General features: G+C 47.6%; 37 protein-coding genes. 9 read left to right on the plus strand and 28 right to left on the minus strand.

What is annotated here, in order from left to right:
- Positions 1-123: 123 nt before the first annotated feature.
- The 6 genes from I2I11_RS20510 to I2I11_RS20535 form a co-directional block, all read right to left on the minus strand.
- Positions 124-1,236 (minus strand): formylglycine-generating enzyme family protein, encoded by a 1,113-nt coding sequence (locus tag I2I11_RS20510; protein WP_230680522.1) that lies wholly within the window; start codon positions 1,234-1,236, stop codon positions 124-126.
- 428 nt (positions 1,237-1,664) lie between these two features.
- The gene (locus tag I2I11_RS20515; RefSeq protein WP_196269628.1) at positions 1,665-3,023 is read right to left on the minus strand and encodes a Gfo/Idh/MocA family protein; all 1,359 of its coding nucleotides are present in this window, start codon (positions 3,021-3,023) and stop codon (positions 1,665-1,667) included.
- A gap of 61 nt (positions 3,024-3,084) precedes the next feature.
- Entirely contained in the window at positions 3,085-3,825 is a 741-nt protein-coding gene (locus tag I2I11_RS20520; protein ID WP_196269629.1) for a hypothetical protein, read from the minus strand.
- A gap of 393 nt (positions 3,826-4,218) precedes the next feature.
- Positions 4,219-5,646 (minus strand): Gfo/Idh/MocA family protein, encoded by a 1,428-nt coding sequence (locus I2I11_RS20525; protein ID WP_196269630.1) that lies wholly within the window; start codon positions 5,644-5,646, stop codon positions 4,219-4,221.
- A 159-nt stretch (positions 5,647-5,805) separates the two neighbouring features.
- The gene (locus tag I2I11_RS20530; protein ID WP_196269631.1) at positions 5,806-6,450 is read right to left on the minus strand and encodes a carbohydrate-binding family 9-like protein; all 645 of its coding nucleotides are present in this window, start codon (positions 6,448-6,450) and stop codon (positions 5,806-5,808) included.
- Between the two features lie 11 nt (positions 6,451-6,461).
- Positions 6,462-7,391 carry a sugar phosphate nucleotidyltransferase gene (locus tag I2I11_RS20535; RefSeq protein WP_196269632.1) on the minus strand — a complete coding sequence of 310 codons (930 nt, stop codon included), beginning with the start codon at positions 7,389-7,391 and terminating at the stop codon, positions 6,462-6,464.
- Between the two features lie 552 nt (positions 7,392-7,943).
- On the opposite strand from I2I11_RS20535, the gene I2I11_RS20540 reads away from it, so the two are divergent.
- The 3 genes from I2I11_RS20540 to I2I11_RS20550 all read left to right on the plus strand — a co-directional run bounded on the left by I2I11_RS20540 (position 7,944) and on the right by I2I11_RS20550 (position 11,880).
- Complete coding sequence (locus I2I11_RS20540; protein WP_196269633.1) at positions 7,944-9,011, plus strand: LacI family DNA-binding transcriptional regulator; 1,068 nt, start codon at positions 7,944-7,946, stop codon at positions 9,009-9,011.
- Between the two features lie 358 nt (positions 9,012-9,369).
- Positions 9,370-10,515, plus strand: coding sequence for a glycerate kinase (locus I2I11_RS20545; protein WP_196269634.1), 1,146 nt, complete (start codon positions 9,370-9,372; stop codon positions 10,513-10,515).
- A gap of 6 nt (positions 10,516-10,521) precedes the next feature.
- Complete coding sequence (locus tag I2I11_RS20550; protein WP_196269635.1) at positions 10,522-11,880, plus strand: GntP family permease; 1,359 nt, start codon at positions 10,522-10,524, stop codon at positions 11,878-11,880.
- Positions 11,881-12,175: 295 nt separating this feature from the next.
- On the opposite strand, the gene I2I11_RS20555 is transcribed toward I2I11_RS20550, so the two are convergent.
- The 9 genes from I2I11_RS20555 to I2I11_RS20595 form a co-directional block, all read right to left on the minus strand.
- Positions 12,176-14,173 carry a retaining alpha-galactosidase gene (locus tag I2I11_RS20555; RefSeq protein ID WP_196269636.1) on the minus strand — a complete coding sequence of 666 codons (1,998 nt, stop codon included), beginning with the start codon at positions 14,171-14,173 and terminating at the stop codon, positions 12,176-12,178.
- Between the two features lie 60 nt (positions 14,174-14,233).
- Positions 14,234-16,543 (minus strand): alpha-N-acetylglucosaminidase, encoded by a 2,310-nt coding sequence (locus tag I2I11_RS20560; protein ID WP_196269637.1) that lies wholly within the window; start codon positions 16,541-16,543, stop codon positions 14,234-14,236.
- Between the two features lie 47 nt (positions 16,544-16,590).
- Entirely contained in the window at positions 16,591-18,792 is a 2,202-nt protein-coding gene (locus I2I11_RS20565) for an alpha-N-acetylglucosaminidase (RefSeq protein WP_230680524.1), read from the minus strand.
- Between the two features lie 58 nt (positions 18,793-18,850).
- Positions 18,851-19,675 (minus strand): endonuclease/exonuclease/phosphatase family protein, encoded by an 825-nt coding sequence (locus I2I11_RS20570; protein WP_196269638.1) that lies wholly within the window; start codon positions 19,673-19,675, stop codon positions 18,851-18,853.
- Between the two features lie 234 nt (positions 19,676-19,909).
- Positions 19,910-20,989 carry an ROK family protein gene (locus I2I11_RS20575; protein WP_230680526.1) on the minus strand — a complete coding sequence of 360 codons (1,080 nt, stop codon included), beginning with the start codon at positions 20,987-20,989 and terminating at the stop codon, positions 19,910-19,912.
- 399 nt (positions 20,990-21,388) lie between these two features.
- Positions 21,389-22,234 (minus strand): endonuclease/exonuclease/phosphatase family protein, encoded by an 846-nt coding sequence (locus tag I2I11_RS20580; RefSeq protein ID WP_230680528.1) that lies wholly within the window; start codon positions 22,232-22,234, stop codon positions 21,389-21,391.
- 149 nt (positions 22,235-22,383) lie between these two features.
- Positions 22,384-23,865 carry an outer membrane protein assembly factor BamB family protein gene (locus I2I11_RS20585; protein ID WP_196269640.1) on the minus strand — a complete coding sequence of 494 codons (1,482 nt, stop codon included), beginning with the start codon at positions 23,863-23,865 and terminating at the stop codon, positions 22,384-22,386.
- A gap of 119 nt (positions 23,866-23,984) precedes the next feature.
- Complete coding sequence (locus I2I11_RS20590; protein WP_196269641.1) at positions 23,985-25,655, minus strand: RagB/SusD family nutrient uptake outer membrane protein; 1,671 nt, start codon at positions 25,653-25,655, stop codon at positions 23,985-23,987.
- A gap of 8 nt (positions 25,656-25,663) precedes the next feature.
- On the minus strand, positions 25,664-28,753 hold the full coding sequence (locus I2I11_RS20595; RefSeq protein WP_196269642.1) for a SusC/RagA family TonB-linked outer membrane protein: 3,090 nt from the start codon (positions 28,751-28,753) through the stop codon (positions 25,664-25,666).
- A gap of 1,403 nt (positions 28,754-30,156) precedes the next feature.
- On the opposite strand from I2I11_RS20595, the gene I2I11_RS20600 reads away from it, so the two are divergent.
- From I2I11_RS20600 to I2I11_RS20610, 3 genes are all read left to right on the plus strand, one after another.
- A complete protein-coding gene (locus tag I2I11_RS20600) occupies positions 30,157-30,612 on the plus strand; it encodes a cold-shock protein (RefSeq protein ID WP_196269643.1) in 456 nt (151 codons plus the stop codon).
- A gap of 137 nt (positions 30,613-30,749) precedes the next feature.
- On the plus strand, positions 30,750-30,896 hold the full coding sequence (locus I2I11_RS20605; RefSeq protein WP_196269644.1) for a hypothetical protein: 147 nt from the start codon (positions 30,750-30,752) through the stop codon (positions 30,894-30,896).
- Positions 30,897-31,089: 193 nt separating this feature from the next.
- Positions 31,090-31,479, plus strand: coding sequence for a hypothetical protein (locus tag I2I11_RS20610; RefSeq protein WP_196269645.1), 390 nt, complete (start codon positions 31,090-31,092; stop codon positions 31,477-31,479).
- Between the two features lie 179 nt (positions 31,480-31,658).
- Here I2I11_RS20610 and I2I11_RS20615 read toward each other — a convergent pair whose 3' ends face one another.
- Together I2I11_RS20615 and I2I11_RS20620 are read right to left on the minus strand one after the other, a co-directional pair.
- Positions 31,659-32,582, minus strand: coding sequence for a DUF389 domain-containing protein (locus I2I11_RS20615; RefSeq protein WP_196269646.1), 924 nt, complete (start codon positions 32,580-32,582; stop codon positions 31,659-31,661).
- A 167-nt stretch (positions 32,583-32,749) separates the two neighbouring features.
- A complete protein-coding gene (locus I2I11_RS20620) occupies positions 32,750-33,727 on the minus strand; it encodes a GlxA family transcriptional regulator (protein WP_196269647.1) in 978 nt (325 codons plus the stop codon).
- Between the two features lie 237 nt (positions 33,728-33,964).
- Here I2I11_RS20620 and I2I11_RS20625 point away from each other — a divergent pair, with 237 nt between their 5' ends.
- The 3 genes from I2I11_RS20625 to I2I11_RS20635 all read left to right on the plus strand — a co-directional run bounded on the left by I2I11_RS20625 (position 33,965) and on the right by I2I11_RS20635 (position 36,452).
- Positions 33,965-34,375, plus strand: coding sequence for a VOC family protein (locus I2I11_RS20625; RefSeq protein ID WP_196269648.1), 411 nt, complete (start codon positions 33,965-33,967; stop codon positions 34,373-34,375).
- 54 nt (positions 34,376-34,429) lie between these two features.
- Positions 34,430-34,852 carry a VOC family protein gene (locus tag I2I11_RS20630; RefSeq protein WP_196269649.1) on the plus strand — a complete coding sequence of 141 codons (423 nt, stop codon included), beginning with the start codon at positions 34,430-34,432 and terminating at the stop codon, positions 34,850-34,852.
- Between the two features lie 205 nt (positions 34,853-35,057).
- The gene (locus I2I11_RS20635; RefSeq protein ID WP_196269650.1) at positions 35,058-36,452 is read left to right on the plus strand and encodes an MATE family efflux transporter; all 1,395 of its coding nucleotides are present in this window, start codon (positions 35,058-35,060) and stop codon (positions 36,450-36,452) included.
- A 283-nt stretch (positions 36,453-36,735) separates the two neighbouring features.
- Here I2I11_RS20635 and fucP read toward each other — a convergent pair whose 3' ends face one another.
- The 11 genes from fucP to I2I11_RS20690 form a co-directional block, all read right to left on the minus strand.
- Positions 36,736-38,070, minus strand: coding sequence for an L-fucose:H+ symporter permease (fucP, locus tag I2I11_RS20640; RefSeq protein WP_196269651.1), 1,335 nt, complete (start codon positions 38,068-38,070; stop codon positions 36,736-36,738).
- Positions 38,071-38,164: 94 nt separating this feature from the next.
- Positions 38,165-39,940 (minus strand): L-fucose isomerase, encoded by a 1,776-nt coding sequence (locus I2I11_RS20645; protein WP_196269652.1) that lies wholly within the window; start codon positions 39,938-39,940, stop codon positions 38,165-38,167.
- Between the two features lie 50 nt (positions 39,941-39,990).
- Positions 39,991-41,190: a DUF6786 family protein gene (locus tag I2I11_RS20650; protein WP_230680530.1), complete on the minus strand. Its 1,200-nt coding sequence runs from the start codon at positions 41,188-41,190 to the stop codon at positions 39,991-39,993.
- Between the two features lie 229 nt (positions 41,191-41,419).
- Positions 41,420-42,439: a LacI family DNA-binding transcriptional regulator gene (locus tag I2I11_RS20655; RefSeq protein ID WP_196269654.1), complete on the minus strand. Its 1,020-nt coding sequence runs from the start codon at positions 42,437-42,439 to the stop codon at positions 41,420-41,422.
- 409 nt (positions 42,440-42,848) lie between these two features.
- On the minus strand, positions 42,849-43,193 hold the full coding sequence (locus I2I11_RS20660; RefSeq protein WP_425474772.1) for an FKBP-type peptidyl-prolyl cis-trans isomerase: 345 nt from the start codon (positions 43,191-43,193) through the stop codon (positions 42,849-42,851).
- Positions 43,194-43,250: 57 nt separating this feature from the next.
- Positions 43,251-44,327, minus strand: a complete 1,077-nt coding sequence (locus I2I11_RS20665; RefSeq protein WP_196269656.1) for a GTP-binding protein — start codon at positions 44,325-44,327, stop codon at positions 43,251-43,253.
- A 49-nt stretch (positions 44,328-44,376) separates the two neighbouring features.
- Positions 44,377-47,004: a GH116 family glycosyl hydrolase gene (locus I2I11_RS20670; RefSeq protein ID WP_196269657.1), complete on the minus strand. Its 2,628-nt coding sequence runs from the start codon at positions 47,002-47,004 to the stop codon at positions 44,377-44,379.
- Positions 47,005-47,231: 227 nt separating this feature from the next.
- Complete coding sequence (locus I2I11_RS20675) at positions 47,232-49,208, minus strand: glycoside hydrolase family 172 protein (RefSeq protein WP_196269658.1); 1,977 nt, start codon at positions 49,206-49,208, stop codon at positions 47,232-47,234.
- Between the two features lie 279 nt (positions 49,209-49,487).
- Positions 49,488-49,886: a DUF4945 domain-containing protein gene (locus I2I11_RS20680; RefSeq protein ID WP_196269659.1), complete on the minus strand. Its 399-nt coding sequence runs from the start codon at positions 49,884-49,886 to the stop codon at positions 49,488-49,490.
- A gap of 26 nt (positions 49,887-49,912) precedes the next feature.
- A complete protein-coding gene (locus tag I2I11_RS20685) occupies positions 49,913-51,694 on the minus strand; it encodes a RagB/SusD family nutrient uptake outer membrane protein (RefSeq protein ID WP_230680532.1) in 1,782 nt (593 codons plus the stop codon).
- 12 nt (positions 51,695-51,706) lie between these two features.
- Positions 51,707-54,754, minus strand: a complete 3,048-nt coding sequence (locus tag I2I11_RS20690; RefSeq protein WP_196269660.1) for a SusC/RagA family TonB-linked outer membrane protein — start codon at positions 54,752-54,754, stop codon at positions 51,707-51,709.
- Positions 54,755-55,289: the final 535 nt, after the last annotated feature.

A 55,289-nucleotide genomic window follows, 5' to 3' on the forward strand; every position in this document is an offset into this window, starting at 1 on the left:
TACTTATACTTATACTTATACTTATACTTATACTTATACTTATACTTATACTTATACTTATACTTATACTTATACTTTACAAATCAACCGTCTGGCCTGCAAATCATACTATACACCAGCATTTTAATTTGATGCCACGCACCGGAAGCCGGTATTTTCCAGGCCGGTATCGGGCGAGGATTTCATTTTAGAGGTTACACGGTAACCTTTGCAGTAAGAAGCGTTGCACATAAAGGAGCCGCCGCGCGTTACCTTTTTAGGTACGGTAGGCTCCTGCGGATCGAAGCTTTCGGCCGGACCGCGGGGGTTCTCCGATACTTTTCCGGCCAGCGTCTGGTAATAATCTTCGGTATACCAGTCGGCCACCCATTCCCATACATTGCCTGCCATGTCGTAGAGCCCGTAAGCATTCGGATTAAAGGATTTCACCGGCGAGGCGCCCGAAAAGCCATCCCATCTCTCATCCAGAACAGGGAAGCTGCCCTGCCAGGTGTTGGCTTTCGGTTTTCCAGCCTCCACATCTTCGTCTCCCCAGGGGTAGCGCTTGTCTTTCAGGCCTGCCCTGGCTGCGTATTCCCATTCAGCTTCAGTCGGCAGGCGTTTGCCGGCCCAGCTGGCATAAGCGGCGGCATCCTCCCAGGCAACCTGTGTTACCGGAAAATTCTCCTTTCCTTTGATATCGCTCTGCGGGCCCTGCGGGTGCCTCCAACTGGCCCCGGGCGTCCAGCTCCACCACTGCGATGCATCGTTCAGCGGCACGGGATGATTGGGCTGGCTGAAGGTGAGCGAAGCTGCTACCAGCAGCTCATCGGCAGGTTTGGGCATGCCGGGCGGCAGCTGCTTTTTGAGCTCCTCCCAGTCGGGCTTGCGCTCTGCCACGGTGGTGTAGCCGGTGGCCGTTACAAAAGCGGCAAACTGCGCATTGGTTACTTCCGTGGCATCCATCCAGAAGCCGTCCAGTTTTACCTTGTGGGCCGGATATTCATCCCGTCGGCCTTCCGCATCTGTAGCGCCCATCCCGAAACTACCTCCTTCTATCCATACCATATTTTCATGCGAAACAGCCTTGTTTGTAGTAAGCAGGCTATCATCCGCAGCGCCTGTAAGCGTGGCAAAGCGCTGCGGCATGTTGCTGTGGCACGAAGCATCCTCCAGGCTGGTGTGCTCCGCAGCAACCATGCTTTGCGGCTTTTCCTGCTGGCAGGCAGCAAACGACAACAGTAGTATAAAATACAAGGGCTTGTGACTCATGGTAATACAGGAACAGATAAAACGCTGGCAAAGTATAAAAATAGTGATTTTATGCAGAAGTAAGCGGCCAAAACAAGAAAAACCCGAAGTATACCAATCATTTAAAATAAAGATTTATACTTTACATGGATATCTTTCCTGATGTCAAGGATGTTCATTTTTTTATGCCTCACTGAAGTAGACAAGTTAAGTTCTACAAAAGTCTACTCCTGAGCACAGCTTCATCTCAGCATCAACCAGCCCCGCTCCTAAAGCGGGAATCTGACAAAGGATAATCCCAGGTATAAAGCTGTTATTTTCCTCCATACTTAACGCAAATCCTCTAAACAAATTCCGGCTTCGCCGCATTACTCAACTGCGGTGAAGCCGGAAAATGACAGGAATGGCTGTAACAGCAAGAAGCACTTACCGCATTAATAATCGTCGTTTAGGGCAAAAGTCGGCTTCCGGGACATCCACTTTCCGCTGGTAAAGTCCGGAAATTCTACTGTTTCATTCCCCAGCGCAATAGATTGCTCGCTCAGGGGCGTAATGGCACTCCAGGCAGCGGCATCATACACATCCATCGGCGTGGGTTCGTTGCGTTTGGCAGCTTCTACAAAGGCGTGAATCACGAAAAAGTCCATACCGCCGTGGCCTGCACCCTGCGCATCGTTGCCATACTTCTTCCACAGCGGATGATCATACTTGTCCAGCCACGGTTTGGCCTCGTCCCACTGGTGCGGCTTACTCTTGCCCTCCACATAAATGGAGCTGTTCACGTCCATCCACAGGCCTTCGGTTCCCTGCACCCGGAACCCTAAAGAGTAAGGGCGGGGCGAATTGGTGTCGAGTTGCAGGATAACGGTTTCGCCGTTGGCGCAATTCATGGTAGTGGTTACAATATCGCCCAGCCTGAATTTTACTTTGGCGTTGGGATGATCTTCTCCGGCATGATCCACAATATACTTATGCAGCCCGCGCGATTTGGTTGAATAGGAGTTTAAGGTCAGAAAGCGGTTGCCGCGGTTAATGTTGATGTAGTGGGCTACCGGCCCGATGCCGTGTGTCGGGTACAGATCGCCGTCGCGGTGCACGGAATGATCGGTGCGCCACTTGGCTTCGGAAAATGCCTCTTCGCCGAACTTTACGCCGTGGCCATAGGCATGCTCGCCATCGTTAAATTTCACTTCGCGCAGGTCGTGCTGGTAGCCTCCCTGCAGGTGTATAAGCTCGCCGAACACATTCTGCCGCACCATGTTGAGCACGGCCATCACATCGCGGCGGTAGCATACATTTTCCAGCATCATCACATTGGCGTTATGCTTTTCGGCGGCGTGCACCACGTCCCAGTGATCATCCAGCGTAATGCCCAGCACCACCTCTGAGCCCACATACTTTAATCCGGCATCGAGTGCGCCAATGATCATGGGCTTGTGCCACTCCCACGGGGTAGCTATAACTACAGCCTGCAGCCCTTTTGTCTCGAGCATCTTTTTCCAGGCATAGTCGTCGCCGGTAAATACTTTTGGCATGGGCTTTCCGCTTTTCCGGATGATGTCTTTGGACATCTGCAGCATGCGATCGCTCACATCGCAAATAGCTACCACGTCCACATCGTCTCTTCTCAACAACAGATCCAGGTGATTCTGGCCACGCAGGCCTACGCCAATCACACCGATCTTCACTTTGTCTTTGGCTTTAGGTGCGGCGGCAAACAGGTTCTGGCCGGGCAATACAGATAGGGCAGCGGCAGAGAGGCCCGTGTTTCGTACAAATTTTCTTCTGTTCATAATAGTTATCTATGGCCTGGAAAGTCTCCGGCCCTGCATGTTATAGTATATTGATTTTCGATTAATCGTACATTTCCCCTTGCGCCTCAAGCCTTTCACCTGCTGCCTCCATAAACCCGAAGCTGACGACAGGCTCCGGATCTGTTTTTTCGACATCGGAATGGCTCAGCACAGCAATGCTTCCCTGCCAGTCATCGGCATAATATTGTTCTGACTTAACGATGGCCAGCGTATTGCCGGCTTTGTCCAGCGCCGTCAGTTTGGCATGGTGAGTGCCCCCGGGCTGCGGTACCACCTTTAAAACCAATCGGATACCCTCCTGCAGTTTCTCATCAGGTATAAACTTATTGCTGACGGCAAGGCCGATGAAAAGGCGCCCGCACCGCTGTACGCCCACGCGGATGCCTGCTCCTTCGGCAGATACGGCAGCAGAGCAGTCTTTCAGGCCAAGCAGCCAGCCGGCATGGGCAAACGTATCCTCCAGAGAAGCTTCTGCCAGGAACCGGAGCTGCAGGCTAAGTATAAAAGGGCCCGCAGACGCAGCCAGACGGTGCGTAAGCAATTGAACGGAATGGTTTGGACCGGCCTGCATACACAGCAGCTCGCCACCCTGTATGCACCAGCCCTGCGGCTGCTCCGCCCCGAATGCCTCTCCTGCCCAAGCCCCGTCCGGCAACGACTCCCAACTGCTTCGGAAGACACCAGGCTGTGCCGGTACAGGCGTCTCCTGCTGCTGCAAGCGCCCTGGTTTGGCCGGAAAACCACCCAAAAACAAAACCCTTAAACTATCCCTGCGATCCATCTTAACTTTTTTCCAATCAATATAAGATTTTATAACTGTACACCTGTCGTCTAGCCCTGATTATCCGGCAAAATTCTTTTTGCACACATGCCTCCTGCCGCTTCCGGAAATGTATACAGCGCAGCCGGCACAGCCTGTTTGATATTTGTACTGCTGTTTCCGTTTATACCTGCTATACCTAAGTTTATCCGGGCCTTTGCTGGAAAGGCCTGAAGAAGTATAAATCAGCGGTGAAAACACCACGGCTGGCCTTAGCTTGATGCAACAGGAATATTAAACAGCTTCAGACTATACCTCATTGGTAATTAAGTACAGACTGATAAGAAAGGCTTGTACCTAATATTCAGTTTGTTGTGGCTTTATACCTGTGCCACTTTGTTCATGCTGCCATACTCAGGCTTTCACGTTGGTGGTGCCGCCGCGCTGCAGCGAAATATCTACCGGCTTGTTTGTTGCCCATGCGCCAGCTGTAAAATCCGGTACATCTATACTTTGTGATCGGTTGGCGACAGACCATTCGCCCAGCGGAGAAACAGCGCTCCACAGGGCAGCATCATACACATCCTGATCCAGCGGCAGGCCGTTGCGCAGGCAGTCTATCAGGCGCCAGTCCATCATAAAATCCATCCCGCCGTGGCCGCCAATTTTCTTGGCCATTTCGCCTACCCGCTTGGTGATGGCCGGCGTATACTTTTCTTCCAGCGCCTTAAATTCTGCATCGGACAGCCACCCTTCATGGCTGTTTGCGATCCGCTCCTCGGGATATTTCCGTGCGACGCCCTTTGTACCACTCACCAGGTGGATTCTGGAGTACGGGCGGGTAGACGACACATCGTGCTGGATCATGATGGTTCTGCCATTTTTGGTGCGGATAGTGGTGGTGTTCATGTTGCCGCGGTAGTTATCGCTGACATACTCCTTGTAAAAAGGATCGCTGCCGGCCCGCTGCCGGGATGTATCAGCCATCGTAAAATCATTGGAAGAAACCGAGACAAGGTAATCCATCTGATCGCCGCGGTTGATGTTCATTACCTGACAGATAGGGCCCAGGCCGTGTGTAGGGTACAGGTTGCCATTCCTGTGCAGGTTTTCTTTCAGCCGCCACATGTCATAATAACCGTCCTTCGCAAAATTCAAATCAACCAGATTGTGAATGTAGGCGCCTTCGCCGTGAATAATGTCGCCAAAATATCCCTGCCGGGCCATGTTCAGGGTAAGCAGCTCAAAGAAATCATAGCAGCAGTTTTCCAGCATCATGCAGTGCTTTCTGGTGCGTTCCGAGGTTTCTACCAATTGCCAGCATTCTTCTACCGTTTTGGCGGCAGGCACTTCTACGGCCACATGCTTGCCCTGCTCCATGGCGTACACGGCCATAGGGGTATGCAGATACCAGGGCGTGGCAATATAAATAAGGTCAATGTCATCCCTGTCACACATTTCCTTCCACGCATCTTCTTTGCCGGTATAAGACGTTGGTTTATGCGAAGTGCCCGATAGTTTCTTTTGCATGGCCTGCACTTTCTCAGGCCGCAAATCACAAAGGGCTTTTATGTCTACCCCCTCAATGTGGCTCATGCGGTTTACTGCACCCGGACCCCTCATACCTAACCCTACAAAGCCTACCCGCACGGTCTCCAGTTTCGGAGCGCTGTAGCCAGACATATTAAACCGTTGCGTGTGCGACCTGCCGGCCTGTTTGCGGATGTCGGCCAGGGCGGCAGGCTGCTCTGCGGTGGCGCAGCCACTCATCAGGCCTGTACCGGCCAGACTGATGCCGGCTAGGCCAGCGAGTTTCAGGAATTCTCTGCGATTGTTGCTCATGGGTATCGATTTGTGTCGGGTTTAAGTTAAGTATAAAACGGCGGTGCAGGGCCCGTTTACTGATGGCATTTCACACCTGCGCTACGGCTGGTGGCAGACAATGTGCAGGTAAAGTATAAGTATAAAATACTCATGTTACCAGACATAAACGGCTTGCCTTTAAGAGAATTTTGCCTCGCCGAAAAACTCAGGCAAATGGAAGTTGGGTTCAGGGGCCTCTATCATGCCCCAGGCCAGGTAATGCGGATTAGGCAGATCGTCGCCGCACTTGTAGAAGTTAACGCGTGCCTGCTCTTCCTGCAGATTAGTGAGCCGGTGTTCCGAAAAAGCTTCCCGCGGAATTACCAGTGTTAGTTGCCAGGTAACACGGGGGATTGCTTTATTGGATACCTTTAGCACTGCCCAACGCTTTATGTGCGCTATCCTGCCGGGGGGTAGCAGCTTTCTGTTGTCTCGGCCGGTTCCGAAGCCAGCCCGGCAGGTGCCCAGGCAATTAAACTCGAAGTTGTAATACGCCTCCTCTCCTCTGAAAGCAATAAAAAATTCCACACAGCTGTCTTTGTACACCAGGTCGTTCGTTTGGCGGTGCATGGCCTGCACGTCGTTCTCTTTCACATAATACTTCAGAAAAAGACAGTCCTCGTTGTGCGCCATCGCAAATTCAACTTCGGGGCCCTGCTCGTAAACCGGCCAGGGCGCGCTGCCAATGGCCTGCCGCGGTAACGCATCCAGCGCCTCAGTAAGTGAGGGCAGCGAACTGCCTGCGTGCAGGTGGGGCAGGGCGGGTATCTCAAGTTGTATCATGTTGTTGGTTTTTATATGGATGGCGACGGTATTTTTCCCCACAGATTTTCGGGGTAAACTCCGGCTTGTATCAGGTTTTCAAGGCGCTGTATGGCCGTGGCTTTGTCATCGGGATAGGTCACGCCAAACCATTTTTCCGGTGTGTGCAGCACTTTTACCCGCGCATCGCCAGATTGCACCACGGCATTCACCACGTCCGGCAGATAAAACTCGGCCTTCAGGTTAGCGCTGTTCTTTTGCAGAAATTCTTTAAAGCCGGCTTCAAAGTATGGCAGCACGGATGGCTTAAAGGCCATCAGGTTCATCGACACAAGCTCTCCTTCGTTCAGCAGCCTGGCTTCTGCCCCCGGGTCCTGCACGGCTATGCCGGCCGGGGTGCGGATGATGTGTGTCTGCTCTGTCAGCGATGTCAGGTAAGCATCTTCGCTAAAGCCGCAAACACCCCGCGACACGGCGCCGTACTCCGACAGGGTATTCTCCACTTTAAAGGCTACCAGGCCGTATTCTGACTCATCAGTGCTGTTTTGCAGGAAATCAGCCGCCAGTTTAAAGGATTCATACCCGTAAAAATCATCGCCATTGATAACAGCAAAAGGGCCTTTTATTTCAGATGCGGCTACCCATACTGCGTGGCCTGTGCCCCAGGGCTTCGTTCTGCCCACCGGCACCTCAAACCCGGCAGGCAACATATCAAGCTCCTGCGCTACGTACGCTATCTGCACTTCGTCCGGAAACCGGCGGCGCATGGCTGCTTTAAACGCTTCTTCAATCGACTCGCGGATAACAAAGACAACTCTGCCAAACCCGGCTTTCAGCGCATCATAAACAGAGTAGTCGATAATGGTTTCGCCATGAGGCCCAAAGCTGTCTATCTGCTTTAAGCTGCCATAGCGTGTGGCCATACCTGCTGCCAGCACAAGCAAAGTGGGACGGTGTTGCATATATTATTAAATTGTGAAACCGGGAGTATGCGCAAAGAAACATTTTAATCTTCACCCGCAACCATCTGAAAGAAAGACGATGGTACAGCAGCAGGCTCGTATGCCAATACCTGCCTGAACATTGCCCATTACAGCAGCACGTTGGCTACTGCCAGGCGCTGTGAAGGCGTGATAAAAATAGAAACTAGAATCTAACTTCGCAAGAAAAAAATCATAATGTTTACGAACACGCAATGTGCGTGTATGATAACGCAAGTATAAAATGCCTTTTCTTATACACTATCCGGAGGATGGAAGGCAGGGAAGATTTACGTATCCATGTGGCGCAAACGAAAGAGCATGATAAAAAGCCTCCTTATTAAGGAACGTTTTCATCTGAGTTGATTCGAATATATAAAGCACTCTTGGATATAATTGATATTTTTGCAGGTAACAAAGCTGCAAATAAAGCATTGCTAAAAAACCGGCGGGCGCTTCTGCCCGTTAACCATACCCGGTATTCCGAACCGGCAGGTTGCATGCGTAAAAGGTATATCTAACATAGCACGAAGCGTGAACAATCATACTTTCAGAATAAAAGACATTGCCGCAAGAGCCAACGTATCGATAGGAACGGTAGACCGTGTGCTTCACAACCGGGGAAGAGTGTCGGAAGAAGTGCGGCAGCGTATCCTTGCAATTGCAGACGAACTTAATTATAAACCCAACCTGCTGGCAAGGGCGTTGGTGAACAACAAAACATATAATGTAGCCGCTCTTATACCTGATCCTGCTGCTGACAGCTACTGGCAGGCGCCGAAGGCGGGCATCGAAAAGGCTGAAGAAGAACTCAAACAGTATGGCATCAGGGTTACGCAGTATATCTTCGACCCTTTTCATGTAAATTCCTTTCTGGAGCAGGCAGATAAAATCGCAGCATCTACTTTTAGCGGTATCCTGGTTGCGCCTATTTTTTACCGCCAGTCGCTGGCTTATTTTGATAAATGGAAAAATGACGGAATTCCCTTTGTGCTGTTCAATACGCACATACCCGATTATGAGCCTTTGATGTATATCGGGCAGGACTCCTACCAAAGTGGTTTTCTGGCAGGTAAGCTCCTGCACTATGGTTGTAAAGAAAAATGCTCTTTTGTGGTAGCGCATATCGAGGAGGATATCCTGAACTCCTCTCACCTGCTTCATAAGGAACAGGGATTTGTGGACTATTTCGCGAAGCAGCAGCTGGCCGGTGTATACAACGTTATCCAGGCAGACCTGCAAAGCACTGCCCAAAATACGATTGCGCAGCAACTGGATCAGCTTTTTGCAGAAGCACCTGATATAAAGGGCATCTTTGTAACCAACTCTAAGGCAAGCATTGTTGCTGAATATTTACAGGACAGGCAGATAACGCAGGCGCACCTGATAGGCTATGACCTGATGGAAAAGAATCTCCACTATCTGAACCTGGGTATCATTGAATTCCTGATCAACCAGAACCCCAAAGGGCAGGGCTACTGGGGCATACACGCTTTGGCAGACTATTTAATATTTCAAAAGAAAAACAACCCGATCAAGTACCTGCCACTGGATATTATCACAAAAGAAAACCTGCACTACTATATTGAGTCTGATATCTGAATTAGAATAACTGAAGGATTGTGGTCTGTAAAGTATGATGTTTAGCAATAAACCTAAACACCATACATGACAAACCAAAATTTAAAGCCATTGCCCTACTGAAAGAAGGCTCTACTTTTAGTAGGGCCTCTTTGTTTTATAACTAACCTATTTAACCTTTTGCCTCTGGTTATGGCCGATGGCATTGCTATCCTGTTTTACAGGCAAGTATAAAGACCATTGAAGTATAAATTACCGTTGTGATCCTGTTATTGGCGGGTTTATATTGTATATTCAGCATAAACCTATAATTTAGGATACAGGGGAAACAGATAACGAATGGCCAAGTCAAAAAGCTTTCATAATTAAAGTATAACGCATGAAAATTGTCGTTGCTCCGGATTCCTATAAAGGCAGTTTATCTGCAAAAGAAGTGGGGATTATAATAAAAGAGGCTTTTACACAGGAGATTCCTGGGGTGCAGGTACACCTTGTACCAATGGCTGATGGCGGAGAAGGCACTTTAGATACGCTTTTATTTGCCACCCACGGGAGGCGGATAGATACAACAGCAACTGGCCCCTTGGGCGAACCAGTTACAACCAGCTATGGCGTGCTGGGCGATGCGGAAACCATTGTTATTGAAATGGCGCTGGTGGCGGGCTTGCCGATGGTTCCGGCAGTTGAGCGGAATCCGATGCTGACGACCACTTTCGGCATAGGCGAATTAATCCTGGAAGCTATCCAAAAGGGATTCCGGCATTTCATTATCGGGCTGGGCGGAAGTGCTACAAACGACGGCGGCCTGGGAATGCTACAGGCCCTTGGAGCTATTTTTCTTGACAAGTATAACCAGCGCGTAAGCCCCACAGGAGATTCGCTCCTGCAGGTTACATCGGTTGATTTTTCCGGGCTCAATCCTAAGCTGAAAGAATGCAGTTTTAAAATTGCCAGCGACGTAGAAAGCCCCTTATGTGGAACAAACGGTGCTACCCATGTTTTCGGGCCGCAAAAAGGAGCAACCGCAGCGCAGGTCATATTACTGGATGAAGGCATGGCGCATTACGCCCGCCTGGTAGAAGAGGCATTGCAATTAAAACTCCAGCACATACCCGGAGCCGGGGCGGCAGGCGGTCTGGGATTTGGCTTTTTGGCGCTGGGAGCAGAAATTCTTTCCGGCGCACGGATTGTGGCCGAAGCGGCTGGCCTAAAGCACCTCATTAAAGAAGCAGATTGGGTGATTACGGGCGAAGGACAGAGCGATTATCAAACAGCATATGGTAAAGCACCTTTTTTTGTTGCCAGCATGGCGAAGGAAGCAGGGGTAAACACAATACTCCTGTCGGGCAGCCTCGGAGAAGGGCATGAACAGTTGCTGGAACATTTTGTGAGTTGTCATTCCATTCTCCATGCGCCGGTATCGCTGGCGGAAGCTATGACAAATGCCCGGATTTATTTAGCCTCTGCTGCACGAAACATTGCCCGGCTGCTTTACCATGCTTCTCAGAAAAGTAACTTATTTTGAAGTCAAATGATACAAGGCCCTTTACTGTTTCTCGTTCTCCTGCTAAGCGTAGCTTTTATTGTTGTAGCTACTGCAAAACTTAAGCTCCATCCCTTTTTAGCTTTACTGATAGCAGCTTTCGGGTTGGGTATAGTAGTAGGTATGCCGCTGCCGGAGGTAGTGCAGGCGGTTACGGAAGGGTTTGGCGGGTTAATGGGTTACATCGGAATTGTGATTGTGGCAGGAACCATCATGGGGAAAATCCTGGAAAAATCCGGTGCTGCTTTGCGCATGGCTGAGGTTGTATTAAGAATAGTAGGCGAAAAAAGACCCCAGATAGCCATGACACTAATTGGCGCTATCGTCAGCATTCCTGTGTTTTGTGATTCGGGCTTTGTTATTTTGTCCGGCCTGAGAAAAGCGCTGGCCCGCCGGGCACATGTATCGTTGGCTTCCATGTCGGTAGCCCTGGCCACGGGCCTTTATGCGACCCATACGCTTGTGCCGCCGACACCCGGGCCAATTGCTGCCGCCGGAAATATTGGTGCTGGTGATTACCTGGGTACGATTATCCTGATTGGCTTAGTCGTTGCAGTTCCTGTTTCGCTGGCAGGGTACCTCTGGGCTGTAAAAGTAGCTGCCTCTATCAAAATTGAAGGAGAGGCAGAACCGGATTACCGGTATAATGAAGTGGTCGAATCGTTTGGGCGGCTTCCTTCTGCAGCAAAAGCTTTTACGCCCATTTTTTTACCGATAGTACTGATAGGCATCGGCTCAGTTGTGAGCTATGCGCAATGGACTGGCAAAGCGGCTGAAGTGCTGCTTTTTCTGGGCAATCCTGTTGTAGCCTTACTGCTGGGCGTGTTTGCCGCCTTTCCCCTGCTACCGAAGTGGAACGAAGAAACCCTGACCGGATGGGTAGGAGAAGGCATCAACGACTCTGCCGCCATACTTTTGCTTACAGGAGCAGGTGGCGCTTTTGGCGCTGTGATTAAAGTAACTCCCGTAGCCGATGTGATCCAAAGCTTTGCCGGGGACGGATCGCTGGAGGGAGCGCTGGTTCTGTTAATTCCATTTTTTGTTGCTGCTGCTTTAAAGACGGCCCAGGGCTCTTCCACAGCAGCGCTCGTTATCACCTCAGCGCTTATTGCGCCTATGCTCCCGCAAGCAGGAATTGAAGGTGCAGTGCCTCTATCTTTAGTAGTAATGGCCATCGGCGCCGGCGCCATGGTCGTAAGCCACGTAAACGACAGCTACTTCTGGGTAGTAACGCAGTTCAGCGGCCTGAAAGTGGCAGATGCCTACAAAGCCCATACCATGGCTACCCTGGTGCAGGGCATTGTAGGCATCCTTACAACGATGCTGCTGTGGTTCCTGCTGGTGTAAAAGGAGGAGCAGAAAAGGGGTTTAGTCTCTGGTTGTACACTATAAAACGCCACCCAGCGGGCAACTGCGTTATTCAAAATCATTCCGGGCATTACTGGTGCGGAAAGAGGCGTTTCGCTCTCAGGTATCTTTTGCCAATCTATACTTTAAAATATCCCGCTGGAGCATTTTAAAGCAAAAGCCCCTGTACCTGGGCACAAGGGCTTTACAACTCACCTCAATCAAACTTGCAGTTAAACCTTCTACATTCAGGCAGGCATAGTTTTATCTCCTGACGGCCTGTCTGTCTGAAACATTATTTGGCCGGGTATATCCTGGCGGCCCAGCCACCGCCACCTTTCATGTGCACTTTCAGCTTATCGCCTGCGTTCACTTTTATCACCTCCCTCACATAGTCTGTTCCGTTTCTGTCTGCATTGATGCCATCTTTAAAGATCACAGCTTCATAGTTTCCTTTTGGCAGGAAGGACAGGTCTATGTTAAGGTCGCGCTCATCCCAATTGGTGATGGCGCCTACGTACCAGGTATCACCTTTCCTGCGGGCGACAGCGGCATATTTCCCCACTTTGCCATCCAGTGCCACGGTTTCATCGAAAGTGGTGGGAACCGAAGCGATGAATTCAGTGCTTTCCGGTTCTTCCATGTAGTTGGTTGGGCTATCCGCCAGCATATTAAACGGGGCTTCGTACAGCACGTACAGGGCCAACTGGTGCGTGCGGGTACCCTGGCTCATGGGGGCCGACCGGATAGCGCGGAAGCTCTTTTTGTTGGCGTTTTTCATAGCGCCGGGAGTATAATCCAGTGGTCCGGCCAGCATCCTAATAAAGGGAATGGTGCTGTCATACTTAGGAAAATCGGGGTCAGACCATTTCGCGTGCTCCAGCCCCTGCACACCTTCAAAATTCAATACATTGGGATACGTGCGCTGCAGGCCGGTGGGCTTATAGGCTCCGTGAAAATCTACCATCAGTTTATAGTCGGCTGCTTTGTCTGCAATCTTATAGTAAAAGTCAACCATTTTCTGGTCATCCCGATCCATAAAGTCAATTTTAAAGCCTTTTACCCCCATCTTAGAATAAGTCGAGAGTGCTTCATCTGTTTTCCGGTTTAGCGGCAGCCAGCCACCCCACAGCCATACGCCCACATTTTTGCTGGCAGCATAATCTATTATCTCCTGAAGGTCTATTTCGGGCACCACCTGCATGATATCCTCACTCTCGGCCCAACCCTCGTCCAGCAAGATGTTTTCTATGTTATTGGCCGCCGCAAAGTCGATGTAGTACTTATAGGTTTCGGTGTTGATGCCAGCGCGGAAATCTACGCCGGTGATGTTCCAGTCATTCCACCAGTCCCAGGCTACTTTCCCGGGCTTAATCCAGGAAGTATCTTTTATTCTGGAAGGCGAAGCAAGCTTGTAAACCATATCATTGTTGAGCAGATCCTTGTCCTGCTCGCTGATGATCACCACACGCCACGGAAACTTACGGGCTCCGGCTGTTTTTGCAATGTATGGCGCTCTTTTTTCGATGAAAGATTGCAGGTTGTTGTGGCCGCCCTGTACCTCCACCAGCGGGTAATTTGCAAAGTCTCCTTTCAGGGAAAAATCCTTGTCGCTGGACTGTAAAAACATACCCGGATAGCTTTCCAGGTCGGCTTCGGTAATGGCGGCTTTCACCCCGTTGTTCAGTTCTACCAGCACTGGCGCAAAAGCGACTGTATCTTTAACAACTTCAGAAAGCGGAACATGGGCATACGTGTTCTCAAACGAAATCTGGTACATGTCATACGCTCCGTTTTCGAACTCATTGTTGGCGTACGGAAGGTAAACCATGTAATCTTTGGGAAAGTTAAACTCTGCCACCTCATCCTCTACGGTCAGCGAGTCTTTTTTATTGGTAAAAAAGCGGTAAGCCACGCCATCATTATAGGCCCGGAAAATCACGCCATAATTGCCTTTAAAGTTCAGAGTTAGCTGGCTGTACTCATCCTCGATAAGGTCTTTCTTGTAGTGAAGCGGTTTGATAGTGGTGTTTACTTTATCAGTCTTTGCTGACACAGGCTTGCCATCGTCTCCCAGCACCTCTCCTCCTGCCAACTGCATCGAGATCACAGAGGGCGCTATCACCTGCTGATTTCCATGCACAACAGACCATTTCAGTTGTCTACCTGCCTCCACACGCAGCTCTGTTTTTTTATCCGGAGACTTTAGACTGAAGGTTTTGCTTTTCTGCCCATACACCACTGTATGGCAAAAAGCGAAGAGAAGCAGGAGGCATAAGATACTGTGTTTCATAATATATGTCTTTATGATTGTTATAGAAGCAGCATCATTAAATGCCGATCATTAGCTGGTTCAGAAGCTGTTTCCTTTCTGGTGCTGCCCTGCTGATTCCGTGCTTTTAATCTCTGCTGCATATTTTTTATACATTTCGTTTGCCACCGCTACAGCATCTCCTTCTGTTTCGGTGCTGTAGCGCTCGTTGCCGTTCACCCACTGCCACTCCCAGTCCTTTATCTTTTCATCAAAGGCTTTCTGGTCTATCTCCTCCCCTTTCTGCATCTGGCTGATTACGTAGTCGAAGTACTGCTGCCAGCGTGGTTTATAGTAGCCATTCAGCAAGCCAGACCACTGCCTGTTGGCGTATTCACTCAGTTTACTGTCTTTGCCACCCCATAAGGTAATCAGGTTACGGGCATTCTTTTCGTAAAGCTTTTTCTCCGCTTCTGTTGTACCCCAGCTTTTAGCGTCCTCCAGCCACCTGCCCAGCAGGAAATCTTCGCGCGTAGCCAGCAGCCTGTCCAAGTCTTCTATCAGCGTAATAAATTGCGCACTATGCGCTTTGAAAGCTGCCAGATCTTTGTTTTTATAGTCGCGGGCAAACTGCTGCTGAATAGTAGTGGCATAATTCGCCATTACCTGGCGTGTCAGGTCTACCAAGTCGAACTGAAAGCCTTCGCTGTTCTGCAGGTCCGCGGATGCAGCCGCCAGGTTGTCCCAGGCCGAAACTAGTTCGAGTGGCTCGTAAGTAAACCTGGTAGTAACGCCCCCTGCGTTTCGGCTAAAGGTTGGCCGCGCCACTATAATGGACTCAGGGCCGCCGGAGGTAACACTATCAGCGTAAACGGTACGCCTCAAAACTTCCCAGGCCTTGTTGGCACCGGCGCTTTCTTTTCCGTAGCGGCGCCTGGTATAGTTCTTCAGCCATACGTCAAGATCGATGGGCGTTTCGCGCCAGGCGTTCTCCATCATCAACTCATACATTACCGGGTTTTGTTCGATGGCCTCCGGCGTTAAGCCTATGCCCACCATTTTGCCATTATCCGGATCATGCAGCGCCTCAGATGGCCAGGTGGCCACGCGATCCATCAGGCCATACATGTTCACGTTTCCGCCGAAGTTGTGCAGCATGTTCCAGATCCAGGGTTTCCCGTAGTAGGCATCCGTTTTCTTCCACATGGGGTTTTTCTCGCTCCACAAGTCCAGTATAATCATCTTGTCATCCGGCACAGCATTGAGCATGGCCTGTATCTGGGCCGGTTTCCAGAAGTCTCTGGAGAAGTGGAACAACCATCCCTGCATAATCCAGGTAGCTTCCGGATCAGCCGCCGCCATCGACTGGTATACCTTGCGGCTTACATTGCTGAGAAAAGTGGAATCGCTGGATGGCGGCTTGTTCTCATTAAAGGTATCGGACGTATAAAGATGATTTGTTCCATAGGTTTTTATTTCTTCCTGAATAAACTTTTTTCCTATCTCTACAAACATCGGATCGTCCGGGTGCAGAAGATACACAGCAGGAAATCCGGCCCAGTCTGTCTTTTTCAGGTTTGCATCCGGAAATTTATCTTTGAAAGCAGGCGGTACGTGCCCGGTAAAAGCAGGCAGTATGGGCGTCATGCCCAGGCCTCTTTCCCGTTCCAGTATCTGCTTTTGCAGCGCTTCGTGGCTTTCCATCCAGCTAACAGGCAAAGGTCCGTCCCACCCATCAAGATTGCCCATCCAGAACCAGCTGAAGTAAGCAGGACCACTGAAAAAACTCTCAAGGTCCTTATCGGTTAAACCCATACTTTTATACACGCGGCGGTGGATGGCATTCTGCCCTGTAAGCGCAAGCGGCATGTTGATGCCATTCATTGCCATCCAGTCTATTTCCCACTGCCAGCGGTCCCAGTCCCACCAGCTCATGGTATAGTTATAGGTGCAGTAGTTCAGGTAATAGCGGTACTTGTACGGGCTGACATGCCGGACTTTTTGCGGCACCACGGGCAGCTTGTCTGTAAGATTAAGGTTGATGCCGTTCCAGGTGATGCTGCTGTTGGTGTAGTACTTCAGGTAATGATTGAGGGCACTGGCAACCGAAACGCCGTTGTTTCCTCTCAAAACAATCCTGCTATCTACACTCTCCACTTCATACACATCGTTCTCTCCTGCTTTCGGGATGAATTCTACTACAAAAGATTCTGCCTGCTCCGGCACCACGCGCTTTATCAGGGCATAAACAGGCTCTTTGTCTGCCTGGTCCTGGCTTACGGCAGCTGTTGTGCCCGTATTTACAACTGAGTTGCTATGCTCCGGCCGTACCGCACAGGACGCCACCAGCAACGACAGCGCCAGAAGAATTATACCTGAGCAATAAAACCTGTATACCGAAACAACATTCATCTTAAATAGCTATTTCCTGAAGATTATGTAATCGCCTGCCATAGCGTTTACTGATTTGTTGTGGTGCTAAACTTCGCCACCAGCTCCTTCGCTTTAGCCAGCGGATCTGCAAAAGGAGCCTGTTCGCTTACTCCAGGCTTTTGAACCCAGGCTTCTTCCCAGGCATCAAGGTCAGCACTAGGTTCAAACAAATGCTGCCTGATGCGCGGAATGTAGTAATCTCTTATTAACCCGCTCCAGAGCCTGGCAGCATAATCCTCGTTTACACCGCCCCAGGTGGTAATAAGCCGCTTGGCGTCAGATTCGTAGTAATCTTTTTCCTGGGTGGTATTTCCATGTGTGCGGGCAAAATCTACCCACGGCTGCAAACGGTCCGTTGGGTGCGACTCCAGCAGGCGATCGATGTCCTGTAGTATGCTGATGGCCTTTTCTCCGGCAGCCTTTGTTGCTGCGGCATTGTTGGCTGCCTTTGCCGCTAAAGCTTGCTTGTAGTATTCATCGGCTTTGATTCCTAAGTATAGCATGGCCATCTCTATGGCATCGTTGCGGTAAAGTTCACTTCCCTTCAGCTCTTCCGAGCTAGCCAGAAAGTTCTCCACGCCTTTTAGGAAAAGTGGATCTGCGTTTATACTTCCTTTTCTCCTGGTATCGGGTTCAACCGTTTGCCACACAAATCTGGGGTAAGGCGAAAAGCTGTTATACACCGATTGCCGGAGCTGCTCCCATGCTGTTTTCATTTTTTCTGGATAGCCGCCGTAACGGGCTTCGCTATACTGCTGCATCCACTTGTCCAGGTCAATCTTTTCGTGTGACCAGCCCATGTCGGCCAGCAGCTCGTATACTACTTCGTTGTTTTCAATCCCTTCAGGAGCAGATCCAAATCCTACCAGGCTTGCACTGTAAGGCGAGTTAAGGGCATCTATGGCGCCGGAAGCATACATGGACAGCACACCTGTATAAGGTGTTTTACCACCGAAGTTCGGCACGTAACTGTATACCCACTGCTTGCCATAATACCCTTCGTGCTCTTTCCATACAAGCGGAATATGCCATACCAGGCTGGGATATTCGTTGGCCAGATCAAGTATAATCATCTTGTCGTCAGGCACTCTGGACAGCAATGCACTTAAGCTCTTTTTGTCCCAGAATTTGTGCAGCCAGCCAAACGTCCAGCCCTGGGTAACCCACACGGCATCAGGATTGCCAGCTACAATAGAATTGTAAACAGACTCGCCATAGTCTGCCAGCAACTCATACTTCAGGTTGGGGTTATCTTTCGGAACAGGTACTTCCATTTCGTTGAAGCTGTCGGAAAGGTAGAGCTTGTTTTTGCCAAACTCTTTCTCCCACTCTTCTACAAACAGTTTTCCAATTTTTTCGAAAAAAGGCGAGTCCGGAGAAAGCACGTATGCGTTGTATTCTTCCGGGAAACCGCCCCATTTCAGGGCATGCACCGCCAGTTCCGGGTGTAGTTTCTTAAATCCTTCGGGCACAAAACCTGCAAAGGCCGGGGCCACAGGCGCAAAGCCAAGCGCACGCATGCGGTCCAGTATCCGGTGTTGTAACTGAAGCTGATCTTCGTGCCAGCCGCTGGGTATAGGTCCGTCCCACTTGTTCAGGTTGCCCATGCGGTGCCAGGGCAGGTAGGCGGGGCCGGTAAAAAAAGCACTGATTTCCTCGTCGCTCAGCCCCAGCTTTTTCCATACCCGCGCCGCAATCGCCTCGCTGCCCACCATAGCCAGGGGCATATTTACACCATGCAGCGCCATCCAGTCTATTTCTTTCTGCCAGCGCTCCCAGTCCCAGTAAGGCGTGGTATAGCCATAGGTTACCACGTTCAAAAAGTAGCGGTATTTGTAAGGCGAAGTAACGCGCTCCTTCGGGTAATCAGGCCACTGTGCCGGCAGGTTCAGGTGTTCGCCGCTCCAACTCACCATGCTGTTTGTTGCCTTTTTCAGGTATTGATAAAAACCAAAGGTCAGCGCTACGGCACTGCTGCCCCTCACCGTTAACCTGCCGTTGCTGGCCTCAATTTCGTAAGTATCCAGGCTGTCCTGGGCAGGTATAAGTTCTAAGTTGATATCCGCTGCCCTGTCTCCGATCAGTCGCTGCATAACGCCCCTGGCCGCAGCAACGGGCTGGCTGTCCTGTACAACGGCAGCTTCTTCGGTGGGGTTTTGCAAGGAATTGGTACACGAAAATGTACAGAATACCATCAGAACCAGTAAGTAGAAATATTGCGTGCGCATAAGCTTGATTTAAATTTAACTTGAATTCAATATCACTCCATCAGAGCTGTAGATTTTGCTAATAACTGAGTGTTACTACTACAGGTAAATGATCTGAGGCATACGTTTCGGGTATTACTTTCTGGGATACAACCTGAAAAGGCGAATCCTTGGTAAAGGCGATAAAATCAATGGTTCGGGTAGGGTTGTTTACCGGAATAGTCGGGGCGCAATCGCTGATGCAGGTGCGGGTAAAGCGCTTGTCCAGTTCCGCGATAGCGCTGCTCTCAGGCGTTGCATTAAAATCCCCGGCCACTATAAACGGAATCTTTTCTTTGGCCGCTATGTCGTTGATGGTCCTTACCTGCTGATCACGGTTCCCGGCGCTGCGCACATCTAAGTGTGTGCTGCCAAAGCGTATTGCTTTGCCGCCGGGCAGGGTTATTTTGGCAGTTGTCAGCACGCGGTCTTCCGCTTTCGGGTCAGCCTCTTCCGGCAAGTGTGTAACAGTCGTTTCGGTCAGCGGATATTTAGAAAGTATAGCGACACCATAGTATCCGCCACCGTAGTCGATGGCCCTGCCGAAGTATGCGTGCATGCCCAGCTTCTCAGCAATAGCCTCAGCCTGGTTTACGGGCCCCGAACGTCCTGTGTTAACATCTACCTCCTGCAGGGCTACTATGTCCGGGTTCTGGTTTCTGATGGTATTGGCAATGGCGTCCAAATCTATTTCCCCCGATTCTGCTTTGCTGGGCGGATTGGCATGGTGGATGTTGTAAGTCATTACCCGAAGCTGGTTTTTGCCTGATGCCGCGGAAGCATTGCTGACTGTTTTCTCAGAACATGACGTTACCATAGAGAAAGCAGCAAGTATAAAGGCGCAGTAGGTTATTGTTTTTTTCATGCTAATTAGAGTTTATTATACTTGTATGATGTAAAGTTTCTTAATGGAGAGTGCAGCCGGATGCGGCACTAAATCCCCTTCCCGACACAAGAATGCATCTGGCGCTTTATCCCTGAAAAACCATTCAGCTGCAGATTTAAAAATGGCGCATTATACCCAGGTTATACTTATCCGCAGAAGGGTGGTATGTTACAAACAATGGTGCCGGCGCCAGCCTGCTATAAGCTGGAATTATCAATTCATATTTACCTGATCTTTAAATATATTTTCCATTCCTACTGCCACAGAGCCTAGTATACTTGCGTCCTGCCCCAGGTTAGAAAGTGCTATCTCGGTTTTTTCCCTTAGTTGCGCCATGCAATACATGTTGATGGCCTGCTGTATCGGCGTAGTTATGTACTGCTTCGCCTCTGCCATTTTACCTCCAAGTATGATAAGTTCCGGGTTGAATAATTGTATGAGTATAGAAATGCCCTTGCCCAGGTACATCCCAACTTCAGACAGGATGTTGATGGCGTACTGATCTCCTCTGTTTGCAGCATCTATCACCAGTTTAGGTTCTATACTATCTATCTCCTGATCCGAAAGCTCATTAAGCAGTGAGTGCTGGCCTGATTTTATACCTTCTTTCGCCAGGTTTGCCAGCGCAATTCCCGAGGCAACCGTTTCCAGGCAGCCCCGTTTTCCGCAATAGCACAGCGCACCATCGTTTTCCAGGGGTATATGGCCAATCTCACCTGCAAAACCGGTAGTGCCGCTACGCAGCTTACCGTCCATAATAATGCCCAGACCTATACCCCAGTCCAGCGAAAGGACCAGAACATCTCTTCTTTTATGCGCAAGGCCGAAGCGAAGTTCGGCGAGGGTGGCGCTTTTAACATCATTCTGGATATAAACCGGCTTGTTGAATTTCCTGGCAAGCAACTGCTGCAACGACTCATTTGCAGTGTTTGTGTGCATATAGGTATAATTGTTTCCTTCTTTGGTAGCTACCAATCCGGGCATACTTACACCCACACACATTAATTTATCGGCATCAATTCCAGAATCTTGTATAAGCTTTGCTGCAAATGCCTGCAACTCATCAACCGCCTTTAAGCCTTCAGAAATCCGGACGGGAAATGTCTGTATCCCTGTAATATTATTATGGTTGTTGTCAAAAATAGCCATCCTTGTTCTGAACCGGCCCATGGCGATGCTTAACACAAACAGGGAATTATCCCGTAGGCCGTATAAATCGGGTTTACGCCCACCTTCAGACTTCCCCTGGCCTTTCTTTTCGACAAGGCCTTCATTGGTAAGTTCGTTGAGCAAGCTCGTGGATGTAGGCCAGCTTATATTAAAATAGTTGCATAGGTCTGAGTTTGTTTTAGGCCCCTTTATATATAAATGCTTTATAATTTTAATTTTTTGTGTATGTTTCTTTCTCTCAATATTATTGAGGGTGTCTAAATAAGATTCCTCCAGTATCAAAGTGCTCATTTTTCCTGATGCTAATGTTTACTTAAAGGATGTTATTTTTGTAGCTAAAAGCAAGAACTTTTATTAAATTTTCAATCAAGTAAATACTCTTAATTTATTATATTAAAGTATCCGAAAGGTCTTTGATACACCCCCAGATGGCTTTCTAAGCTACCGGTCTTCCGTTTTAGTATTATAATGCTTTAGTCACCCCAAGTATAAAAATGATTCAGCCTGGATAAACCAAATCGGTTATTCCTCAACATTGATAACAGCTACTACAGGCCTGTGATCAGAAGCATACTGCTCGTTTATTACCCGGTGGCTCGCCACGCTAAACTTATTTGCAGGGTGCCGATAGGCTATAAAGTCGATAGCCCTGCCTGGATTTGTAGCCGGAATCGTGGGGGCACATATCTGGCAGGTTCTTTTAAACTGAGTATCTAACCTATTGATAACCTCAGAGTCAGGGGTGGCATTAAAATCGCCGGCAATTATAAACGGCAGGCTTTCTCCGGCAGCAATTTCCGTTAGCTCATCTACCTGCAACCGCCTGTTCGCCGGGTCCGACTGCGCATCAAGATGTGTACTGCCAAAGCGAATCACTGCGCCATCTGGTAATGTAACTTTAGCGGTAGCCAGCACACGGGGTTCGCCGTTGGTGCCAGCTTTTACCGGAAGCTGATGTACAACGGCTTCGGTAAGGGGATACTTTGAAAGTATAGCTACACCATACGCGCCGCCCTGGTAATCAATCGCTTTACCGAAAAAGTAATGCATGTGCAGTTTGTTCGCTATTTCCTGTGCCTGGTTAACAGCGCCGGAGCGGTCTGTATTTACATCCACTTCCTGCAGCGCCAGTAAGTCCGGCTTTTCTGCATTTATCACGTTCACGATGGCATTTACATCGATAAAATCCGATTTTGCCGGCGGATTGCAATGATGAATATTGTAAGACATCACCTTCAGCGAAGACACGCTGTCTGCTTCATCAACAGGCTGATCCACCGGAGCCGGTTCGGGTGCTTCCGCTGATTTATTGCAGGAGGCAGCCAGCAGCGCAACACCCGCTATCATACCCATAAACAGTCTTGTCATAATCTGTAATTTTAATGCTATTAGCCGGCAATTCAGGACAATACGGTTAGTTAGCTAACTGCGGCAGCTAAACCATTCACCCCATCACTGCCGGGGCGAATGGTTTATAATGTTATAGCACAGGAGTTCTGCCGGTTATTGTCAGCGCTCTATTGTATCTGTCCTGTATTTTTCACATTCTGTCCTTTCATAGGCCATGGAGAATCGGCAGGCCCGCTTTCTGCCACAGCTATTTTAAACAACTTGATAACATTACCGGCCACTGCCTCTATGTAAACTGTTCCGTCATTGGCTATGGTAGGAGAGTTTACCACGCCATCTCCTAACTGAAATTCTTTCAGCAACATCCCCTCAGGATTTACCACAACCAGCTTTCCATCTGTCGTGCCAATGTATATGTTTCCATTTACATCCACGGCTGGCATACTTTCGTTTGTAGAAAGGCTATAGGTCCAGTTAACAGATCCATCGGCAGGGTTAATCGATACCAACCCTGCTCCGGCACCGGTATACAGGTCGCCATTTGGCCCTATCGTTACGCCTGAGTTAGCAGCACCAGGTATATCAGCAATCCACTTCACAGCTCCGCTTTCGCCATTATCCGTAACTGCTGCCACCTGCTCGTTAGTAGTAAAATAGATAGTGCCTTCGCCATCCAGCGATACGGAAGGACCGTAACCACCGGAGTTAGCCCCGACCGGATCGCTCCATTTCAGGGTGCCGTCTGCTGTATTTACAGCCCATATTTTGCCGGTGTCGGTATTCAGATAGTATACAGTTTTACCATCTTTGCTGATAGCCGGTGCCGCGTAAAAGGCCCCTACCCCTACAATCTCCCATCGCTTTTCACCACCAGAGGTCCAGGAAAATATGCCCGCCAGCGCGTTAGATCTTGATCCGTGGTAAATGTTACCCTCTGCATCAATTGCTGCCGTGTTATTGGATACCTGCGCCACCGTATTTCCGTTCCACATTATTTCGCCGGTAGCTCCGTTTATCTTAAAAATTCCGTTCGCAAGCCAGGCCTCAATGTATATGTTCCCGTCAGGCCCCATGGATGGCGCATTCTGAATGCGGTTGCCGGGTGCGGTAGCCCACTTGAGCTGAGCGCTTTCCCCCTGATCCGTAACCGCCACGACCTTGCTGTCTGATCCGGCGTAGCCTTCCACATAATAAACTGAGCCATCGTCCCCTATCACGGGTGCATTTGTTCCTTCATTAATCCCGGTAACAGGAGTGTTGTTGGTGAACTCCCATACGATGTCAGCTATAAAATCCTTCGGCGGCGGCGCTACTTCTACCGGCTTTGTAACCTCAAAAGATGCCCCTGCGGCATTTTTAACAGTAAGTGTTACATCGTAAGTGCCTGCCGCTGGGTATGTGAAGTATGGATTGCGCTTGTCGGATGTAGATCCGTCCGCATCGCCAAAACTCCAGTTCCACTCCACAATCTCGCCTGAGCCTTCAGTGGGGTCAGCATAGAAAAGTATCTCCTGCTCTGCTACGGGTGCCTCAGGTGTATAATTAAAATCGGCACCGGGCGGCAGCAGGCCTTCCATGTCATCGTCTTTGCAACCGAAAAACGCGAGACTGAAGAACAGGCCTAGCAATAGTATTTTTACATTTTTCATTATTCCTGGTATTTAGTTCTTATAAATATTTTAGACGCTGGTTACCTGTGATGCAGCAGTTAAGTATAACCTCCCGGCATACCAAACCACAGCATCACCAACCTGAGAAACCATACCTGCTACCATCCCGGATTTTGCCCGAGTTCAGGGTTGAGTTGCAGCTGCTCCAAAGGAATAGGCCACAAGTAGTTTTTAGGTTCTTCAAATCTGTTACCGTTGAGCACAATGATAAAGCCTTTGTCATCGGTGCGCAGCCCGGCGGCATCTTCTTTGTTGGATAGCCAGTTCACATTGGTTCCTTTTACATCTTTTGCCAGCAGATCACCTTTTCTCCAGCGGATAATGTCGAAGTAGCGCTGTCCTTCCAGCGCAAGCTCTATGCGTCGTTCACGGCGAACCTCCTCGCGGATATCCAATCCGTTTGCTGTCAGCTCGGCTAAATCCATGTGCTTCATACCTACCCGGTCACGCAGCTTGTTGATGGTCATATCCACGTCCTCCTGTGTCAGCTCGCCTTGTTCCAGTCTGGCTTCTGCATATGTTAATAGTACTTCCGCATAGCGCAGCAGGTGTATATCGTTCACATCCTTGCTAACCTGCCCTACCGTAGACGGCTCTACATACTTTGTAAAATAGTAACCCGTATAGGTGGCTGCTCCTCTTTTATCGGACGAGAACTTGGGCACCACAAAAATATCAGGATGGTCGTTGCTGGGATCAGCATCTTTATGTTCCGGGCTGGAGTCGTAGCGGCCGCCCCACGGAGAACCAGGTTCCAGAATGGTCTGCGTCATACGCGGGTCGCGGTTTTCAAATACTTCGTTATAAGTATTCACACTATATAAGGGGGATTTCTCGATAGGCAAACCATCGCTCATCAGGTAATCGTCTACCAATGATTTGGTGGGGTTCCAACGAACGCCCTGGTCCGGCACCTGTATCTCACGGCTGAGGTTGTGGTCTGAAACGCCCTCTAGGTGCAATCGCGAGATAATGGTTTCCCGGTTGTTGCCACCAGACAGTTTGCCCTCGTAAGTAAACAGCCTGCGGTAATTCGAACTTGGGTCACCTACATCAAACAATTCATAAATTCCCATATCCATCACCGCCTTGGCCGCTTCCTCTGCCACTTCCCAGCGTTCATTATACAAGGCTATCCTGGCTTTCAAAGCTAAAGCAGCTCCCTTGTTCAGGCGGCCCGCATCATCTCCCGTCGGGATTTCGGCAGGTAAGTGTTCAGCCGCCATATCTAGTTCAGCCAGCATAAAGTCCACTACTTCCTCTCTGGGGTCGCGCGGGCCATACAGTTCATCAATGCCTAGCGGCTCGGTTACAAGGGGCACATCTCCGAAAAAGGCAGTTAAATAACTATACAGGTAAGCACGTATAACACGGACCTGTGCAGCTAGTTCTTCAGCCTTCTCAGGGTCCTGCACCGCGGCATTCTTATAGTTTGCCAGGAAAGTGTTTGCCTGGCGTATCCCAGTGTACAAACCGGTCCACTCGTTGTTAATCGTGCTTAAATCGTAACTAAAATTACCACTCCCGATTTGTTTAAAATTATTGTTAGACGGCCAGTAGGTATTATCCCCCATGATCGCCATATCTACGGTATTCTTGGCCTTCAGGTACCCGTACATGGCATCAACCGCCAGTTCTAACTGCTCTTCCGTTTGCCAGAAATTTTCATCTGTGATTTGATCCAGCGGAGCCCTGTCCAGGAAATCATCTTCGCAGGAACCCAGCAGGAATGCGCTTAACAGGATGCTCAATATATATTTCTTTTTCATGATCTGTCTTACTTAAGGTTGATGTTTAAACCAAGCACAAAGGTTTTTACCTGGGGATAATAGCCCCCGTTGCTTACAGGTGTTTCGGGGTCGTAGGCGTAGAAGAAATCTGTTTTGGTGAGCAGGTTATCAGCAGAAGCATAGATTCTCAGCCGGTCAACCCTGAACTTTTCAGTGAGCTGCGACGGCAAAGTATAGCCGATCTGGATATTCTTCAGGCGCAGATAAGAAGCATCCTCCAGCCAGTAAGTAGACAAGCGCTGGTTATAGGTTTGCTGATACGTTAAGCGGGGGTAGGTTGCATCCGTGTTTTCAGGCGTCCAGCGGTCCAGGTGAATGGGTTGCGGCAGGCTGCCTTCGCTTATCAGGGCGTGGCGCGCAGCACCAAACAAATAGCCGTTTGCTTTGCCTACGCCCTGCAGGAAAAAGCTAAAATCTATGCCTTTCCAGCCCGCAGTGCCCCGGAAGCCATAAGTATAACGGGGTATGTGACTGCCGAGCACCTGCCGGTCATCATCCAGCGTGATCTCGCCGTCGCCGTTCAGATCCTTGTAAATGATGTCGCCTGGCTGGGCCATCGGATCATTATGGATGTATGGAAAATCGGGTACGAACTGGCCTTGTTCCGGATCATAGGAGAAATCATTTTCCTGGGCCAGACGGTCTGCCACCAGTCCATAGAAGGCATCCAAGGGGTCGCCTTCCCTTCTTATCCGATCGCCCAGATAGTCAGTTCCGGCCAGTTCTGTCAGTTCATTCCGAACATCAGAGATGTTGAAGTTTGCACCATAAGTAAAATCGCCGATATCATCTCTCCAGTCGAACTGTAACTCCCATCCCCTGTTCTCCAACTTGCCGACATTCTGATAAGGAGGATCGCCGCCTAACACACCAGGCAGCGCAAGCCTCAGCAGCAGGTCGCTGGTCTCGTTCTTGAAGTAATCAGCCGTAACCCCTAAACGGCCTCTTAAAAATACCAGGTCAAGCCCGAGATTTTGTTTAAGCTGCGTTTCCCAGGTTAAAAACTCGTTCGGAACCCCGGCTTGCCTGTAACCTATGGTATTTATATAGCCTATAGGCATGGTTTCCACAGGTTCGAGAACATTGAGAAAAGCATAATTTTCTACCCTGTCATTTCCCTGCGTACCATAAGAATAACGCAGCTTACCAAATTCCACCACATCCCGGATACCCTCTAAGAAACTTTCTTCCGTAAAAACCCAGCCAACAGAAGCGGCACCGAACAGTTGCCAGCGTAAATCAGGTGCAAACTTAGAGGAACCATCATACCTGAAATTAGCTTCAAATAAATAACGGTTATCGAACCCATAATTAACCCTCCCGAAAAGCGACTGCAATGCCCATTGGTTTGCACTGGCACTATTCAGCTGGTTCTCTGTGCCTAGCGCAAGGTTTCCCGTTCCTACCTGCGTTGGCACATCTGTTCTGGTGGCAGCAAAGTTATCGCCTATTTCTTCCTCCCGCGATGCAGCCAGTAAAGCCTTCACGTCATGCTTGTCAGCAAAAGTTTTTTCATACTCAGCCGCTACAAGCATCGTCTGAAACATGTTCGTGTAGTCTCTTCTGTCAATCTTATTCGGGAAGTTGGTCTTATAAATAATGGAGCCATCTATAGGGCTATAATAATTTATAGTTTTAGAGAAGATGGTCCTCATGGAATTAGAACGAATCAGGCCATACTGCCCTCTTAACCTGAAGCCGTCGAACAGCTCTATAGATGCATTGAGGTTTGCCGTAAACTCCTGAGAAGCGAAATCGTCTGTTCCACCATCCGTCGTTACAGCCACGGGGTTGCGCTGCCCGCCAAGGTAACCCCAGCCTCCCGTAGTGAAACGAACCGGCACGAGGGGCACTATCTGTGTTGCGGCATAAAGGGGGCCGGAGCCGGAGCCAACGCCTTCGGCAGAGCCGGTATACCCGCGATCGATGTATCCTAAGTTAGCTGAGACATCCAGCCTATCTAAAAACGTGGTACTAAGCTTTGCCCGGACATTGTGCCTGCGTGCCTGGTAGTTATCTCCTGTAATAAGCCCGCCCTCTTTTAAATAACCATAGGATAAATAATAGCTTATATTTTCGGCCCCGCCACTTACACTCAGATTATGGCTTTGCTGCGGCGCGTAGTCCTTGTATATGGCATCCATCCAATCTGTATTGGCGTAATAATTCGGATCAGAACCGTTGCGGGCAATTTCAATCTGCTCGTCGGAGTAAGTAGGGTTCAGGCCCACATTGCGTTGTGCCTCATTCAGCAGTTGCATATACTCCGGCGATCCCAGGAATTCAGGCAAAGCTGTAGGGGTTTGTATACCGAAGTAGCCATCATAAGAGATAGCAGGTTTGCCGGTACTCCCTTTTTTAGTGGTTACTACAATTACCCCGTTTGCACCCCGCACCCCGTAAATAGAGGAGGATGCCGCGTCTTTCAGCACAGAGACCGTCGCAATGTCGCTCGGATTAAGTATGTTAAGGTTGGATACGGTACTGGTGATACCATCAATTACCACCAGTGGCTGGGCGTCGCCCCAGGTACCCAGGCCTCTGATGCGGATATCACCGGAATTATTTCCCGGCACTCCGCTGGCATTCGTTATCGTTACCCCGGGCATGGTACCCTGCAGACCGGAAGTTACGTTTGTAACCGGCCGATCTTCCAGCACCTCGGAAGTAACCTGGCTTACGGCGCCGGTCAGGTTGGCTTTTTTCTGCGTGCCATACCCCACTACCACCACCTCATCCATCAATTTGACATCTTCCTGCAGTGATATATTGAAAGTATTCTGATCTCCTATCGTTACTTCCTGGTCTTTAAAACCGATATAGGAAAACACAAGCACCGGCTGCGGAACACCGGATACATCGATCGTGAAGCGGCCGTCTACATCCGTAATGGTGCCGGTGCTTGTTCCTTTTAAAGAAACCGAAACTCCCGGAAGCGGCTGCCCGCTGGCATCTCTTACCACACCTGACACAGGAGCATCCTGCTTATTACCCACTGCAGCGGCAATGGCATTCCTCGAAAAAGCTGGGGTTCCAGGCCCAGCGGAGAACCCCACAAGCGGAGTAACGCTGAGCATCGCTAACAATAACAGCGCGCATCTCCGATGCGAGCCGCTACTGTTCTTGAATTGTAACTTTTGGTTCATGACAACATGGAAGTTTAGTGATTACCTTATTAAAACGTTTTCAGAGTTCTTTCCGCTACTGCTGCCGGCTACCGCTCCTTTAAGAACAGTTCTGGCAATACCTGCCAGGCTTGTAGCGCATCACTTGCATAAATACAAAGACGGCTTCCGGCAGTAAGTTTTTAGTAACCTGCTTCAGGAGAGCCCCTGTGTCAAAAACACAAGTGTTCAACTTGATGCCCGGCAACTATTCAGTCGTAATGAAAATTACTCTATATCAATCCTTTTCAGCCTTGCTGACGATTTGATTTCAAAAACACATTTAATTCCGGGCGAGCTTAACTTCCAACTTTTGCATCAGGATTAGGCACCCTTTTGCAGCTTACCTTAAGTATAAGATCGCCTTTGGTAATACACGCTTCAACTTCCAGCGCTTCACTTTTAACCCCGGCCTGCTACACATTATCAGGTGCTTTTTAAGCTATCCTTATCCTCTTCCAAACCCTCGGCCGTGATTCTATTATCTAAAGAAAACAATTTTTTTTATTAAATGCAAGGACTTAATTGATTTTTTACATTAAGTTTATGTTATTAATTTATAATAGATAATATGTCATACAAGAATACGTCTATTAGCGCTTAATCCTTCTGCGCTTTAAGTTGCATCTCCGTGCTTAATTGTTGTATTTTGTAGAAAATACTTAACAAGTATGTTTGCCGGGATGATACAGGCAGAAGCAAGCACAACTACATGGCTAATGGGGCAGTAAAATTTTAATGATTTTGGAGGTTCCGGGTTTATCAGGGGTGCACATGCAGACCAGGGATATTCCGTTCCCGGATCCGGGTTTGCAGATGATTTCAGAGAAAAGGACGAAATAAATCGGTCCTGCAGGAAGGCACAAACGGGCTGAATGCCGGAAACGGTTCGCGTGCTTAGTTCTGATACAGCCGTTATGTAAAAGCCTTGCATACAGTAAGGCTTTTTTATTTGCTTGCACCGGGCTGCTCCTGTGTACCCTGCTATAGTTTTAGTTGCCGGCAGGATGTTCCGCCAGATCTATACGGAACGGAAAACAGCCACTATAGTACGTGAACATCTATACATAACGCACAGATAAAAGGACAAAACCCGCCTCCGTATAGCAGGACTTTCGCGAACCTGGAAAGTTGCTGTTCCGAAAAAGACAGGGCCGCAGTTGAATTACATACAGGTAAATGGTATATTTAATTCTTCTCCGGAAGACAATACGCAACGAAGAGCGTAAAAATCTTGTTCTGATAACAGACAGGGATGCAAAGCCTGCATATTAACCAAAAATACAGTACTTAACATCAACAATAAAGAACACAATATGGGTAGATCACAGGAAACCTTCAGTAAAAAAGAAAAAGAAAAGAAAAAACTTAAGAAAAGACAGGATAAGGAACAGAAGAAGGAAGAACGTAATGCTACTTCAAACAAAGGAAAAGGCATAGACGAAATGCTTGCTTACGTGGATGATAACGGCAACATTACATCTACTCCTCCGGACCCGAAGAATAAAAAAGAAATTAAGCAGGAAGATATACAAATTGGCGTGTCGAGGCAGGAAGATCTTGACCCGGCTGATTTAATCAGAAAGGGAACCGTAACTTTCTTTAATACTTCCAAAGGATACGGCTTTATCAAGGACCACGAAACGCAGGAGAGCATTTTTGTTCACCAGAATGGTTTAACGGACTCGATTAAAGAGAATGACAAAGTTAGCTTCGAAGTAGAGAAGGGGTTGAAAGGGCTGAATGCCATCAATGTGCAGCTTATCAGCTAGAGAGCACGCATCATATCTGCTGGCCTTATACAACACAACAGATAGCTGGTGCCGTTTAAATATTAGTGCAGCAGGTACTGCTAAACGCAATACAACATAGCGTCTGGCCGTACCTGCTGTGATCATAAATAACGTGGATGGAAAGTAAAAGCCGGCAGCAGGCATACTTCCGGACTCCCCTGTTGCAGCCATTATACATAGCGGCTCCGGAAGACTGTACCCGGGACGAAGCCAACCATGTGATGCTCGCGGGCGCAGATGCTTTTGCGGTATTATTGCCCTAATGCCAAATGAAATCCACAATTCAGAAGGGATGTTACGGACAGTTGTAAATACTGACTATATATGCCAGGTAAATGGCTGCAGCGTGATCATCGGTTACGATAAGAACTATAGCTCATAATATAGTATGGCTGTGCAGGTAATTTATGTTAATCATACTTGCCAAAGTATAACGTCAGCTTTTGTCTACAGCACATGACATTTAAAGAAATATACGACAGCATTATACCTGCCTGGGGAGAAAAAATAAACTTCTCTGACGGGATGCTCCTGGAGGCCAAACCTTCAAAAAAGACTTTCGGTGCAACTCCTCCTGCCGCTGCTAATTTCTTTTCGCCCGCGCTAAGTAAACACTGGAATGAAGTGGAAGCGGCAATAGGCCAGGAGAATACTTATGCTGATTTAATGGTTTGGACCATGTACCAGGTTTTTCACCGGCATGCCAGGCAACTGTTTGAGCAGGGAGCCTTTTCCCTGAACCCCACAAGTATAGACAAAAGCGAAATAGAAGCGCAATACTTCCATAACCTTCAGGAAGAGGCCTGGGCAGAGGAACTGGCGCACTATGAACGTCTTATAGAATAAACAGGCATTTTTATCAGGGCAGGGCTGGTATCAGCTTTTGATGCAAGTGTCGGCGGTAAAACATTTTTTCAGCAGCCACAATTTATCCTCCGGAAGTATAAGAAGAGAGCTTGTAAGGCACTATACTTCATAAAAGTATCTCCGGCAGCCTGAGGCGCAAACATTTTGTACCTGAGTTGCTATTTTACTTTATTCTTTTGTTCCACGAACCGCCTGATGCCTGCGCCTTTCATGCGCATAAAGGCAAAGGTAATACCGGCAGCAAGTGTTAAAGAGGAAATATTGATGCCAAAGGTTAGCAGGTGATCCATCCATTTTTCTCCCGCACCAAAACCATAGATGAGCTTTAGCCCGAACCAGGCCGGATAAACGGAGATATGAGCTGTGGCAGCAAGTCCTACAAGTTCTCTGCGCCCGGCATCGTCTACGGCGCCAAGCCCGGCGGCAATACCGATAACGGAGGCAAGTATAAAGCCCGAGAGTGGTGAGCCAAACTCCTGCCAGCCGATAGGAGGCTCTAAAAACAAAGCCACACAAACTCCGGCGAGCATAATCAGCAATGTGGAAATAAGCAAAGCCAGGAGGCCTTGCGCTAAAAAGCGCCACTCCCTGAGCACAACTCCCAGCCCTGTGGCCAGCATGTGGTGGTGAAAAGGCAGGAACAGCAAACCAGCTATCATAATAGGAAGGAAATCCTCCACCATTCCGTAGGCCAGCAAGATAGCGGATAGAAAAACCCTGCCCACCAGGCTGGCCGTTATATTGGTGAACTGCCACAACTCCTCATACACGTCTGTGGTAGGCCTGATGATGGGTTTTGTCTCTTTGTGTGGCGGCTCTGTAGCAAACAGCGATTCAGGATGGCGGATGGTGAAAGCGTAGGAACCAGGATCATAGAAAGGTGCCGTCATCAGGTTTTCGATGAACTGCTTGGCCTTTGGGGTGGCAGTTTCTATCTCCACCACATCCAATACTGTTTCCTGGTGATCAGCAGTGTACTGCATTGCCTGGCGGAATGATACCTGCGCGGCTCCTGCAGCAAAGGCTACTTCAGCAATGTTTTTACCCTGTCCTTCCGGAGCTTTCACAGTAATTAAGCGCATACATATCCCCTTCCTGACGAATTGTCTTCGTATAAAAAAGTAGATACTTATACTTAGCCGAAATAAAAAGGTTGGTACTTCTCCGGGATTGCCCTGAAGGCAGCAGTGTGGATGAACGCAACAAGCGCCAATGGTTGAAGAGTACTTAATCTGCTTTATTCAAACGTTCACACTGCCAACTCCCGGTTATATTTGCTGCGATACTGTACCGGCGATAAACCGGTGATGCGTTTAAAAGTAGTGCGGAAAGCTTTCGGGTCGGTGTAGCCCACGTTGTACATGACTTCGTTCACGTTTTCGCGCGATGTTTCGAGGCTCATTTTGGCTGCTTCTATTTTCACGCGTTGTATGTAGGCTACGATGGAGTTAGCGGTGGCTTTCTTAAACCGGCGTTCCAGGTTCCGGCGGCTCAGGGCCAGCATCGAGGCCAGTTGCTCTACCGTAATTTTATCCTGGAAATTCTGCTCAATAAATTCCTGAGCGGTTTTAATTAACTCATCTTCGTGCTCTTTCTGGCCTTTAAAGATGATGAACGGCGACTGGCTGCGGCGTTCCATTTCAATCTGGAAAGCTTTCGCCATAAAAACGGCTATGTCTTTTCCAGCATACTTTTCGATGAGGTATAAAATCAGGTTGAGGTAAGAGAAAGCGCCGCCGCTGGAATAAATTCCCTTTTCATCTGTAATAATTTTATCTTCCACCAGGAGCACTTCCGGAAACATCTTCCTGAATTGATTGGCGGCCATCCAGTGCGTGGCGCACTGCCGGCCGGTTATTAACCCGGTAGAGGCCAGCAGGAAAGCGCCCACACAAAGACTGGCTACTTCGGCGCCACCTTTATGCTGCTTTATTATCCAGGGCACAAAATCCCGGTTATGCTCCAGGTTCTGCACCATGTCGCCGTCCAGCGCCGGAATAACGATCAGGTCTGTTTTACTTGTATCGCTTGCGACCACATCGGTGTAAACAGTATACTTTCCGCCTGCTGCTGATACCTGCTTCGAAAGCCCTACCAGCTGCACATCGAACAAAGCAGGCTTCCCCATACTTTGCAGCAGTTTGTTTACTTCCGTAAACACCTGGCGCGGGCCTTCTATACTGCCTAAAATAGCTCCTTCCGGAACCAGGATGGATATATGTTTCATCTGTTTATACTTGCTTTTTTTAGCCTCTGATGAACCCACCAGTCTTCCCCCTCCTATTCACTTCCGGCTGCTCCACGGTCGTTTCACAGGTTCCAAGGTATACATAATTGTTGTCGCAATCAACCCCGATATTGCCGGATTAGCACCTCCTGAAACCAGATTTCTGACAGTACATTTGTAATGTAACAAGGACAAGAACAGCAATAAGAACTAACTGATAATTAAAACATAAAAGCAATGGGAACAACTAAAATCTTCGTGAATTTACCTGTTAAAGACCTTAACAGATCAGTAGCCTTTTTCACCAGGCTCGGTTTCAAATTTAATTCGCAATTTACCGACGACAACGCCACCTGTTTGATTGTGAGCGATGATATATACGTCATGCTTTTAGTTGAAGAGTTCTTTAAAACTTTTACAAAAAAAGAAATTGCCGATGCCACCAAATGCACAGAAGCAATTATATGCTTATCTGCCGACAGCCGGGAAGAAGTAGATGAGATGGTAAACAAGGCAATTGCAGCCGGTGCAACAACACCTAATGAAAAACAGCAGCAGGAATTTATGTATGGGCATGGCTTTCAGGATTTGGATGGGCACCTGTGGGAATTGGTGTATATGGCGCCAGGTGCTATCAACCAGGGCTAAAATTATCGAGGAAGGTAACAAGTATAATCAACTCACAATTTAAATATATAGAAAATGGCTACACTAAATCCTTACCTGAACTTTAAGGGGACCACCGAAGAAGCTTTTAATTTTTATAAATCCGTATTTGGCGGTGAGTTTATTGCTTTACAGCGCTTTAAAGACACACCAGAGGCGGCCAGGGTGCCTGCCGAGGAGCAGGATAAAATTATGCATATATCTTTACCCATCGGGCAGGGAAATATCCTTATGGGCACAGACGCACTGGAATCTATGGGACATACGCTAACAGTCGGCAACAACTTCAGCTTATCCGTCAGCGCCGAAAGCAAGGCAGAAGCAGACAAACTGTTTCAGGGGCTCGCTGCAGGCGGGCAGGTAACCATGCCACTTCAGGATACTTTCTGGGGCGACTACTTCGGCATGATCACAGATAAATTCGGCATTCACTGGATGGTAAGCTCCGCACAGAAATAATAGGAAGCAGGCAGATAGCAAATACCCGAAACTAGCTGTAAGCACGTCATGGCAATGCAGCTTCTATTTCACGAAGAAGCTGTATTGCCATAACGTGCTTTGTTAACTTTGTTTGTGTTGCTGAAGGCAGCATCATCCGTATCATCTCTATTGATCATCCTGCTTGAAACCAGTAACCGCTGCATTCTAAATTCGCAACGCATTCATGAGCAACCTCAAGGCATTTCTGCAACTCGTATGGTTTGCCGTGAAAGGCAAGGAACAGGATTATACCACTTTAAGCATCAGGCGCAGCATTGTTTTGCTGGCTATACCTATGATACTTGAAATGCTGATGGAATCGCTGTTTGCTGTGGTGGATATCTTTTTTGTTGGAAAACTAGGCTCCGAAGCACTGGCTACCGTGGGCCTCACCGAGTCAGTTCTGATGGTGATTTATGCCCTGGGTATGGGCGTAAGCATTGCTGCTACAGCCATGGTGGCACGCAGGTTCGGTGAAAAGAACTATAGAGAGGCCGGAAGTATAACTTTTCAACTGATGGTGACTGGCGGCATACTGGCGCTGCTAACCGGTGGCCTTGCCACATACTTTGCAGCCGATATTCTGGCGCTAATGGGCGCTGCCCCTGAGGTTGTTACCACCGGCGTTGCTTTCAGTCGCATTATATTTGCCGGCAGTATCGTGATAATTCTGCTTTTCCTGATAAATGGCGCTTTTCGCGGCGCCGGACAACCACACCTGGCCATGCGGGCACTCTGGGTTGCAAACGGGGCAAACATCATACTTGATCCGATTCTTATTTTTGGGATTGGCAGTATGGCGGGGCTGGGGCTGGAAGGCGCTGCCTGGGCCACTACGGCCGGAAGAAGTATTGGCGTACTTTACCAGCTATACCACCTGTTCAATGGCAGGCACTTGCTGAAGATCGCCCGGCAAAATCTCGTCATACAGTTTTCTGTGATGCTGAAGATATTAAAGGTTTCTTCCGGTGGTATGGGGCAGTTCCTCATCGACTCTGCCAGCTGGATTTTTCTGACCAGGATAATTGCTGAATTCGGGAGCAATGCACTGGCAGGGTATACGGTAGCCTTTCGTATCATTACCTTCACACTGCTGCCCGCCTGGGGGCTGTCTTCTGCGGCAGCCACGCTTGTAGGCCAGAACCTGGGCGCACATAAAGCCAGGCGGGCAGAACTCGCTGTGTGGCTGACAGCACGCTATAATGTCATTTTCATGCTCGCCATCACGCTTATTTTCATACTTTTCGGCAAGTACCTGTCAGCAATTTTTACGGATAATGCAGAAGTAATCCACATAGCTTCCGAAGCATTGGGCATCATCACACTGGGTTATATATTTTTCGGTCTGGGGATGGTGATGGTGCAGGCATTTAACGGAGCCGGCGATACCCGGACGCCTGCCCTCATCAATATTGTTGTGTTATGGCTGTTCGAAATCCCCCTCGCCTATACCCTGGCAATCTTATCCGGTTTGGGGGCTACCGGTATATTTACAGCCATTGCCCTGTGCCACTCGCTGCTTGCGCTGGTAAGCTGGTGGTTGTTCCGGCAAGGAAAGTGGAAGAAAGTAAAAGTATAATATACTATAAATCCGCTTCACTTTGTTCTGTAACAAACTGAAGCGGATTTATCCGTCCTATCTCTATAAAACGATAAAGGGCCTTATACTTTTGATACAAGTGGCTCCTTGTAAATCAGGGTAGTAAACTTTACCGGAACCTTGCCTTGCTCCCAGCATGAATAAACAAGAGCGGAGGCGGCTACTTATTTCCCTGTACTGGTATTTACAATTATGGAACGCACAGCGTCCGTTCTATAATCAACTCCTATCACAAAGTTACCGCCCTGCAGGTGTGTTATTTTTAATGGTGAACCATTGAAATTTCATTAATCTCGACCGTTTTTCCTATACCCCAGATAGCATACCATGCGATAAAGGCAAAGCAGAGAAGCGGGATAATAAAGGCAACAGACATACTGGAATTATCTGCAATAAGCCCCATTATGGGAGGACAGAATGCCCCTCCGGCTACAGCCATCACCAAAAACGAAGCGCCTTTCTTAGTAAGCGTCCCCAGATCAGCTATACCTAACGCAAATATGGTAGGAAACATAACCGACATAAAAAAATAGGTTGTAAAAAGCGCTATTACTGACAGCCACCCTAAGTCCATTATTACGAGGAAGACCAGCAATGAATTGATAACGGCATAGATGGCCAGCAAGCGTTGCGGCGCAATAAATTTCATGATGTAAGAGCCAGTCAGGCGTCCAATCCAAAAGGCTCCCATTCCGCCGATTGCCAAAATCAAAGATGCTGCCTGTTCATTATTCTTTGGCATAAAGATGTCGCCAAAGAGCCCTAAATGCCGCATCATGCTTCCAACGGGTGTCTCAAGGTCCGGTATGGCATCAGTAACATAATTGATAAAGAATGAATTGGTACCTGTTTGCGCCGCAACATAAAGAAACTGGGCAATTACCGCCACAATAAAGGCAGGGTGTTTCAGCAAATTACGCATCGGCGGGTCTTCAGCAGTTTCGGAGGAGCTTTCTTCTTTTATTTCAGGTAATCTTATGATCATAAATATGATGGCTACGACCACTACAATGCACCCTACCATCATATATGGCTTGACAAGAGAATCAAACATTTCGGCACCCTCTTTGGCTTCCGCTCCGAAAATAAACAAGCCGCCCATCAAAGGTCCCAGTATCCAACCAAGGCCATTAAACGATTGTGAGATATTAATACGCCGTGCTGCGCCTGCGTGCGGGCCAAGTATGGTAGAATAAGGGTTTGCTGCTGTTTCCAGACATGCCAGGCCACAGGCAAGCACAAACAAGGCCAGTAAGAAAGGAACAAAGGCTCCGAACTTAGCTGCAGGATAAAAAAGGAATGCTCCGGCTGCAAATAAAATGAGGCCCAGAATAATTCCACGCTGGTAGCCATATCGCTTCATAAACAAACCGGCAGGCAGCGCCATGGCCAGGTAGCCGATGTATAAAGAGAACTGAACAAAACCAGACTGGGCTTTTGAAACATGCAGGGTATCCTGAAAATGTTTGTCCAGTACATCCAACAAGCCATGCGCAAATCCCCAGAGCAGGAACAAGCTGCAAATGAATACAAAAGGCACAAAGTAGCTGGTTCCGTTTGGACCCCTAAACAGAGACGTTGGTTTATTTCTTTCCATTGTATTAACATTATGTGGGTTCATGGGCTATTGCGTTATGTATTTTGAAAGTTAATTTCAGGCAAGTTTCACTTATACATTTCAGGTGCACCGGTTATTTATAGATAGCTCCATAAGTCTGGCAGGCGCGGTAGTCTGCCCCTTCCGGGTTCATGCCAAACGCGCTCCAGGCAGATGGCCTGAATATCCTCTCCTCCTCTACATTGTGCATGCAAACCGGAATCCGCAGCATAGCAGCCAGGGTAATCAGATCAGAACCGATATGGCCGTAGCTGATAGCACCATGATTGGAACCCCAATTGGCCATTACGGAATAAACATCTCTGAAAGCACCTGCTCCTGTCAGCTTAGGCACAAACCAGGTAGTAGGCCATGTTTTGTCTGTGCGCTCATCCAGAATCTGATACACATTTTCCGGAAGATCTATCGTCCAGCCCTCAGCAATTTGCAAAACAGGCCCCTGCCCTTTGATTAAGTTAATACGGCACATCGTTACGGGCATTCCGCCCCTGGTCAGGAATTTAGAGGAGTAGCCACCGCCCCTAAAGTAACCATTATTAGCCGGATACCAGGTAGTTGCATCCAAACAAGCCTGCGCTTCTTCTTCACTGATGTCCCAGAAAGGTTTCATAGCTGGCTTTCCATCCAGTGTTTGCCGGCCTGTGCCATCTAACGTACAGGAGCCGGAATTTATAAGATGGATAAAGCCCTTCGCAGCCTGACCGTCCGGTTTCCAGCCGGAAACACGCTCTACAGCTTCCGGGCTCCAGTAAGTTCTCACATCGGCAAAGATTTGGGCCGTATTGGTGAGCAGGTATCCCAGCAGCATGGGTACGCCATTAAGCGAATCGTTCTCAGTCGCTACCATAAAGGGCGCCCTGATGCCGTTCCAGTCAAAAGAAGAGTTAAGGATTGCTTCCGGAAAATCTCCGTTCGGCAGGAAGTCCGTCCACTGCCGCTGCCCCTGAAAACCCGAAACAATGGCATTGTGTCCGAAGGCCTCTTCACCATACCCCATTTCCGCCAGCTTTTCATTCCCGATCATCAGGTCCCGGAATATCAGCGTCATTTTAACTACAAACTCCCAGTCTTTGTCTTTTTCTTCCCGGGTACTCTGTTTCTCTTCCGCATTAAAGTCTTCCCCTTCCCTGCAATTCTTTTTTGTCCAGGCAATGGCCTTTTCATACTCTTCCTGGTCAAATATATTCTTCTGGATTCTTCTTAAAACTTCTGAAGAATCTACGTATTCGTTGCGCATGCCCAGATAAGACTGGAAGAAGTCTGCATCAACAATAGAGCCTGCAATGCCCATAGACACACTGCCTATACTTAAATATGATTTGCCGCGCATATTTGCTACGGCCAAACCTGCTTTTGCGAAGCTCAGAAGCCTGGTTTTTACATCTTCCGGGATAAAAGGATCGCCTACATCCTGCACATCTTTGCCATAAATACCGAAAGCCGGTAATCCTTTCTGGTTATGGGCAGCTAAAGCGGCGGCCAGGTATACGGCTCCGGGCCTCTCAGTCCCGTTAAACCCCCAAATTGCTTTGGGTATATGCGGATTCATATCAATGGTTTCGGTGCCATAGCACCAGCAAGGTGTTACAGACAAGGAAAGGCCAACATTTTCTTTTTCAAATTTCCGCGCACAAGTTGCAGCCTCTTTCACGCCGCCTATTGTTGTATCTGCAATCACACACTGTACGGGTGTACCATCAGGGTATTTCAGCTCACGCTCAAATAATGCTGCAACATTAAGAGCCATGTTCATGGTTGGTTCTTCCAACGACTCCCGTACACCGCCTAATCTTCCATCAATAATAGGACGTATCCCAATCTTTGGGTATTCTCCTGTTTTTGCTGTCATAAACTTTATTTTCCTGTGTTAATGATCTTGCTTTTATTCACCTGGTAGCATTATTCTGTAAAGGCGTTTTGTACAGAATCTAAGGAGATCCCAAAAACTTTTTGTGCTATCTTGTCAAGCGCAGGTTTATCACCTGTAAAATGAAATACATTGTGCTGATGTTCGAGCGTTTGTCCCGGCTTCAGGAATGCTGCCGGTGATACACTTTCAATCTCATAGAAAGGCCCCATCTGGCTTCCGTCTTCTAAAGGACCGTCGTTATATGCGTTAACAGCATCTCCTTTCAGCGGATCTTTCTCCGCCGTCCACTCCTGGTTCAGGTAAGTACCCTTGTTTTCTACGTCAAAAGTGGTAACGGTGAGCACATTGTTAGCAGGGTCGTAGCTGCCTGCTACCGGCTTGGCTCTTTCAGGCGGCAGGCCCAATTTACCCCTGGATTTACCATCTGCTTTAAAGTACAGAATACCATTTTTGTAAACTACCCGATCAGGTGGAATCTGCCCGAAATAATCTGTGGTAGCTACTTTTCCTTCTGCCTCCTCGTTGTAGGGCACCAAAATAACTGTTCCCGGAGATGGACTAAACATATCCAGCATCCATATACAGGGCGCGCCCGTTTCTTTGTTCCAAGCTTCGTCTCCTGCATTCGTAATGGCGTTATCTGTTTTGAAGCCTACTGCTTTTACCTTATCATCCGTACTGATCCCGAGCATATCTGCAATTTCTGCTTTGCTTAGCAGCTGGATATCACGTTTAATTTTTATTTCAAGTGGTGTGCCTATATAGTTAGTAACGGAAGTTTCTTTTCCAAGAGAAACTTTATCCTTGCTACTGGAAAGCACTTTCCATTTTTCGGTATCAACTGATGCCGGCGTAACCCAGTTATCAAATACCATGTCCGCTTCAGGCTTAAAAAAGACAGAGAACTTTCCACCTTCAGGTCCTAACCAGAAGCGGTTCTCTCCGCCATAGGCATTCATGTGCGGGTCTTTCTCACCACTAAAAGCTTCATAATTTATCCAGCCGAAACTTCTGCCATCCAAACCGCCGGCTGTAGAGGTAAAAACTTTGCCCTGATACTTTGCCGATACTATCACCTGGCTTTCTCCATTTTCATCCTTCAGCACAATAAGGCTGTCGTCTTGGCCTTTAAGGAAGTTTATGTCGTATCCGAAAGTGCCTGTTGCGTAGGACTCGCCAGCTTCTTCCTCATTTTTATTTTCAGTGGGTTGACATGCCTGTGTGCTCATAACTAACATGAATATTAAGAATGGCCGTAAATTTTTCATGGATTTGATTTTAACATTTATAATTCTGTGTCAGGAGAATATATCGCGCTATGACCATAAACAGGCACAGGCAGAACTGTAGACAGATAAATTATTTCTATTCCTAAGATTAAGTATAAAGAACAACTGTAGCAACGCCAATGGTTAATCGATTAAATGCTTTAGAGGTATAAACCCAGATTCGCATCCCTCATACAAGGCCACTCGACTTACGAATTACCAGTTCCGGATCAAGGTGCACCTGGCTTATGCCCCCATCGCTGCCGGACATCTGAGCAAGTAAGAGCTGAACAGACTTATTGCCTAGTTCCACCACCGGCTGCCGCACAAAAGTTAAGGGGCAATAGTAAAAATCAAATGCCTCGCCTTCATCAAAGCTAACAATAGCTAAATCGTCTGGAACCTTCAACTTTAAGCTGTCAATATACTTGAGGCCGTTAATGGCAAGCGTGTTAGTGGCAAAAAAGAGCGCATCAATCGCATCATCCGACGCCAGCATTTCCTCAACTGCAGTTTTCACCTCGTTCTTAATATCGCCATGCCTTACCTCTTTCAACCAATTTTCATCAGGCGACAGTCCGCTGTCCCGCAATGCCTCCTGGTACCCGCGTTTTCTTTCCTGCATATGAAACAAACTGGTTTTATAGGCCAGCATGCCAATCCGCTTTCTACCTGCCTTTGCAAGGTGCATCACGGCATCGTAAGCAGCTTTATAGTTATTAATGGCGACGAAACTCGATGAAATCTCAGGAAAGTACCTATCAATCAGCACAAAGGGTACTTTCTGATCTTTAAGGTACAATATCTGCTCTTCGGAGGCCTCTGAAGGTACTATAATCAGGCCATCCACCTGCCTGTTCAGCAACACATTAATAAGGTCCCAGGCTCTTTCCGGACACTCATCAGAACTTCCGAATATAACAGTATAGCCGTGCTTGTTGGCTTCGTCCTCCACCACCCTGGCGATGGTAGCGAAGAAAGGGTTTGACACATCGGCAATGATCAACCCCAAGGTATTTGTCCGGCCCATTTTCAGGCTCTTGGCAATCTGATTAGGCTGATAATTAAGTTCTTTGGCAGCAGCTTTAATTCTGTTTGCTACCTCCTCACTTACTTTGCCTTCCTTACCCGTGCTTAACGCGTAAGAAACTGCAGCAGTAGAAACACCCACTTTCTGCGCTATGTCTTTTAAAGATACTTTGTTTCTCATGTACTCAGAGCATTAGCGGCTATCCATATTATTGTGAGCCGTCAACAGCATTTTATTATAGTAAATATATAGTTAATCGATTAAATAAACAACCGTTCAGAGCAAATTTTTAGTTGTAATTATAATTCGTAAAGACCATTAAATTATACAAACCTTTTACTTTAAAGCTCCCACGGGAGCCAAACGGTTACACTCTCATAAAATGTTTCCTGCTTATAAGAAGCAAGGCACAGCAAAAGCAGGCACAGTTGTAAAAAGCATTTCATCTGAACTGACAGCATCAGTATTGATGCTTTGATGCAGGCAAGCGCTTGAAAAGTTGCGTTCTGCCTGAGGTCAGGTGCCGGAATTCTCCTGTTCTATTTATCACACTTGATGTTGTCTTACGCTGCACTTAATCTTCTTCTATTTAGCAGCAGCCAGCAGGTCCGCAATTTTCATCTTTTATTTTCTTTATCAGTTGCCCTGCGCGCAGCTCTTCTGCAGTTGCCCATCTGATATCATCTACAATAACCTCTATCCTGAAATCATCATCTGCCTCTGCAAAACCTTCTTCCTGAGAAATCAGAATTTCTTTTTCTTCGCCAATTGTTAAGCCAGCTAAATTTGCTTCCAGAGCAGGGCGGATACTCCCGGCCCCATGCAAATACTTAACAGGTGCATCCGCCAGCGTATTTTCAAGAATCTCTCCTTTGCTGTTAAACATGATGTACCTGATGGATACGACTGTTTTATCTGCGACTTGTATCATCATAACCTATTACATAACACTATACGCTTCTCATGAAAGCATAAATCTTTTACAACTACCTTAATCTTCGATCCTGTGTGTTGGTGCAGGATATCCGGGTTGAAAGGCGGCCATTTCCCCTTCCACAATGCTGCATCCTGGCTGGGTTCGCAATGCTGCCACAGCATCAGCTACAAGCCTTTGCAAGGCATCGGGTTCAGCCTGCACTCTGGCATTGATGAACATGTGAAGGTTCTTTATTCCGGCATCTTTGTAATCAGGCGCGGCAGCAGGCTGATCTGCAGCGGTAAAGCTTATCCTTTTCTGCAGTATGCCATCATCCATCAGGAATTTCAGATGGCCAATTGGGAATTCCTGTTCTTTAACTTTTGCGTAGATGCTGTTGAGCAAAGTATAGCCAAGGGTAAGCGCATTCCCTGTGCTGGTATAAATTTCAATCTCTTTGTCCAGCCAGGCCAGTTCCGCTTCGCCGGCTCCATACTTGTCATAATCCAGTTCCAACGATGCCCGTTTGTCCTGGAGCTGAAAACTATTTAGTGTCTCCAGCCAGTGTTGTATGTCTTCCCCGTCAAAGGAATTCTGATACAAAGTCACTTTACCAGGATAGTGCTTGTGCATAAGTTGCTTTACTTCCCCGATTTGCGCTGCAGTAAGTAAATCTATCTTGGTTATGACCAGCACATCCGCTTCCTCCAGCTGCTTTTTATAGATATAATTCACATTGTCAGCAAATAAGCGGGAATCCTGAATCAGGATTGGCAAGGTATGGGCATCTGCAAAAACTGAGACGACAACTTCTAAATTCGGATGAAACTGCAGAAACGGCTTTACAATTGTTGCAACTAAATCTGTGCACGAACCTACAGCCTCAGCAAATATAATTTCCGGTTGATATACGTCCTGCAGTAACCGGATGCTATGCTCCAACTGATCGTATTTACAACAAAAACAGCCGGACGACACTTCCAAAGCAGGAATGTTTGCGCCCCTTATGAGTCTAGTATCTATCAGTTGCTCTCCCTGGTCGTTTGTAATCACGGCTACGCGGCTTCCTTTCTGCAATAACTGTAAAGATGCCTGCTGTATAGCTGTCGTTTTTCCGCTGCCTAAAAACCCACCTGTCAGAAATAACTTCATACACGTTTATCTTACCTTATGTCCTGTCATCAAAATATTAAGATTCCTTCTACACTAACCTGGTCTTCTTTCCAGATACCATCACCCGCTTCACCGGAATTTTTCCATGAACAACGTGTAGCGACGGTTTGCCCTGTTGAAACGAAACTGTTCCAAATCCTTTGTCAGTTGAGATGAAGCAGGTAAAATCTCCTATTTTAGAATCGATGTACAAAGTATCATCCACAGCATCATACCTTGTTCCTGTGAGCCCCTGCAGCATACCGTAACTGGACATAGCCCTGGCATACCAATGGCCGCACTCGTACTCATTAAACGGATTGCGGATACGGCCATCGTAGCGGTCACGGCAGGCGCGCACAATATCCAAGCCTTCATCGAGCTGCCCCTGAAGCATAAGGTGAGAAGCCACCTGGTATTCAATACCTGTCCAGACTTCGTTGCTGTAAACAAAAGGCAGTGAAAGCATGCCTCCTTTGGGCCAGGAACAAAGCAATAGTCCTCCTTCCTTGCCAAGCGCATAAGCAGGGCGTTGCGGGTTGACGTGATCGCTCAGATCCTGCTTCAGGTTATACTTATGGACAGCGAGCAAATGGCTCTTTATCTTCTTATCATCCACCGGTTCATCAAGTCCGCACATTCTGGCTATCCAGCCGCCAAGCACGCCATCAGACAGGCAGCCCTTGCCATACTGATACTTTGGCCCCTCCTTCTTTAATACCTCCAGCGCCTCCTCTGTATACTGTGTATGGAAAGATTGCGCCTTGACAGGATCCGGGGCCTCCAATCCTGTCCATTGTATGTCCTGGATAAAGTACTCTCCATCGTATAAGTTCTCCTCCATATACTCTTTGCCCCTCGCATAAAGCTTCCTGTACTGCGAGGTATCCTCTTTCAGGAACCGGCCCATTTCCGTGATGGCACTTAGGGCACCCAGGTAAAAGCTGGTAATCATTCCATTCGGCCCCCAGAACTCAATATCATACGTGTTATGGTGTGGCTCCTCTACGATGCCTTTGCTTTTGGGATCCCAGGTACGGATGCAATAATCCATACTTGTTTTTACCATGGGGTACATTTTATTGAGCCATTCATTGTCGCCGCTGATGCGCCACTCACGATATACTTTCATGATGCCTCCCAGCTGCCCGTCGGCGGCAGAATGGAAGTCGTGCTTGAGCGGCGAAATCGGCAAATTTGCCCTGAAAGCCTGATGTCCTTCCGCATTCTGGTCTTCGCAGAACTCCGTATGGCGCAAACTTCGCTCCAATGCCGGAAAGAGGTGGGGAACGGCCTGTGCATAGTTCCATACATGGGTACAGGAGCCATGACAACAGCCCCACTCGTCGCTGCATCCTTCCCAGTTCCACATCCGCCCATCGTACTGCCGCATCACGGTCGGTGACTTCAGAATAGTCAGGTTAGCGGCTACCGCCTCCATTACCTCGGCAGGAAGCGTGCTGGCATAAAAGGCATCTCTGAAAAGCGCTGATTTTTTGTGAAGCTCATTATAGTTATCCTGCCAGTAAGCGGCAACCTCCTGCACATTTTTAAACCTACTGCTGTACCATGGTTTATAGGTAGACGAATAAGAAGCCTTATTAACTCCGATACCAAGATCGGCCGTGGTAGTGCAGGCGCCGCTACCAGCAACCTTTTCTCCCATATGCAGATCAGAATCCGGTACGTACCATGCCATCATCACGCGAATGGTTTTCTCCCCGCCCGGTTGCAGTGAAAACGGCACAAACAAGGAAGCTCCAGGCGCATCCGCCTCTACAGGTTCCGTCGCCTTTACCTTACCCGCTTTAATGGTGTTCCAGATCATGGTAAGCGGATCGAACCAGCCGCCACGGAACCAGCAGTGATCAACTACTGTCTTATCCTCGTTTGTGAAGATGGCAAAGTCCGTTTTCAGGTGAGGTTTTTCTTCCGTTCCCTCCTGCGATAGCACAAAGCCGTTCGTTATCTTATTAACTGTTCCCTTTTCTCCGTTCTGCACAACAAAGTTCCGGGAGTTGTAGGAGAAAACAGCTTCTACAGGTCTATTTCCAGTATTCTTAAAATGATATTCCAGTGCCCCAATCGGAAGGCTTGAATTATCCTCATCTGTTGGGGTAAAAGGGCTCCAACCCACTACTTGTATATCAAGCGGCACATCTTCATCCTTCAGGTCGACAGTGCCGAAAGGAAAGCGGGCAACAAAGGCTGCATTACTAAAATGCGGCAAGCCAAACACAGCGCCATGCGCACCATTGCCTGTACCCCGCTGCCCGAAAATCTTCCAGTCCGGCACTGGTCCTTCAAGCACTTTCGCTCCCTTTTCCAGGCCTTTTACCGCGATAGCAGCAAACATACTTGGCTCATGGTACACCTCAGGCTTGTGCCGGATGGACATATGTGAGACGGTTCCGGTACCTTCAAGGCAGAACATGCCGGCTCCCATACCTCCAATCGGAAAGGCCACACGGTTTAAATTATCGCCTGTATATGCCGCATTATACTTACGTGTTCCGGCCCTTTCTTTTTTCTCCTGTCCCTTGTAATCAGAAGCCTGGCTGCTTTCTTTATCCGGCAATGCAGGTTGTGCAAACAGGGAGCCGGGCACTGTGGCAGCAGTTAAGCTACTTACACCCAGCTTTTTCAAGAAGGAACGGCGGTTATTTTTTTCTTCCATAATTCAATACTGTTTCTCCTCCTCCGTATTGAAGGAAAATATATTCATTGATATGCTGCACCCGGGTGAGCTGATTTAGCCCAATGGTATTCCGGTTTAATTGTATCCGCAGCTACTACCACCTGCACAAAATATATGAACAGCTTAAGTATAAGGACTACAAAACGGTAAAATCCCTTATACTAACTCATCCTGTTATCCTGACATACTTAACATTATGCTTTAAGCTATTGCTGCTTTTCAAGGAAAATTTTGTGGATATAAATGTCTTTTTTGGCATCAGCCGGCAGTTTATCCTTAATTACAACTGTAATGGTATTGGTGCCTTTTTCTATGTTTAAGGTGCCCATAAGCTCTTTCTCCACTAAAATATTTTCCTTTGCCTCACTGTTAATCAATCCGCTTACCGGATTCTGCCTTTGATTTACCTGAAATGTTCCGCATGTAGGGCACTTGAAATAAGACAGGTATAGCTTATACTTTCCATCTGAGGGAACATCCAACCTGAATTTGGCTGAGCCGTTCTGCCTGCCGGACAGCTTATAAATATCATATGTGTTGTTGCTGGTTTTATCAGTCAGATTTTCATAAGTTATACTTGAGCCAAAACCCAAAGCGCTGATCGGCAATAATTGCGTCCAGTATTCGAGCTTTTGAGGAGGATTTATTTCCAGCAAAGCAGCCGTAGGAGCTACATTTTCTTTGGGCGGCGCATCACTGTAATAAAAGGCCACGGAAGTATAATCTACCGGAATTTTATTTCCTTCGGGGCCATGCTCTATGGTCTGCAAAATGCTTTTATTGAAAGAAACCTTATCAGTGATATAGAAACGGTAGCCTCCTGTTTGCGCTAACGGAACTGAATAGGTCAGGGCGCCATGTACCGGAAGGCTATACCCCTGATCCCATCGGTCTGCCAGGGCATACCAGCCGCCGTTAAAAAGATCTTCAGAGCCTGTTCCATGGAAACGCAACTCTCCATCCACCACCGTTGAATCATCTCCTTCAAAGAAAATCGTCATGCCGGGGTTTAAGCCTTGCGCCTGTAAGATGATGCCGACCTCATGGCCTCTGCCGCTGGCTTTAAGCAATTGGTAAGGCTTGCCTTTCTCCGGGTTTATCTCTCTTCGCCATTTCACATAAAGTTTGCCTTCATCCGGCTTTCGCTTTTCCTGCACGTAAAAGACCTTTACTTTAAACAGAACCGGCTCACCCGTTTGCTGCGGTCGCTGCAAGTATGCTAAATCTATACTTGCGCTTTTCTCAAAGGGCATCGGCAAGTAACTATAATGTATGTTATCCCGCACACCTACCAGTAAAGATCGCATGGCAGGTTTGCCAAAAGCATAGCCGAAGAAATCTGTAACAGGACTGTTGATCGCATTTACTTTTTCGCCATCCCACTTTGCCTTTAGGATAATGTCCTTGAAGTTACTCTCCAGGGAGGTGAGCGGCGTTAATTCAAATCCGATTATTCTTCCGCCCTTACTCGTCTTAAACAAATTAGCCGTTTGTCCGGGCTGTACAGTCACCGTCTTTTCATCAACCGCAATTTTATCGGAGGTGTTTGCCGCATAAAACTGATTCAGGTTATTGCCATAGCTACTCCATACTTCTGCAGCATGTGCTATAGCCTCTTTTTCCTGATCCGACAGCGCTTTGGGAAAGGATGCACCATTGTCGGAAGCATCCAGTTCTCTGTACTGCAGCTGAAAAAACTGCATTCTTTCTCCTTTGAATACTACCTTACAAGATTTTTGATATGGTATCGGAATGTAGCAATAATACCCTCCTACTTCATTTCCAACAATGGGGCGCACAAAGGGATAAACTTTACCTGTAAAGAGATCAATGAACTTCACACTGATTCTGGGTTTTGATTCTCCGTCGAAATAAAACTGTATGGTATCCTCAGTCGGTGTAGGCGTCCATATCCGCTGAATGACACCCGGCCCTTTCAGATCTGCTATAACCAGGTTATTGCCCTCTTTCCTCAGGTATGAGTGTTTTCCGGAGAACCCGTCATCATTTCCCCCGCTTGGATCATAGCTGGAAAGCTGCCTGACATCTGTCTCCCCTCTGAACCGGGGCAAAAGATCGATCCTGTAAAGCCGTTGTAATTCCTTCAGGAAATCTGCTGAGCAATTAACGGCGCTGCTGCATAGCAGAAAGCACACGATACTAATCCGTACTATTTCTTTCATATTCTATTGTTCAAGTATGTACACGTGTATTCTCAGAATTATTGTTCTGGAGTTAACGCCAGGGTAGCGGGGCATTATCCCGTATTGTCTTAACAGACTACTATACTTGTATCTGCAGCCTTGCTTTGCACTTATTCAACTGTATCAGGTGTGGTTAACAGTTGCTTTATAACAGTATTTTTACTCCTGCCCAGAAGCCCCTGCAGAGGCAAGACGCTATAAATTACATCGTACCTCTGCATTGGCTTATAAGGAATTGCAATACCAGCCTGCTGCCTGTTAAAAAGCTACTGTAGTACCAGGCGACAACCGCAAATCTGAGCGATATGGATCTGTTGTATCAACTTTCCCCTGCACTTTAACTGTAAACTTGTACTTTTTAGAAGCATCATAAGGTGAGTAAACAAAGCTTTCCGGGGCATCATCCACAACCAGCGTACCTGCACTCTGACCATCAACTGAAATCCTGATAAAAACAGAAACAGGTTCTATTATATCGTCTGGCAGCGTAGACGGGAGATCCCATGTAAGAATAGCATCACTGCCGGATATAGTATAATCCAGGTTTGTAACCGGTGCAATTGGCTCACCGGGTTTAGAGAGAACAATATCTTCTTCCTTGCAACCGGCAGCAAACAGAACGCAGATAATTGAAATATAGAAAATATATTTTTTCATAACACAAAGCATTAAAGTTTTTTATATTAATAGCCTACATTTTGCTTATAAACACCTTGTGACCAGTTCATCTGTGCTTGCGGGATTGGCAGGTATTCATCCCGGCCCTTGGTAAAGTAGGCTATCTCAATCCATGAATGCCGTTTGCTTTCTTTCTCGAAGTAAGTATTCATCACCTCTGCTGCTATACCCCAGCGCACTAAGTCATAGAACCGGCGTCCTTCCATAGCCATCTCTAACCGGTTCTCCCAAACCAGTGCTTCCCAGGCGGTATTCTTATCCCAGTTTATATTCACACCATCAACATAAGGCTCTACTTTGTAAGTAACCGGAAAACTACCATCGGGCAGCTTTAACCTGCCTGTGCTGTTTGCTGCACGTTCCCTGATCTGGTTAATGATTGGAAGCGCTTCCTGCTCGCGACCGAGCTGAATAAGTATTTCGGCTTTCCAAAGCAAGACCTCATCGTACCGGACTTCCATTTGATTCTTAGAATTATACATCCAGAACTCATCATACAAGCCCGGGCTGTCGGTACGGACATTCTCCTTCATCGAATGAAAATAGCCATACGTGGCGGGTTGCCTTGAGCCAGTGCTGTCATATAATATATCCTGGTATTTCCATGGAAAATCCGGAATGGCAACCGTATGCCCTAATCTTGGATCCCAGGTATTATTGGCAAAATAGGGCAGCTCATTAGTGGTTTCTGCGCTAGCAGATGCAGTTACCTCAGCGTCATTATAGGTATCAAAGAGTGGCAGGCCCTGGTCGTCTACTCTAAATGCATTTACCATATTGTAGGATGCTTTGTGGAAATCGCAGCAACTAAAATAAGGATTCCACCAGGGAGCCGTGAGTCCGTTCCCCTCATTTAAATTTCCACGCGGCGTACCATCATCAATGGTGAACTGTAATTCCCAAATCGACTCGGGCGAAGCATTATCATATTCCAGTAAAAAATTTTGCGCAAAATCAGGTGCAAGGCTATACTTACCGCTGTTTATTATACTGTTACAGTATTCCAGGGCTTCTGTCAGTTTTGCAGCATCAATACCCGTCACCTGATTTCTCTCATCTTCAGGGTAAGCCATCCAAAGTAATGTTTTGGCCAGAAATGCTTCTGCCGCATACTTAGTGGCCCGGCCCACTTCTGCCTGCGATTCCGGCAGGTTCTCGGCGGCAAACTTGAAGTCTTCGTATATCTTTTGCCAAAGCCCCAAATCATTTACGGCATCATCAGGATGGTTCGATATAGTAGGGATTTCTTCTACAGTTGCATTTTCATCGATATAGGGTATCCACCTATAACGTTGTTTTAACTTAAGATACATCCACCCCCTGAGGAAACGCAATTCTGCAAGGCGGCTTGTCTTTAAAGGGTATGTCGCTTCATCCATCCTGTTGACAGCGTTTATGGCAGTGTTAACCCTTGATATGCCGCTGTAGGTCTGGAACCATACGCCATCATTATTGCCAACATTAGGATTTACCAGTGAGAAAACTTCCATCTGATACCAGGCAGGCTGATCATCCAGTCCTCCGCCACCTTTATAAGCATCATCTGACCTGATGCTAGCAATCCAGGGATTCATAGTATCGAAAGCACCTACTCTGGGCAGGTATGCATAAGCAGCCGTAACAAGGCCATCCGTATACTCAGGGCTGGTAAGCTGCTCTTCTGTTATAATTCCTTTGGGATTAACATCTAAGTAATCCTTGCAGTTAGTCGTTGATATAACTAACAGCCCTGATATTATATAGCTTAATAACCTTCTTTTCATGGTATAATTCTTGAAGTTTTTCATACTTAGTCATTATTAAAAGGAAACACGCACACCAGTCATAAACATCTGAGGCCGCACGTATGGGCTTGAATATTCGTTCGCCTTCGACGGGTTCTCCGGGTCAATACCAGTATAAGCATCATCTCCCCACCATTTTTTTAAGTTAACGATGTTCTGGGCATTCACATAAATGCGGCAATCTTTCATGCCTACCTTTGATATCAGGTTTACCGGAAGGGTATAGCCCAGTTCGATTTGTCTTAGCTTTAAGTAGGAACCAGATTCCATAAAGTAAGTAGATGGCCTGCGTTCGTCGTTCTGGTTTATCAATGAAAGTGCAGGTATGTCGGAGTCGGGGTTGGCAGGTGACCAAGCTCCCAGAAGCCGGGTGGCATGGTTAAATCCACTTTGTGTCCATACATTCCAGAAGTCGCTGTATGTTTTCCAGTCATTTCTCACAGTATTGCCTGCTATTCCCTGCCAGAACATAGAAAAGTCGAAGTTCTTAAACCTGGCATCAAAAGTTAAACCGTACATAAAGTCAGGGTCGCTTACTCCTATCCAGGTGCGATCATGCTCCCACGTAATGCGGCCATCACCATCTAAATCTTTATACCGGATTCTGCCAAGCCCTTTTCCCTGCTGCTCTGCGGAGTTATCAACTTCTTCCTGTGTCTCAAAGAGCCCATCCGCAATAAACCCGTAAGCTGAATTCAGTGGCCTTCCCAGGATATTGTCATCCAGGCCATTGCCGCCGTAAGTAAACTTTACTGATTCAGGCAAATCATCGATTGTATTCCGGTAGGAACTGATGTTTCCGCTTATAGAGTAGGAAAAATCACTTGAAGGGTTTGCAAAGTAAGTCAAGATCAACTCAACCCCTTTGTTCGTCATGTTTGCTGCATTTATCCACTGATATCCGCCTTCTCCGATCGCGGCTATGTAAGGAGGTTCATACAACATGCCGTTCGTTACTTTGTAGAAGTAATCAACAGATCCTGATAACGCCCCGTTAAATAAGCCAAAGTCCAATCCTACATCAGTTTGGGTGGTGGTTTCCCACTTCAGATTCTGGTTTCCGATATGCCTTCTGCGATATCCGGAATAAAGAGTGCCGGTTTCATTTCCTGCAAGACCATAACCTGTGGAGCGGTAATCTGCATCGTAGAAATTAACCAGTGCATTGGTGGGAATATTGGAATTACCGTTCTTACCCCAGCTTGCCCTCAACTTTAAATCCGAGATAAGAGCTACATTATTTTTGATAAAGTTCTCCTCGCTTAATCTCCATCCTGCAGAAACGGCCGGAAAGAAACCATACTGGTTGTTTATACCAAATTTAGAGGAGCCGTCATAACGTAACGTCGCTGATAACAGATACTTCTGGTTGTACACGTAATTGAACTTAGAAAAATACGATAGCAGCGCCCATTCATCACCGCCCCCGTAAACTTCCTGGTTGCCTGTTGCAGAATTTAAATAAGCATAATCATAATTTTCGAATTCAATATCCTTCCGAAACCCGTTAATGTCTTCAAACTTGTACTTCACTGCCTCTATTCCTGCCAGGAAATTTAATTCGTGGTTGCCAACATTCAGATCATAGTTTAATGTATTGGTCCAGGTGGTGGTCAGCGCATGGGACTGATAATTTCTAACCCCGTTGTTATCATCATGCTTTCCGCCGCCTTCCTGCCAGGTAAAATCTATGTGCCTGAAATAGCCAGAGGAATAGTCAGCCCCAAACAGTGTCTTCAGGTTCAGATTCTTTAATAATTTCAGATTAGCATATATGCTACCCAGCACATTGGTTTGGTTCCTGGTATTATCTTTTTCCATTGTCAACATCCTGATCGGATTATTATAATCATCCATTCCCAGGTCATAGGCAGTTCCTCCCCAGCCTCCGTCGGTGGTATATACCGGAATGATAGGAGGCATGGTAAGAAAGGAGTGGCTATGATTTTGATCCTGAATTCTGGAATTTGATAAAGAGAGGTTTTCTCCTATTGTCAAATGATCTTTAATCAAATCATACTCAGAGTTCAGGCGCAGAGAATATCTTCGGAACCCGGTATGAATCTGTGTTCCCCGGTTTTCATAAAAGTTAAGAGAAAGCAAAGTAGTAGCCCGTTCTGTTCCATTAGATATCGTCAGCTGGTGGTTATTTTGGAGTCCTAACTGCGACCCCTCTTTAAACCAGTCGGTATCAGCTGATGGCATAGTATGTGCAGCATTCAACCACTCAATCGGCGTTACTTCATCCAGCACAGCGACTCCGTTATCTCCAAGGTGCCAGTCAAAGTCATAAATCTGCGTAACTTCATTCGGATCTCTGCCATCATTAATTGCCGCCTGCCAGAGGGCCTGCCCATACTGTTGGGTATTCATTAAGTCGATTCTGTTCATAAAGCTGGAAATACCAACAGATCCATCATATGTTATCCGGGTTTCGCCGGCCTTTCCCTTCTTGGTTTCAATAAGAATAACCCCGCTTGCTGCCCTGGAGCCATAAATACTGGCCGAGGCTGCATCCTTCAAAACCTGCATAGAAGCAATATCATTGGGATTGATATCTCTTAAGTTGATATTTGTAGGTAATCCGTCAATAACTATCAGTGGAGGGGCAGACCGCATCGAGGTTAATCCGCGTATCTGAACATTGGCATTTCCCACAGGGCTTCCGTCTGTCGTAATCTGCATACCCGGCACCCTGCCCTGCAGTCCTTGCATCACATTCGAGTAGTTATTCTTTTCAATGATATCAGAGGACACTACTGCTATCGAGCCTGTTAAATCTGCTTTCCGTTGGGTCATGTAGCCTGTTACTACAACCTCCTCCAGCGCTTCCGTATCTTCCTGAAGCTGAATATTGAGGTTAGTTTGCCCGTTTACAGGTACTTCCTTTGTGGTGAATCCAATGAACGATACTATTAAGACGTCATTTTCATCTGCTTCTATTGTAAAGATGCCTTCGGCATTCGTAGCCGTGCCGGCAGTTCCGTTTTTAACCCGCACCGTTACCCCCGGCAATGGGTTGCCATTTCCGTCTGTAATCTTACCTGTTACAGTTAACCGCATTAACTTATCATTTCCAGCCAAATCAGACAGGTTGGTTCTGCCAGTTAAATTCCTTTCCGTAAAGATGAAATCATTAGCGCGTGTCGGTTCTGCATAAGAATTTGTGATTCCTAGGCAGGGCGCAAGAACAGTTAGCACTATAACCTGCTTCCAACTTGCTTTATGCCACCTTTGTAAAAGAGTGAAAGATTTTTTCATCATATTATAACTTTAGTTTAAACAGTTAATTAAAGCCTCACCTGTTGAAGCTGCTCCTGAAAGGAATTGCTATTCCCTTTTCTTGTCTTGCTATTGCCTTAATCCCGAGCCTCCTTTCTCTTTATTGTGAAAGCCTTATAGTCTGGCATTATTCAAATATTTATCTCTGACTAAGAACCCTGTATGGCGCAGAAAGCCAAACCAGCTTCATCCATATGTTGTGTGGCTTTTAATTAACTTCGAGGTCATTTTTGGAAGGGAGCTTGGGGAAAGGAGCATGTGGTTCTGCCTGGTACCAGTACACCACCGAGCTCATATCCGACTGCTGGGGCAGGTA

This window comes from Pontibacter rufus (assembly GCF_015694705.1).
Taxonomy (GTDB): Bacteria; Bacteroidota; Bacteroidia; order Cytophagales; family Hymenobacteraceae; genus Pontibacter; species Pontibacter rufus.

Coding starts and splice junctions, on each gene's coding strand:
- I2I11_RS20565 (WP_230680524.1), bottom strand. CDS start 18,792: ATGCGCACGCAATATTTCTACTTACTGGTTCTGATGGTATTCTGTACA.
- I2I11_RS20555 (WP_196269636.1), bottom strand. CDS start 14,173: ATGAAACACAGTATCTTATGCCTCCTGCTTCTCTTCGCTTTTTGCCAT.
- I2I11_RS20545 (WP_196269634.1), top strand. CDS start 9,370: ATGAAAATTGTCGTTGCTCCGGATTCCTATAAAGGCAGTTTATCTGCA.
- I2I11_RS20515 (WP_196269628.1), bottom strand. CDS start 3,023: ATGAACAGAAGAAAATTTGTACGAAACACGGGCCTCTCTGCCGCTGCC.
- I2I11_RS20645 (WP_196269652.1), bottom strand. CDS start 39,940: ATGACAGCAAAAACAGGAGAATACCCAAAGATTGGGATACGTCCTATT.
- I2I11_RS20660 (WP_425474772.1), bottom strand. CDS start 43,193: ATGATGATACAAGTCGCAGATAAAACAGTCGTATCCATCAGGTACATC.
- I2I11_RS20620 (WP_196269647.1), bottom strand. CDS start 33,727: ATGAAACATATATCCATCCTGGTTCCGGAAGGAGCTATTTTAGGCAGT.
- I2I11_RS20570 (WP_196269638.1), bottom strand. CDS start 19,675: ATGAAAAAAACAATAACCTACTGCGCCTTTATACTTGCTGCTTTCTCT.
- I2I11_RS20600 (WP_196269643.1), top strand. CDS start 30,157: ATGGGTAGATCACAGGAAACCTTCAGTAAAAAAGAAAAAGAAAAGAAA.
- I2I11_RS20580 (WP_230680528.1), bottom strand. CDS start 22,234: ATGACAAGACTGTTTATGGGTATGATAGCGGGTGTTGCGCTGCTGGCT.
- I2I11_RS20665 (WP_196269656.1), bottom strand. CDS start 44,327: ATGAAGTTATTTCTGACAGGTGGGTTTTTAGGCAGCGGAAAAACGACA.
- I2I11_RS20675 (WP_196269658.1), bottom strand. CDS start 49,208: ATGAAAGAAATAGTACGGATTAGTATCGTGTGCTTTCTGCTATGCAGC.
- I2I11_RS20685 (WP_230680532.1), bottom strand. CDS start 51,694: ATGAAAAACTTCAAGAATTATACCATGAAAAGAAGGTTATTAAGCTAT.
- I2I11_RS20670 (WP_196269657.1), bottom strand. CDS start 47,004: ATGGAAGAAAAAAATAACCGCCGTTCCTTCTTGAAAAAGCTGGGTGTA.
- I2I11_RS20605 (WP_196269644.1), top strand. CDS start 30,750: ATGGAAAGTAAAAGCCGGCAGCAGGCATACTTCCGGACTCCCCTGTTG.
- I2I11_RS20560 (WP_196269637.1), bottom strand. CDS start 16,543: ATGAATGTTGTTTCGGTATACAGGTTTTATTGCTCAGGTATAATTCTT.
- I2I11_RS20680 (WP_196269659.1), bottom strand. CDS start 49,886: ATGAAAAAATATATTTTCTATATTTCAATTATCTGCGTTCTGTTTGCT.
- I2I11_RS20635 (WP_196269650.1), top strand. CDS start 35,058: ATGAGCAACCTCAAGGCATTTCTGCAACTCGTATGGTTTGCCGTGAAA.
- I2I11_RS20530 (WP_196269631.1), bottom strand. CDS start 6,450: ATGATACAACTTGAGATACCCGCCCTGCCCCACCTGCACGCAGGCAGT.
- I2I11_RS20690 (WP_196269660.1), bottom strand. CDS start 54,754: ATGCGGTTAACTGTAACAGGTAAGATTACAGACGGAAATGGCAACCCA.
- I2I11_RS20650 (WP_230680530.1), bottom strand. CDS start 41,190: ATGAGCACACAGGCATGTCAACCCACTGAAAATAAAAATGAGGAAGAA.
- I2I11_RS20630 (WP_196269649.1), top strand. CDS start 34,430: ATGGCTACACTAAATCCTTACCTGAACTTTAAGGGGACCACCGAAGAA.
- I2I11_RS20520 (WP_196269629.1), bottom strand. CDS start 3,825: ATGGATCGCAGGGATAGTTTAAGGGTTTTGTTTTTGGGTGGTTTTCCG.
- fucP (WP_196269651.1), bottom strand. CDS start 38,070: ATGGAAAGAAATAAACCAACGTCTCTGTTTAGGGGTCCAAACGGAACC.
- I2I11_RS20610 (WP_196269645.1), top strand. CDS start 31,090: ATGACATTTAAAGAAATATACGACAGCATTATACCTGCCTGGGGAGAA.
- I2I11_RS20625 (WP_196269648.1), top strand. CDS start 33,965: ATGGGAACAACTAAAATCTTCGTGAATTTACCTGTTAAAGACCTTAAC.
- I2I11_RS20525 (WP_196269630.1), bottom strand. CDS start 5,646: ATGAGCAACAATCGCAGAGAATTCCTGAAACTCGCTGGCCTAGCCGGC.
- I2I11_RS20655 (WP_196269654.1), bottom strand. CDS start 42,439: ATGAGAAACAAAGTATCTTTAAAAGACATAGCGCAGAAAGTGGGTGTT.
- I2I11_RS20535 (WP_196269632.1), bottom strand. CDS start 7,391: ATGCAACACCGTCCCACTTTGCTTGTGCTGGCAGCAGGTATGGCCACA.
- I2I11_RS20590 (WP_196269641.1), bottom strand. CDS start 25,655: ATGAAAAAGAAATATATATTGAGCATCCTGTTAAGCGCATTCCTGCTG.
- I2I11_RS20615 (WP_196269646.1), bottom strand. CDS start 32,582: ATGCGCTTAATTACTGTGAAAGCTCCGGAAGGACAGGGTAAAAACATT.
- I2I11_RS20595 (WP_196269642.1), bottom strand. CDS start 28,753: ATGCTCAGCGTTACTCCGCTTGTGGGGTTCTCCGCTGGGCCTGGAACC.
- I2I11_RS20585 (WP_196269640.1), bottom strand. CDS start 23,865: ATGAAAAATGTAAAAATACTATTGCTAGGCCTGTTCTTCAGTCTCGCG.
- I2I11_RS20550 (WP_196269635.1), top strand. CDS start 10,522: ATGATACAAGGCCCTTTACTGTTTCTCGTTCTCCTGCTAAGCGTAGCT.